At 57.3% G+C, this 54,896-nt stretch carries 65 protein-coding genes and 5 pseudogenes (1 of these 70 running past the window's edge); 51 read left to right on the top strand and 19 right to left on the bottom strand.

Annotated elements, in window-relative coordinates; genetic code table 11:
* The 10 genes from G9463_RS04830 to G9463_RS04785 form a co-directional block, all read left to right on the top strand.
* On the top strand, nt 1-220 hold the 3' end of the coding sequence (locus G9463_RS04830) for a sugar-specific transcriptional regulator TrmB (RefSeq protein WP_165896121.1). It extends 314 nt beyond the left edge of the window; 220 of the gene's 534 nt are visible here — the last part of the coding sequence; its start codon lies beyond the left edge, outside the window; its stop codon occupies nt 218-220.
* 8 nt (nt 221-228) lie between these two features.
* Nucleotides 229-663, top strand: a complete 435-nt coding sequence (locus G9463_RS04825) for a hypothetical protein (RefSeq protein ID WP_165896120.1) — start codon at nt 229-231, stop codon at nt 661-663.
* 126 nt (nt 664-789) lie between these two features.
* On the top strand, nt 790-1,278 hold the full coding sequence (locus G9463_RS04820; RefSeq protein ID WP_218124110.1) for a hypothetical protein: 489 nt from the start codon (nt 790-792) through the stop codon (nt 1,276-1,278).
* Nucleotides 1,279-1,473: 195 nt separating this feature from the next.
* Nucleotides 1,474-1,764, top strand: coding sequence for a hypothetical protein (locus G9463_RS04815; RefSeq protein ID WP_165896119.1), 291 nt, complete (start codon nt 1,474-1,476; stop codon nt 1,762-1,764).
* Nucleotides 1,764-2,090, top strand: a complete 327-nt coding sequence (locus G9463_RS04810) for a hypothetical protein (RefSeq protein WP_165896118.1) — start codon at nt 1,764-1,766, stop codon at nt 2,088-2,090. Before G9463_RS04815 ends, G9463_RS04810 begins: the two co-directional genes overlap by 1 nt.
* Nucleotides 2,091-2,161: 71 nt before the next feature.
* Nucleotides 2,162-2,464 (top strand): hypothetical protein, encoded by a 303-nt coding sequence (locus G9463_RS04805; RefSeq protein WP_092893815.1) that lies wholly within the window; start codon nt 2,162-2,164, stop codon nt 2,462-2,464.
* Nucleotides 2,465-2,977 carry a hypothetical protein gene (locus tag G9463_RS04800; RefSeq protein WP_165896117.1) on the top strand — a complete coding sequence of 171 codons (513 nt, stop codon included), beginning with the start codon at nt 2,465-2,467 and terminating at the stop codon, nt 2,975-2,977. It begins immediately after the preceding gene.
* A gap of 31 nt (nt 2,978-3,008) precedes the next feature.
* On the top strand, nt 3,009-3,338 hold the full coding sequence (locus G9463_RS04795; RefSeq protein ID WP_165896116.1) for a hypothetical protein: 330 nt from the start codon (nt 3,009-3,011) through the stop codon (nt 3,336-3,338).
* A 491-nt stretch (nt 3,339-3,829) separates the two neighbouring features.
* Nucleotides 3,830-4,015, top strand: coding sequence for a hypothetical protein (locus G9463_RS23795; RefSeq protein WP_193569533.1), 186 nt, complete (start codon nt 3,830-3,832; stop codon nt 4,013-4,015).
* Nucleotides 4,005-4,871 (top strand): DNA-binding protein, encoded by an 867-nt coding sequence (locus G9463_RS04785; protein ID WP_165896115.1) that lies wholly within the window; start codon nt 4,005-4,007, stop codon nt 4,869-4,871. Before G9463_RS23795 ends, G9463_RS04785 begins: the two co-directional genes overlap by 11 nt.
* A 539-nt stretch (nt 4,872-5,410) precedes the next feature.
* On the opposite strand, the gene G9463_RS04780 is transcribed toward G9463_RS04785, so the two are convergent.
* Together G9463_RS04780 and G9463_RS04775 are read right to left on the bottom strand one after the other, a co-directional pair.
* The gene (locus G9463_RS04780; protein WP_165896114.1) at nt 5,411-5,773 is read right to left on the bottom strand and encodes a hypothetical protein; all 363 of its coding nucleotides are present in this window, start codon (nt 5,771-5,773) and stop codon (nt 5,411-5,413) included.
* 95 nt (nt 5,774-5,868) lie between these two features.
* On the bottom strand, nt 5,869-6,498 hold the full coding sequence (locus G9463_RS04775) for a hypothetical protein (protein WP_205254223.1): 630 nt from the start codon (nt 6,496-6,498) through the stop codon (nt 5,869-5,871).
* A 365-nt stretch (nt 6,499-6,863) separates the two neighbouring features.
* Here G9463_RS04775 and G9463_RS04770 point away from each other — a divergent pair, with 365 nt between their 5' ends.
* From G9463_RS04770 to G9463_RS04645, 25 genes are all read left to right on the top strand, one after another.
* Nucleotides 6,864-7,772, top strand: a complete 909-nt coding sequence (locus G9463_RS04770; RefSeq protein ID WP_165896112.1) for a DUF6293 family protein — start codon at nt 6,864-6,866, stop codon at nt 7,770-7,772.
* 281 nt (nt 7,773-8,053) lie between these two features.
* Nucleotides 8,054-8,458 carry a hypothetical protein gene (locus G9463_RS04765; RefSeq protein ID WP_165896111.1) on the top strand — a complete coding sequence of 135 codons (405 nt, stop codon included), beginning with the start codon at nt 8,054-8,056 and terminating at the stop codon, nt 8,456-8,458.
* A gap of 234 nt (nt 8,459-8,692) precedes the next feature.
* Nucleotides 8,693-9,619, top strand: a complete 927-nt coding sequence (locus G9463_RS04760) for a transcription initiation factor IIB family protein (RefSeq protein WP_165896110.1) — start codon at nt 8,693-8,695, stop codon at nt 9,617-9,619.
* A 99-nt stretch (nt 9,620-9,718) separates the two neighbouring features.
* Nucleotides 9,719-10,606, top strand: a complete 888-nt coding sequence (locus G9463_RS04755; protein WP_165896109.1) for a hypothetical protein — start codon at nt 9,719-9,721, stop codon at nt 10,604-10,606.
* Nucleotides 10,607-10,748: 142 nt separating this feature from the next.
* On the top strand, nt 10,749-10,937 hold the full coding sequence (locus tag G9463_RS04750; RefSeq protein ID WP_165896108.1) for a hypothetical protein: 189 nt from the start codon (nt 10,749-10,751) through the stop codon (nt 10,935-10,937).
* Between the two features lie 106 nt (nt 10,938-11,043).
* On the top strand, nt 11,044-11,424 hold the full coding sequence (locus tag G9463_RS04745; RefSeq protein WP_165896107.1) for a hypothetical protein: 381 nt from the start codon (nt 11,044-11,046) through the stop codon (nt 11,422-11,424).
* Between the two features lie 68 nt (nt 11,425-11,492).
* Complete coding sequence (locus G9463_RS04740; protein ID WP_165896106.1) at nt 11,493-12,155, top strand: DUF6735 family protein; 663 nt, start codon at nt 11,493-11,495, stop codon at nt 12,153-12,155.
* 75 nt (nt 12,156-12,230) lie between these two features.
* The gene (locus G9463_RS04735) at nt 12,231-12,653 is read left to right on the top strand and encodes a hypothetical protein (RefSeq protein ID WP_165896105.1); all 423 of its coding nucleotides are present in this window, start codon (nt 12,231-12,233) and stop codon (nt 12,651-12,653) included.
* A gap of 60 nt (nt 12,654-12,713) precedes the next feature.
* A complete protein-coding gene (locus tag G9463_RS04730) occupies nt 12,714-13,520 on the top strand; it encodes a hypothetical protein (RefSeq protein ID WP_165896104.1) in 807 nt (268 codons plus the stop codon).
* Nucleotides 13,517-14,023 carry a hypothetical protein gene (locus tag G9463_RS04725; RefSeq protein ID WP_042661777.1) on the top strand — a complete coding sequence of 169 codons (507 nt, stop codon included), beginning with the start codon at nt 13,517-13,519 and terminating at the stop codon, nt 14,021-14,023. Before G9463_RS04730 ends, G9463_RS04725 begins: the two co-directional genes overlap by 4 nt.
* Nucleotides 14,023-14,958, top strand: coding sequence for a hypothetical protein (locus G9463_RS04720; protein ID WP_165896103.1), 936 nt, complete (start codon nt 14,023-14,025; stop codon nt 14,956-14,958). The genes G9463_RS04725 and G9463_RS04720 overlap by 1 nt, the downstream gene beginning before the upstream one ends.
* Nucleotides 14,951-16,987, top strand: coding sequence for an AAA family ATPase (locus tag G9463_RS04715; protein ID WP_165896102.1), 2,037 nt, complete (start codon nt 14,951-14,953; stop codon nt 16,985-16,987). Before G9463_RS04720 ends, G9463_RS04715 begins: the two co-directional genes overlap by 8 nt.
* 197 nt (nt 16,988-17,184) lie before the next feature.
* Nucleotides 17,185-17,676: a hypothetical protein gene (locus tag G9463_RS04710; protein ID WP_165896139.1), complete on the top strand. Its 492-nt coding sequence runs from the start codon at nt 17,185-17,187 to the stop codon at nt 17,674-17,676.
* 3 nt (nt 17,677-17,679) lie between these two features.
* Nucleotides 17,680-18,045: a hypothetical protein gene (locus tag G9463_RS04705; RefSeq protein ID WP_165896101.1), complete on the top strand. Its 366-nt coding sequence runs from the start codon at nt 17,680-17,682 to the stop codon at nt 18,043-18,045.
* Between the two features lie 77 nt (nt 18,046-18,122).
* The gene (locus tag G9463_RS04700) at nt 18,123-18,518 is read left to right on the top strand and encodes a hypothetical protein (protein ID WP_165896100.1); all 396 of its coding nucleotides are present in this window, start codon (nt 18,123-18,125) and stop codon (nt 18,516-18,518) included.
* Between the two features lie 79 nt (nt 18,519-18,597).
* On the top strand, nt 18,598-18,999 hold the full coding sequence (locus G9463_RS04695) for a DUF6166 domain-containing protein (RefSeq protein WP_165896099.1): 402 nt from the start codon (nt 18,598-18,600) through the stop codon (nt 18,997-18,999).
* A gap of 23 nt (nt 19,000-19,022) precedes the next feature.
* Complete coding sequence (locus tag G9463_RS04690; protein ID WP_165896098.1) at nt 19,023-19,298, top strand: hypothetical protein; 276 nt, start codon at nt 19,023-19,025, stop codon at nt 19,296-19,298.
* Nucleotides 19,299-19,347: 49 nt separating this feature from the next.
* The gene (locus tag G9463_RS04685; protein WP_165896097.1) at nt 19,348-19,569 is read left to right on the top strand and encodes a hypothetical protein; all 222 of its coding nucleotides are present in this window, start codon (nt 19,348-19,350) and stop codon (nt 19,567-19,569) included.
* Between the two features lie 53 nt (nt 19,570-19,622).
* Entirely contained in the window at nt 19,623-19,922 is a 300-nt protein-coding gene (locus tag G9463_RS04680) for a hypothetical protein (RefSeq protein WP_165896096.1), read from the top strand.
* A 157-nt stretch (nt 19,923-20,079) separates the two neighbouring features.
* Complete coding sequence (locus G9463_RS04675) at nt 20,080-20,766, top strand: DUF6166 domain-containing protein (protein WP_165896095.1); 687 nt, start codon at nt 20,080-20,082, stop codon at nt 20,764-20,766.
* Nucleotides 20,766-20,921 (top strand): hypothetical protein, encoded by a 156-nt coding sequence (locus tag G9463_RS04670; RefSeq protein ID WP_165896094.1) that lies wholly within the window; start codon nt 20,766-20,768, stop codon nt 20,919-20,921. Before G9463_RS04675 ends, G9463_RS04670 begins: the two co-directional genes overlap by 1 nt.
* Nucleotides 20,918-21,454 carry a hypothetical protein gene (locus tag G9463_RS04665; protein ID WP_165896093.1) on the top strand — a complete coding sequence of 179 codons (537 nt, stop codon included), beginning with the start codon at nt 20,918-20,920 and terminating at the stop codon, nt 21,452-21,454. The genes G9463_RS04670 and G9463_RS04665 overlap by 4 nt, the downstream gene beginning before the upstream one ends.
* Before the next feature lie 157 nt (nt 21,455-21,611).
* Nucleotides 21,612-22,613, top strand: coding sequence for a DUF6610 family protein (locus G9463_RS04660; protein WP_165896092.1), 1,002 nt, complete (start codon nt 21,612-21,614; stop codon nt 22,611-22,613).
* Between the two features lie 77 nt (nt 22,614-22,690).
* Entirely contained in the window at nt 22,691-23,038 is a 348-nt protein-coding gene (locus tag G9463_RS04655; RefSeq protein ID WP_165896091.1) for a hypothetical protein, read from the top strand.
* Nucleotides 23,039-23,445: 407 nt separating this feature from the next.
* Nucleotides 23,446-24,375 carry an ArdC-like ssDNA-binding domain-containing protein gene (locus tag G9463_RS04645; protein ID WP_165896090.1) on the top strand — a complete coding sequence of 310 codons (930 nt, stop codon included), beginning with the start codon at nt 23,446-23,448 and terminating at the stop codon, nt 24,373-24,375.
* 125 nt (nt 24,376-24,500) lie between these two features.
* Here G9463_RS04645 and G9463_RS04640 read toward each other — a convergent pair whose 3' ends face one another.
* Together G9463_RS04640 and G9463_RS04635 are read right to left on the bottom strand one after the other, a co-directional pair.
* Complete coding sequence (locus G9463_RS04640; protein ID WP_165896089.1) at nt 24,501-25,196, bottom strand: nucleotidyltransferase domain-containing protein; 696 nt, start codon at nt 25,194-25,196, stop codon at nt 24,501-24,503.
* Nucleotides 25,193-25,864 (bottom strand): helix-turn-helix domain-containing protein, encoded by a 672-nt coding sequence (locus G9463_RS04635; RefSeq protein WP_165896138.1) that lies wholly within the window; start codon nt 25,862-25,864, stop codon nt 25,193-25,195. Before G9463_RS04635 ends, G9463_RS04640 begins: the two co-directional genes overlap by 4 nt.
* 227 nt (nt 25,865-26,091) lie before the next feature.
* Here G9463_RS04635 and G9463_RS04630 point away from each other — a divergent pair, with 227 nt between their 5' ends.
* From G9463_RS04630 to G9463_RS04620, 3 genes are all read left to right on the top strand, one after another.
* Complete coding sequence (locus tag G9463_RS04630) at nt 26,092-26,913, top strand: hypothetical protein (protein WP_165896088.1); 822 nt, start codon at nt 26,092-26,094, stop codon at nt 26,911-26,913.
* A gap of 91 nt (nt 26,914-27,004) precedes the next feature.
* Complete coding sequence (locus G9463_RS04625) at nt 27,005-27,256, top strand: AbrB/MazE/SpoVT family DNA-binding domain-containing protein (protein WP_165896087.1); 252 nt, start codon at nt 27,005-27,007, stop codon at nt 27,254-27,256.
* A complete protein-coding gene (locus G9463_RS04620) occupies nt 27,257-27,691 on the top strand; it encodes a PIN domain-containing protein (protein ID WP_165896086.1) in 435 nt (144 codons plus the stop codon).
* Between the two features lie 37 nt (nt 27,692-27,728).
* Here the strand turns inward: G9463_RS04620 and G9463_RS04615 are convergent, their stop codons facing one another.
* A complete protein-coding gene (locus G9463_RS04615) occupies nt 27,729-28,652 on the bottom strand; it encodes a MarR family transcriptional regulator (protein ID WP_049987285.1) in 924 nt (307 codons plus the stop codon).
* A 138-nt stretch (nt 28,653-28,790) separates the two neighbouring features.
* Here G9463_RS04615 and G9463_RS04610 point away from each other — a divergent pair, with 138 nt between their 5' ends.
* Complete coding sequence (locus G9463_RS04610; protein WP_165896085.1) at nt 28,791-29,117, top strand: hypothetical protein; 327 nt, start codon at nt 28,791-28,793, stop codon at nt 29,115-29,117.
* A 264-nt stretch (nt 29,118-29,381) separates the two neighbouring features.
* Here the strand turns inward: G9463_RS04610 and G9463_RS04605 are convergent, their stop codons facing one another.
* From G9463_RS04605 to G9463_RS04600, 3 genes and pseudogenes are all read right to left on the bottom strand, one after another.
* Nucleotides 29,382-30,788 carry an AAA family ATPase gene (locus tag G9463_RS04605; protein ID WP_049987880.1) on the bottom strand — a complete coding sequence of 469 codons (1,407 nt, stop codon included), beginning with the start codon at nt 30,786-30,788 and terminating at the stop codon, nt 29,382-29,384.
* Between the two features lie 1,049 nt (nt 30,789-31,837).
* Nucleotides 31,838-32,013 (bottom strand): annotated as a pseudogene (locus G9463_RS24465) (DNA polymerase I); the annotation flags it as partial.
* A gap of 535 nt (nt 32,014-32,548) precedes the next feature.
* Nucleotides 32,549-33,733, bottom strand: a complete 1,185-nt coding sequence (locus tag G9463_RS04600; protein WP_165896084.1) for a tubulin/FtsZ family protein — start codon at nt 33,731-33,733, stop codon at nt 32,549-32,551.
* An 889-nt stretch (nt 33,734-34,622) separates the two neighbouring features.
* Between G9463_RS04600 and G9463_RS04595 the strand changes: the two genes are divergently transcribed.
* Nucleotides 34,623-35,048 carry a helix-turn-helix domain-containing protein gene (locus tag G9463_RS04595; RefSeq protein WP_049987698.1) on the top strand — a complete coding sequence of 142 codons (426 nt, stop codon included), beginning with the start codon at nt 34,623-34,625 and terminating at the stop codon, nt 35,046-35,048.
* A gap of 2 nt (nt 35,049-35,050) precedes the next feature.
* Entirely contained in the window at nt 35,051-35,353 is a 303-nt protein-coding gene (locus G9463_RS04590) for a hypothetical protein (protein ID WP_165896083.1), read from the top strand.
* Nucleotides 35,354-35,416: 63 nt separating this feature from the next.
* On the opposite strand, the pseudogene G9463_RS04585 reads toward G9463_RS04590, so the two are convergent.
* Nucleotides 35,417-35,626, bottom strand: a pseudogene (locus G9463_RS04585) (hypothetical protein); the annotation flags it as partial.
* A gap of 67 nt (nt 35,627-35,693) precedes the next feature.
* Here G9463_RS04585 and G9463_RS04580 point away from each other — a divergent pair.
* Entirely contained in the window at nt 35,694-36,524 is an 831-nt protein-coding gene (locus G9463_RS04580) for an IS5 family transposase (protein ID WP_165896082.1), read from the top strand.
* Here G9463_RS04580 and G9463_RS24460 read toward each other — a convergent pair.
* Entirely contained in the window at nt 36,494-36,991 is a 498-nt protein-coding gene (locus G9463_RS24460; RefSeq protein ID WP_205254221.1) for a DUF502 domain-containing protein, read from the bottom strand. The genes G9463_RS04580 and G9463_RS24460 overlap by 31 nt on opposite strands.
* 337 nt (nt 36,992-37,328) lie before the next feature.
* On the opposite strand from G9463_RS24460, the gene G9463_RS04570 reads away from it, so the two are divergent.
* The gene (locus tag G9463_RS04570; RefSeq protein ID WP_205254220.1) at nt 37,329-38,285 is read left to right on the top strand and encodes a hypothetical protein; all 957 of its coding nucleotides are present in this window, start codon (nt 37,329-37,331) and stop codon (nt 38,283-38,285) included.
* A gap of 805 nt (nt 38,286-39,090) precedes the next feature.
* Here G9463_RS04570 and G9463_RS04565 read toward each other — a convergent pair.
* Nucleotides 39,091-39,327, bottom strand: a complete 237-nt coding sequence (locus tag G9463_RS04565; RefSeq protein WP_049987701.1) for a hypothetical protein — start codon at nt 39,325-39,327, stop codon at nt 39,091-39,093.
* Complete coding sequence (locus G9463_RS04560) at nt 39,328-40,188, bottom strand: M48 family metallopeptidase (protein WP_165896137.1); 861 nt, start codon at nt 40,186-40,188, stop codon at nt 39,328-39,330.
* 99 nt (nt 40,189-40,287) lie between these two features.
* Between G9463_RS04560 and G9463_RS24275 the strand changes: the two are divergent.
* Together G9463_RS24275 and G9463_RS04555 are read left to right on the top strand one after the other, a co-directional pair.
* Nucleotides 40,288-40,422, top strand: a pseudogene (locus tag G9463_RS24275) (hypothetical protein); the annotation flags it as partial.
* 66 nt (nt 40,423-40,488) lie between these two features.
* Complete coding sequence (locus G9463_RS04555) at nt 40,489-40,776, top strand: amphi-Trp domain-containing protein (RefSeq protein ID WP_049987556.1); 288 nt, start codon at nt 40,489-40,491, stop codon at nt 40,774-40,776.
* Nucleotides 40,777-40,823: 47 nt separating this feature from the next.
* Here G9463_RS04555 and G9463_RS04550 read toward each other — a convergent pair whose 3' ends face one another.
* Nucleotides 40,824-41,888 carry a CNNM domain-containing protein gene (locus G9463_RS04550; RefSeq protein WP_049987555.1) on the bottom strand — a complete coding sequence of 355 codons (1,065 nt, stop codon included), beginning with the start codon at nt 41,886-41,888 and terminating at the stop codon, nt 40,824-40,826.
* A 221-nt stretch (nt 41,889-42,109) separates the two neighbouring features.
* Between G9463_RS04550 and G9463_RS04545 the strand changes: the two genes are divergently transcribed.
* Nucleotides 42,110-43,438 carry a hemolysin family protein gene (locus G9463_RS04545; protein WP_231554321.1) on the top strand — a complete coding sequence of 443 codons (1,329 nt, stop codon included), beginning with the start codon at nt 42,110-42,112 and terminating at the stop codon, nt 43,436-43,438.
* 67 nt (nt 43,439-43,505) lie between these two features.
* A complete protein-coding gene (locus G9463_RS04540; protein ID WP_240149935.1) occupies nt 43,506-44,039 on the top strand; it encodes a YqaA family protein in 534 nt (177 codons plus the stop codon).
* 238 nt (nt 44,040-44,277) lie between these two features.
* On the opposite strand, the gene G9463_RS04535 is transcribed toward G9463_RS04540, so the two are convergent.
* The gene (locus G9463_RS04535; protein WP_049987553.1) at nt 44,278-45,147 is read right to left on the bottom strand and encodes a universal stress protein; all 870 of its coding nucleotides are present in this window, start codon (nt 45,145-45,147) and stop codon (nt 44,278-44,280) included.
* 74 nt (nt 45,148-45,221) lie between these two features.
* Here G9463_RS04535 and G9463_RS24455 point away from each other — a divergent pair.
* Nucleotides 45,222-45,673, top strand: a pseudogene (locus G9463_RS24455) (transposase); the annotation flags it as partial.
* A gap of 330 nt (nt 45,674-46,003) precedes the next feature.
* Here the strand turns inward: G9463_RS24455 and G9463_RS04525 are convergent.
* The 3 genes from G9463_RS04525 to G9463_RS04515 all read right to left on the bottom strand — a co-directional run bounded on the left by G9463_RS04525 (nt 46,004) and on the right by G9463_RS04515 (nt 49,131).
* Entirely contained in the window at nt 46,004-46,444 is a 441-nt protein-coding gene (locus G9463_RS04525) for a hypothetical protein (protein ID WP_193569536.1), read from the bottom strand.
* Nucleotides 46,445-46,458: 14 nt separating this feature from the next.
* Nucleotides 46,459-47,370, bottom strand: coding sequence for a ParA family protein (locus tag G9463_RS04520; RefSeq protein WP_165896079.1), 912 nt, complete (start codon nt 47,368-47,370; stop codon nt 46,459-46,461).
* A 453-nt stretch (nt 47,371-47,823) separates the two neighbouring features.
* Nucleotides 47,824-49,131, bottom strand: a complete 1,308-nt coding sequence (locus tag G9463_RS04515; RefSeq protein ID WP_165896078.1) for a site-specific integrase — start codon at nt 49,129-49,131, stop codon at nt 47,824-47,826.
* Nucleotides 49,132-49,739: 608 nt separating this feature from the next.
* On the opposite strand from G9463_RS04515, the gene G9463_RS04510 reads away from it, so the two are divergent.
* Both G9463_RS04510 and G9463_RS04505 read left to right on the top strand, forming a co-directional pair.
* Nucleotides 49,740-50,588 carry a nucleotidyltransferase gene (locus G9463_RS04510; RefSeq protein ID WP_205254216.1) on the top strand — a complete coding sequence of 283 codons (849 nt, stop codon included), beginning with the start codon at nt 49,740-49,742 and terminating at the stop codon, nt 50,586-50,588.
* 49 nt (nt 50,589-50,637) lie between these two features.
* Nucleotides 50,638-51,186 carry a hypothetical protein gene (locus tag G9463_RS04505; protein ID WP_370457892.1) on the top strand — a complete coding sequence of 183 codons (549 nt, stop codon included), beginning with the start codon at nt 50,638-50,640 and terminating at the stop codon, nt 51,184-51,186.
* Between the two features lie 4 nt (nt 51,187-51,190).
* Here the strand turns inward: G9463_RS04505 and G9463_RS04500 are convergent, their stop codons facing one another.
* Together G9463_RS04500 and G9463_RS04495 are read right to left on the bottom strand one after the other, a co-directional pair.
* Nucleotides 51,191-51,838 carry a hypothetical protein gene (locus G9463_RS04500; RefSeq protein ID WP_165896075.1) on the bottom strand — a complete coding sequence of 216 codons (648 nt, stop codon included), beginning with the start codon at nt 51,836-51,838 and terminating at the stop codon, nt 51,191-51,193.
* A 5-nt stretch (nt 51,839-51,843) separates the two neighbouring features.
* Entirely contained in the window at nt 51,844-52,740 is an 897-nt protein-coding gene (locus G9463_RS04495; protein ID WP_240149934.1) for a hypothetical protein, read from the bottom strand.
* Nucleotides 52,741-52,832: 92 nt separating this feature from the next.
* On the opposite strand from G9463_RS04495, the pseudogene G9463_RS24450 reads away from it, so the two are divergent.
* Nucleotides 52,833-54,770 (top strand): annotated as a pseudogene (locus tag G9463_RS24450) (PD-(D/E)XK nuclease family protein); the annotation flags it as partial.
* Between the last annotated feature and the right edge of the window lie 126 nt (nt 54,771-54,896).

Genomic DNA, 54,896 nt, shown 5'->3' with positions numbered 1-54,896 from the left:
CGAACTCACGACGCGCATCACCGAGTATGAAGAGGCGTACGACGCCGCGTCACCGGCTGCTGTCGATGCCGTCGCCGCCGCGGAGGCCAGCGACGAGCGGACCATCGACGACGTGTACGGCGACCTCGGTGACTGGGCGACCGTCCGCGAGGAGCGAGACCGCTACGAGCGCGCCCGCCAGCAACGCACGGGTGGCGAGCGCGAACAGGCATCCGGGTAGCCCGCTCGATGGTGCCACCGACAGGCGATGGCGGGAGCCCTGCCCCCATCGATCGTCCCATCCTCGAGTTCCTTCAGACACGGCTCCAAGCCACGAGACAAGTCTCCCACGCGGCCATCACGGATGCAAGCGGCCACCTCGAGCTTCAGGTCGTCTTTGCATCGTCATACTACCCAGCGCCCGTTGACGACGCAACCCTGACTGTCCGCTGGTACACGAACGACGACTTCACAATCCACTATCGAGAGATACATTCGGAGCACACCTGGGACTGCCGATGGGATCGGCATCCGAATCCCCACAATACGCGCGACCACTTCCATCCCCCGCCCACCGCCCCGACGCCCGGTGACGATGACTCCTGGCCGCCCGACCATCGTGATGTCCTGCGACTCGTCCTCGACGAGGTCGAAGACCGGATTGCAGCACTGTGGGACGACTAGACGACTCCCCCGCAGTGGCGTTTATCGCGCCGACCAAGGGTGACGGCGCTCAGCCCGATGGGAACCACACGAGAGCCGCCGTGGTGTCCAGCCTGGTGTCAACTGAGCGCGGTCACAGGTGAATCCATGTCTACGTTTAGTAACTCCGAGACAGCGAGTGCATCGCCGTCAGAAAACCACACGAGCCCACCCCGAGAGACCGAGGACACAGAGCCACAGACATCCTGGCCAGACGATACGAGCAGCGAGGATGGAACACCAACGCTCAGGATGGACCAATGTCCGGAGTGTGGGAACCGTCGCTTCGTCTCAAAACTCCTCGTGTACGAGGTCACCGGCTACGACGAGGGCGGCGAGCAAGAATTCCGCCGCCAGCATGTCCGTGCAGAGTTCGAATACACCTGCAGTGAGTGCCAGACGACACTCCGGACGCTTCCCGCAGAGCGCCGCGATTACTACGACGAAGTCGCGGTCCTCGAAACAGAACGGCGGGCAGCCCTCCGTGATCAACTCCGCCAGCTGGGGAGGCGGGTTTGGCAGCGCCTTGCAGCGCGGACGACGTGGCTGGCACTCGGACTCGTGACACTCGTGACCGGGCTCGTGATCGCACTCTAACAGACTGACAGGGACCGACAGCAAGGGGTGGCTCACAGTAGGTGTTGGAGTAGCGTCATGCTCCCTTCCAACCAGGAACGAGGCTAGCTGAAGGCAGATCGCTGACGTAGGACATCGTGCCCGCACCGCAGGTGTGTCTATCGGCGCCAAGAGGCGTGAGGCGCGCTCGAAGCGCGTGCAGAAGCGTGAGTTCCTATGTCTGGTCAAGATACCATCGACGACACGACAGGCGACTACGACCGGCTCGAAACCGAACTCGTTGCACAGGACCGGGATGCGTCCCGGGTCGCGACGGCGGACATCGACGAGGCGACTGCCCGCCGTCTCGTTGGTGACCTCGTCGAGGACGATGTGGTGACGCCGATCCCTGACCAACGCATTCTCGTCCACGAGCCCAGTAGCAAGCCCTTCGAATCGATCACCCAGCTCGCCGTGTTCCATCGTGGCTGGCGGGCTGCCACCGACGCCGACGCGGAGGACAGCTGATGCAACAGACGCTTTCTGGGTGTGCGTTCTGCGATTCACCGCCCGGTGCAGAGATGGGCGAGGCGCATACGTGGGGGAAAGACGAACGGGTGACGCACCCAATCTGTGTCGACTGCGCCACCCAGACGCAGTCGGATCCCGACGAGCGCGACCACCACGCCTGCGACGGGTGCGGACTGGTCGTCGACGCCCTCGCGGCACTTACCCGGTTCCGCGTCGAACTCGGCCATCTCGAGGGGCCGGTCCAACTGTGTGCTCGCTGTAGCCCTGGTGGACTCGCGACGTACTGGACGCGTGACCTCACGGAGCACCTCGTGGCCGAGTGACGCTTGGCCGAGTGAGGCTCACATCGTACACACGGAAACGGCTAAGTGCGTTGGCTCACAATGTACACATCATGAGCACCGATAAGAAGCGCGTGCAGTTTCGGGCCCCCGATCGGCTCATCGACCGGGCCGACGCACTGGCCGCAGTCCTCGGGGAAGACCGAACAGACGTCCTCGTGACCGCGCTTCGGGAGTACCTCCAAGACGCCGCTCACGACGACGCACTCACCCAGGAGATCGCTGCCGCCTATTACGACGATGAGATCACCTTCGAGCAACTCAAAGCGCTCGTCGGCGCCGAGGAGGCGGCAAATCTCCGAGTGTTGAAACAGCAGTTGGACGAGGACTTCATCGACGAGGTCGCCGACGCTTAGATGGCGCGGCTTATCGCAGACGCCTCCGCCCTCGTGAGTCTCGGGATCGTTACTGACGACGATCCCGATCCACTCGCACTCTGTCTCTTCCGGTACGAGGTCGTCGTCCCAACGGCGGTCATCGATGAACTCCGAGAGATCGCCTCCTACGATGACGTCCATGGACACGCCGCGTCCGCCGTCCTCGACCGGGTGGATGCATTCACGACACAGTCGGTCGAACTCGATGCCGAGTTTCCGCTCGATGACGGTGAGAACGCAGCGGTCACGCTCGCGAACGATCTCGACGCTGCGCTCTTCCTCTGTGACGAGTTCAACCAACTTGGCTTGATCCACGCCTCCCTCGCTGATACCCGGCTCGTCACGACACCGACACTGCTCTCGGTTCTCGTTCGAACTGAACACCTATCAGCTGCCGATGCGCGGCTGCTCCTCGATGCGATCAGTGACGCCCGTAGCTGGGGCGCGAACAGTTACGTGCAGCGAGCTCGCTCGTTGCTCGAGGGGACCTAACACCGTGGAGGATCCTTCGAAGTGATTTGGAATGTCCGATAACGACGCTCTCTACGACGTTCGTGAACGAACGAAGAATCCCGAGCACGCATCAGTTGACGACGTGGTCGAACTCATCCTCGAGCGCGCACAGCATCCCCGGACGGAGCACCGGGACGCACATCTCGACGAGATGATGGCGACTGTCGTCGATAGGTACGGGACCGGCCCCGTCCGAACTGTTATCCATCGTGTTCTCGTCGACCACCACCCCTTTCGGACTGCCACGCATAACCTCGAGATGCGTAACGTCGACGGTGTTCGTATCGGGACAGCAGCCGGCCAGTTCCTGACAGAATTGAACGCGCAGCACGACGATTGAAATACAGTTTCTGAAAGCCCTCGGCCGCTCGGCATCCCGCGACCACCGCTGCGCGCCTCGTGCCTGTGGTGCTTGCGGGGTCGGGGGACGACCGAGGCGGCCTCGCCCTTTCTGAGTCCGCCAGGACGGTAGCTGGATCGCCGAGTGTCGCGGCCGGCTAGACAGGTGTGTCCGTTATGGCCCGCCCCGCTCGCCGCGTTCCGCCCTCCGCGTCGCTCGCGACCGACCATTCCGGGCATGCGGGCGCTCTCCGCACCGCCCGCGCCCGTTCCGGGCTAAAATGCATGTGCCCTCGGCGCCAGCGGGTATCCCCGTCGGTTGCGCCCCTTGCGGGCTTTCGCGTTCCAGCGCTTGGTGCCGCCTGCGCTGTCGCGCGCCACACCGCGGCGCGCGTTCTCGGCGACAGTCGCCCTGGACACGGACCCGCACATCGGGCCGGACACGAGCGGGCATATCCCGCTGGCCGCTCGCTCCGGGCGGGTCGGCGCGCGGTGCTGGATAATCGTCCGCCTCGGGCGCGCTCTCGCTCGCGCCCACAGGGCGCTCGCGAAGGCGCGAGCGAGAGCGCGCAGACGAGTCTGTCGGTCGTTGTCGTCGAGGAAATCCGCGATGTTGAGGCATCGCGGTGTCGGGCGCGTGAGCGCCTTCAGGAACCGGTGAGTTCCAATGTCAAGTAAGAACGTCTCAAGTGAAGTAGTTTCGGTCGATGAACAGGCTTTCGAGAAACACGATGACGTCGAGGTCGACGAGGATGGGTTCGAGGTCGTCGACGAGACGCCGGAGTTCCGGGCGACGGTCGACATGGAAGTGCAAGCGAAAGTCGATTCCAACCATCCAGACGCGCGGGTCGAGGAAGGCCCGGATCACCTGTTCGGGAAGACTCTCGAACAGGAGGAGCGCATCGAGGCCCGGGAAGCCGAGCTGGAGCACATCAGTGCCCAGGCGGAACTCAGTCAGCAGGAGGGACGCGCGAAGCGGACGCGAGAGGTCGTCGTCGAGCAGTGTGGCCGGGATGAGCCCGAATCGGTGGAGCGCACGGACCCCCGAGAGAAGCTGACGCAAGACGAACTCGCGGCGGTGAACAAGCAGGCGATGCGGATCAGCGATGAAGTGCAGGGCGGCTGGTCGAGAGCGGTCGTCGCGAAGCAACTGGCCGAAAAGGTGCAGCGCGGCCAGGACGTGACCAAGGCGGTGCTGGAGACGTTGGAGAAACTGAAGGCAGTTCCCGGTGCAATCGTGCCCATCGCGGATGTGCCGGACATCCCGGTCGGTGAGGTGACGGTCCAGGGTGAAATCACCGAGCTCTGGACTCCCTCAAGTTCAAATATACAACAAGTCGGGCTGATCGAGGACGAGAGCGGGCGCACGAAATTCACGGTCTGGGAGAAAAGCGGGAAAACGATAGTTCGAGAAGGGCAGACGGTCAGGTTCAGAGCGGTCAAAAAGAACTGGTACCAAGGTCGGTGCAGTCTCGCCATCACGGGCTGGAGCAGGATCGAGTTCCCGGAGCGCGGTCGGTGGTGGGAAGAATAGCCAGTTAGCGCAGCCTTCTTTTTTTGCTGTGTGCCGAACCGGCCCAGACCCCGCCACCCCACCCTCCGCTCCCGGCCTCCCGCTGGTCGGCCGGCAGCCACGACCGGACTCCTACCCTTGAGAGGAGCGCGGTGAGACGGCTGTCCGGGGTTGAGGTGTTTGTGTGTACCCAGAGGGGAAGCGGAGGCAGACAACGTGCCCTGAGCAACGATGTCCAAGGAACATATTCTCACAGCCCGCGAATGGCTTCGCATTCACCTCCGCGAAGCTCGCCGGACGACCGGACTCACCGATCGTCAAAGCACAGTTAGCCGCCGCACTGGACGCCTAGGAAGACCTACCGCCAACGAATCTGCAGGAAGGGGCCTCGGTCATAGACGATGCGGGACATCTAACACCACCAGACGCTGAATGGGTTCGGCGGGTCGGGACACAGGGGGTGTACCACGTCCCCGAACGCGCCCATAACGGTCCCGAACGTTCCGGTGAGGACCAAGAGAGCAAGCAAGATCAAGAACGGCCACAGTTCGTCGGCCATCTCAGTCTCGGAGGTGAGAGTCCTCGACCCGGACTAACTGGAGGGACGGAAACGGGGCGAATGGAATTTCCTCCTCAACGAGCTCTTCGAGCGGGATCGCGGCCTCTCGCTCGTCCCATCTCGGCATGTACTCTTCGAGCACGTCAAGTGGGGTAACTACAATGACCTCGTCGTCATCCGGGTACTTCGGAGTCTTGTCGGCCAGCGTGTCTCCGTCCTCGAACTCCCACTCGTCGAGTTCGAGTCCAGGAATGTTCACGACGACCAAGGCGATCGGTTCGTCGGCCTCGGTATCGTGGACGATATCGCCGTAGATGAAATCCGGGTCTTCCTCCTCGTCGTCCAGTTCGAGTTCCAGGGCCATATCGAGTGACCGTTGGAGTGGTTCCTCTCGTCCCGGAGGCTGCCATTGTTCTTCGTCGGTACGTCTGTCAGGTGGTCCGCCGCCTTTGCGTGGCATTAGTTGTTCACCATGAATCCGTCAAGTGCAGTTTGCGAGCTGTGCAGGGCCTCAATCCTCCAGTTGATGGTCTCGGTCAACCGCTCGGCGTCGTGTTCCCCGTTCGGTTGCCTGCTCTCGTCCAAGATCGACGTCTTCCCGGAGAAGGCAACAACCTCGTCTGGGGCGTGGAGGAGATGTTCGTGGGAGACCCGACCGTTGAGGTAAATCCGATCTGGGCCGAGTGCTTCGACCAGGGCCTCCAGGTCATCCCAGAGGTTGAACTTCGAATTGTACTCGGTCCCGTCGAAGGCACACGACTTCGTGCCGAAGACCTCGAACAGCTCCCGGCAGTGCTCGTAGTGCCACGGTTCCCACCCCACGATGATGGGATAGAGTTCGACGTCGAGTTCGGCATCCTCAACCATACGGTAGAGCGCCTTCTGCCCCTCGACCGATCGCTCAATCTCGCTCAGGAGCTCGCGACGGTCCATATCGTCGCTGTCCATGACCCAGCGGTCGCCTGGGAAGTAGACATCGACGATCCCGTCCAGTTCCTGTAGCCGCTCGAACTCGTCCTCAGGAGTCCGACCGACCAGGAACTCGTTCTGCTCCATCGAGTTGATGATGAGCATCTGGTCGGGATGCATGAACGCCTCTCGTGGTTGGTTTACGAACCAAGTCGACCGGCGGAACGGTGCTTGGAGGGCCGGGAACTCCTCGACGTTGTAGCCGAAAAGGCGTCTATCGGTGGAAGCCCCAGGTTTGGTCTTCGGTACGAACTCGTGCGGGAATCGGTCGCCGGGCATGTCGGATCTCTCAGGCGCGGTTGTGTCTCGGTGGCGCCTGTCGTGACACTACTCACCGCACAGGGATAAGTCTTGTTCGCTTTTATTCGCACGGTATCTATTTCTTAGGCTTTCCAAAACACATACTTCCCGAGATAACCATAATTCGTCCCACATACGAAGCGTATAACGAAGGTCTTTAGCCTAAACCGCAGACAGAGGGAACTATGACCGAACGAGTCCATATTATCCCAGTTGGATTCGACTTCGAGCGTCTCATCTACCCAATTTCGCAGGGACAGATGGAGGCCGACCGAGTCGTGCTCATCACGCACGAAGGCGATCCAGACGATGAGGCAACGAGTAAGGCCGCGCAACTTGCATCGAATATGACTCGCCGATTGGAAGATTCGTTCAAACTGATTGACGTCGAGGTCCAGCGCGAATCCATCGAAATCGAGGGCATGTTTGACTATGAGACCCTCTATCCGATGGCCTACGACTACATCCTCGACGAACTGAAGGCTGATAACGAGGTTTTCGTCAACATCTCTTCGATGCCTCGCACGGTCGCCTTCGCGTTCGCTACTGCGGCCGACTCGATAATCGCCGAGTTCCAGGAAGATATGGATGAGATTCGAGACCGGCTCCACACCTACTACGTCTCGCCGGAGGAATATCTCGTGCACCGGATGATGGAGGTTCTGGAGAACGCCGCGGACACGCTCGATGATCTGAAGGAATACGAGGACCTGACCGTGCACAGCCAGTACGAGGAGATCGTGCAGCTTCTCGACCGAATCAACGAGAGCGGTGTGACGGAGGGTGCCCGAGACCTCGACGGGCAGATGTACGTCGAGTTCCCGTCGTCGCCTGGCAGTGACGTTGAGGATTTCGAGAAAACCATTCTGAACTTCCTCTTTGGGAAGGATCCAATTGCGTCGACATCTGCGCTCGCCGAACAGCTGGCCGAAGAAGAGGGGGAGGAGTACGACGAGTCGTTCCGCAGCCGCGTCCAATACAACGTCTCGAAACTCGACGAAAAGGGGTATGTAGACCGCGAGAAGGTCGGAAATAGTCTCGAAACGCAGCTCTCGACGATGGGGCGGATGTGGGTGGAAACTCACCGGGGATGAACTGGATCCTCGCATAATGGACACTCCGCGTAGACCGCTCGGTGGTCGTCCTTCTCGTACTCGATGAGGAGCATACCTGCGGGTATCTCGGTGTCGCAAGCTGGACAGGTTCCGAGGATCGATTGTTCCGACGACATGGGGGGGTGGAGCGCTGGAGCGTGTGACACTGTATTCCAGGCTCCAAGTGTAGTAATGGAGTATACGTTCAAAAATTCGATCCAAGCGAAGTGAAAGTGGAACCCGGAACAAGACCTTTGCTGGAACAGTCTGATTATTCGGTAGTGTTCGACGACCTCCATCAGACCATCAACAAGATCCGAGGTGACTTCTCCGGGAACAAGGACACCTCTATCGCCGTGGGTCGAGAGGCCGTTCTGGAGAACCTCGAATGGATATACGGTGGCGTGTGCCTGCTACTCCTCTTTGGCGTCCTGAAATTCAAAGACGCCGCTCTGCTCGCCGTCTACGGTGGGATACCGTTCGTTCTCGATTCAGGCCTCTTCCTGCAATCCGTCCCGTTGCTCAGTCGCGTGCTGCCGCGTGTGACGATGTTGATAGAGCTCGGGATGGAGTTCGGGGCCGTAACCGTCGGGATCTCCCTTGGCGCCGTCTACGGCGTCTACAGACTCATTGGCGCGGTGAAGATGGGCGTGCCATACTACGCAGCACTGAAGCGGGACGATTAGTCCTGCCCTATCATGTCCTATGAGAAAGGACTCGATCTGACGTACAGGAGGTCTAGTGACATTTCGTCGTAGCCCCAGTCGAGGACCTTGTTCCACTTCTTGCCGTTCTTACGGCAGGCATCGAAGTTCCCCCGACTCCCTGTGTAGGCACTTCAGTCCAGCATAGAGTCTATTGTCCCCTCAATGGGTGAGGGGCTCGCCGTACTGGCAAGTTCCCTGAACACGGTGAGAACCATGGCAATCAGAGACATCTACGAAACTGACTTCGATGAGGACGTCCAGACGGAGTCGAGCGCTAACCTGTGTCCCGAGTGCGACGGGCGGGTCACTACCAACGCAGTCGAAACCATCTGCGAGGAGTGTGGGCTCGTCATCGACGAGCAGCGGATCGACCACGGGCCAGAGTGGCGAGGGTTCGACGAAGACGAACGGGAGCGCACGGGCGCTCCGTTGACGGCGGCACGACACGATCGAGGGTTGTCGACGGAGATCGGCCGCGGGACCGATGCGAACGGGAACGAACTCTCAGGACAGAAGCGACGGCGGCTCGCTCGGATGCGGCGTGAACAGACCCGTGGGCGGTTTCAGTCGAAAGCTGAACGCAACCTCGCACACGGGCTTAGTGAAGTCCGCCGGATCAGTAGTGCGCTCGAACTATCCGAGACGATCCGTGACCAGGCCTGCCAGCTATTCCGCAGCGCTCAGAACGAGGACCTCCTGCAGGGCCGGTCGATCGAGGCGATGGCCGCCGCGAGTGTCTACGGCGCGTGTCGGTGTAACGGGCGGCCGCGAACGCTCGACGACATCACCGAGTCGGCGCGCGTCGAGCAATCGCGGGTGACGAACGCATACACGACGCTGAATACGGAACTTGGCCTGCCGGCCCAGCCGGTGACGCCCAGTGCGTTCGTTCCGCGGTTGGCGTCTGAGCTCGACGTCTCCGATCAAATCCGGCAGCGGGCTCGGCAGCTGGCAGAAGCATCCGAATCGACCGGGGCAACCACGGGGGTTCGGCCGTCCGGGTTCGCCGCAGCCTGTCTGTACAAAGCCGGACGCGAAGACGGACGATGGCTCACCCAGTCGGACATCGCTGAAGTAGCGAACGTCTCAGTGGTCACCGTGCGGACCCACCGTGACACACTGGACGAACTGGCTGTCTAACGCCCACACTGCTGATTTTCGGTTGTATTTTGTTGTCTGATTGATGTGAGAGCCATTGTTTAAATCCGAAGACGAAGCATGATACGGCCAGATCACTCTATGACCGACCAGTACGCCGACTACGAAGCCCTCCGACCGCTCGGCGAAGCGACCCACGTTCCCGACGATCAACTCGCCAGTAGTAGTGGCGAGCCCCGGCGGCAGCGCTCTGGTGGCGTCGACGCGGGCTATCCAGACGACCCGACAGCAGATGAGACCGAGTGCGCTTCCTGTGGAGCGTCGATCCCCGCTGGCCAGTCGAAGTGCCGGTTCTGTCTCACGAACCATCTCGAAGGAGCCGACGACCAGGACACATCGAACGCCGAACGGACTCTCCTCCACGTCATCCAGCTGCTCGTTGAGGCGTCGACGTTCTACGGCGCCGTCGGGAAGGGATCTGCTGCGGCCACCCTCCTCGCGAAGGGAGATGATGACCCAGTAGTCGATGACTGCAAGCTAATCTACGATCTCGACGAGGAACCGGCCCCACAGCTTGTCGATCAGTGGCCCTCGCTCCCCTCGGCGACACGGGTCACGTCTGAATGTGGTAATCAGCTGCTCGCGGCTGCTCATGAGCGGACGGCGTGGAGAGAGACGACGCAGTCCCGTCACGACGGCGAGCACGCGACGTTTCTCTACGACGAAACCGGGAGCGAGGTTCGCACCGAAGCTCGTCTTGCAAGCCTACGTGAGGACGCAGACGACGACCTCTGGCTGGTGCCGGCGATTGCGCTCCAGGACTCCGTTGGCAAGACCGATACCGAACAGCCACGACACGAGCGCCCAAACAGAACTTACCTCGAGTGTCGGGAGTGTGTTCGGGAAACTAAGCATCGATTCCACGAATTCGAGGCTATCCCCGACGACGAGTGGACCGGGCAGCCCATGTGGGAGTGTCAGTGGTGCGGATCACTCCGCTATGGACCCGAACCCGAAGCCGGTCAGTAGAGACAGGGTCAGTTTAACCAACGAATCCTGATATCGATTCGTTCTGTTGGTTAACTGGAGGCCAGTTCGAGATCACTTCCGGACTGCCCTGCTGACGGCCCGCCGGTGTTTTTTCGCGCCGTAAATTGGCAGAGGCGCACACATGGACCCACGAGACACCCCCGGCTATCGACTCCACCGCGCGCTCAGCAGCCTCACCAGTATCGACATCGACCAATTGGAGCCCGCTGATCAGGAGCGAATTAGCACCGCGACGACGCTCCTCGAGCAGGTGGATGTTCTCACCCAACCGAATACGATGAGGGACGGTGACGTACACGGAGAATCCTGACAGCTCGACGCGTCGGCAGCGAAGCGTCCTGTGGCCGTCACAGCGTGAGCGGTTGTTCGCCCCCTGAAGGGGTGCGGGGGCGCGAGACCGCTCCCGAGAACAACCCATGGCAACACTCCAAGCCGCAACGACATCGACCGGCGCGCTCGTAACAGACCCACAGGCCGTCCGCCAGCTCTGTGAGAACCACTGCTTCGGGACGCTCAACTGGGAAGTGGACGACGACGGCGAACTCGTCATCTGGGGCTACGACAGCTTCGACGTGTACGAGGCCCGTGAGAACGGTCTTCCTGACTACGACGGTGGCATCGTCACCCACGAGTTCCTCCGGTCGCTCGCAGAATATCTCGAACCGGACGAAGAATTCGACATCCAGACAGCCGGATTTACCAAATGCCGATTTCCCGTGCTGGCGAAACGGTACGTCGTCCGCGACGATGAGGTGCTGTACGCGGACCTCAGTTCCCCCGACCCGATCGACGAGTAGCGTTGTTCGTCCCCCGGGAGGGGTGCGGGGCGATCCAGTCGTGGGTCGTCCTGCGAGGTGATTGTTCAATGGGCCACCGCGCACTCGTTGCGTACGAACGAACTGACGGACAGTACACGCTCCACTACTCTCATTGGGGTGCAGCGAATCTCAAGCTCAAACACCGAATCTCGGCTGAAACCCCGTTCGGTGGCGAGGACACCGACTCCAAGTGGGCGAAACAGCTGCTGGCGGAACTGGCCGATGGCCTCGAGGCAGATGCCGTCGACGGGTCCCTCGCCGGCAAAGACCGCCCGTCGACGGTCGTCGAACCGAAGCCCCGCGCCACCGGGCTCACGCTCGAGGAGATTATCGCTGACCATCTCGACTACCTCCATCACGAGGCGTTCTACGTGGTGTCACCCACCTTCGAGGTGACCGCCTATCGGACGCTGTGGTTCGGCCTGCAGTACGACTCGGAGACAATCGACCACGGCGAGACGGTCGGTAACGGCGCGCTCGCGACCGTTCGGTGGCACGACGGCGAGCCGGTCGGCGACGGCCATCTGAAGGGGCAGTTCCGGGCACTGAAAGACGTCGTTGGCGATATGGTCAACAAGGGTGTGTTCACCCAGTCGACGGCTCGCCAGTATCTCACACAGAAGCTCGGCGAGTGGGTCGGGAAACGCCAGGAACTGCGTATCCCGGGCGGTGAAGCACCGTCTCCGGACGCGACACTCAGCCGTTCGTAGGCCGATTTGCGTCGAAGCAGATGGTGGTTTTTCTGGGGCTGAAAGGACTGAGCCCCACCGTAGGCTCGTGATTGGATGCCCGAGAAACCAGACGACGACCCATTCCACGATTGCGAGTTAGATCCCGACGCAGTCCTCGGGACACGCACCTTCCACGATGTCCTGTTCACCGACGATACCGAGACGCCGGTAAACGTGCTGACCGGCGAGACGCCCGCACATTCGCAGGCGACCGTCGAGGAAGCGAAGGCGTTCGCTGCGAGTATCGACACGGACACACCACAAATCGCGCTCCCGGCCTCTGTCGAGACGCAGGTCGAGACCCAGAGCAAGCCCTACACCTCAGCTGCGTTCTTCCACTTCAAGGCGACGGGGTCACTCGAACGACACCGTGCCTACCACGCCGCGTACGACTCGGATGCGTTCACCGTCGACTTCGAGGCCGACTACGAATCGGGCGACCTGACCATCACTGTCGAACGAGTGGAGGAGGACTGAGAAAGGAAACTCTGGAGCAGGTCCACTTTTTTATATGTCAGGTGCATCCATGGAATCCATATGGAGGCTCAGCGGACAATCCAACGCCTCATCGATCACATAACATTCGGTCACGGGATCCATCTGTTCCTTCAAGTTCTTCTCCTTGAATTCGCCTCCGTCTTTCTTACCTTCCAGTTCTCCAGCTCCCTCCTCCTCCAAATATCAAACCCCAATTTCTTCATTGGCGTCTACGCCGCTACTTCTGTCATCTTCCTTGGCATCCTCATCCTGTTCACAGCCAAAATGAGGAAACGCACCTTTTCCCCACCACTCCAACAAGTGCGTCGCCTCGCCATTTCCATCCTTGGCTACATCGCCGCATCAGGCATTGTCATCACATTTGGCTACCTCCTCCTCATTCTCGCCACAGCTGGTAGAACTGGTATCGGCCGTCTGGATTACGTCTTCTCCGTAATGCTCACTACCCTATTCGCCGCCTTACTCGCCGTCGGGTACCACGCACGGGTCGTTGACAAACAACCCGACCGCGAGACTATCACTGGGACAGTCACAGCGTGGCAAGACTCCCTCGCATGGGTCAACGAGGACGATCGTAGCCACGCCAAGCAAGACGCATATGATGAATTCACTGATCGGATGAACGATTTATCAGAACTGTTATCGAACGCAAAGACAGTTCACGGGAGACAGCTACGACGTGATTTCGAGGCATGGAGAGACGATTTTGAGACGCACAGTGAATTGTCGAAGGAAACCATTATCAAAGGACAAGGAGAGAACAAGAATGAACGTTTGGAGCAGGAGCATCAAAAACTGGAATCGATCCAACGAAGGCTCCGGATTATCGCTGGAGAACAGAAATGATTACCCGGTATAACTCGCCACAAGATGCCGTCCCGCACGAAGAAAATCTACTGATTCTCACCAAGAGCGGCGGCTGCTACGGCCAAGACTTCACCGACATCGTGCAGGAGATCCGGGACGGAATCCACGGCGACAAGCTCCTGATCCAGGAATACTTCCACTCACTAGACAACCTCGTAGACCGAGACAAATTGATTCAGAACAGCGTCTGGATCATCCATTGGCAGGAATGCCTTGAAAACGAACCGTATCCTCATCTCAAGCACTATCTTGAGACGCGGAGTTACCCAAATGAAGGCGAGATTATTCTCTGCGTCAACGGCTCTGACAAGGCGGAAACAGTTGGATCTCGCTATCCGCGAGTTTCCGTCGCTCCGTCAAAGGAATACCTCGTGGCGTACGCACTGGGCCACCTGAACACGGCGAATCCGGCCTGTTCAGGTGGGACGAAAAAGGTGATCGAGTGGAACAACGAGGTTTGTGATGAATTGGGGGTGCCCTGATGCCGAACGAATGGAAAGTCCTCGAACGCGCAGTTGACCGGTTCGAATTGGATCCCGAGCAACGGCAGGAATACGTCCGGACCATCACCGAAGTTTACGGCGAGGCCATGGCGACTAGGAGCGAGTTTGAGGAATTCGGAGAGGAGTACTACTCGTTCCTGAATCGAGAGGTGTTCTCAGACGACCGCGTCATCTCAACCCTCAGCAGTTTCGGGCTCTCGGAGGAGCAACTGGCTGCATTCCGCGACGGGACGATCGCCAGCGACGAATTGGTGAAAACGTGGAACGAGCTCCGGTTCCGGATTGACGAGCTCATTGACTTCGCAATGCTACTGAAGCTGGTGAAGGATTACGGCGACCGGTCCGACACTGGAATGATTGAATCGCGGTACCGCCTACAGAAGCTGGTCTACCTCGTGAACCGTAGGATCGCGCAACAAGATGACTACGATGCCATCGGAGAATTAGAAGGCGATCTCGGAATGCTTGACCGTACTGGATACCGTTACCGCTTCACGAAACGTAGCTCCGGCCCCTTCTCGTCCGACGTCTACGAAGATAAGAACCGCTTGTTCGCCTGGCAACTAATTGATGAACCTGTTATCGGTCAGAAGGGGACGGGGGAGGTCGGAGAACACGAACGCCGCTATGGTGTCGAATTAGCGCCTGCGGGCGAAATCATGGTGAACGAGTTCTACGACCGAATCGAACACGCCGATAGTATGATGCTCTCATCTTGGAACTATGCCCAGCAAACGGTAATTGACGAGATCGCCCACATGACGCATGATGACTTTGTTCAATATATTAGTGAGGGGGACCGTCTCCAGAAGGCCTCGACTGGAGCAGAACTCCTCGTCGGCCCGCGGAGAAAATTCAAAGCGAACGAAATCGAGTTCTTAGACGAGTTAACGGGGGAGTTCGCACATGCCTGAGCGTGAGGAGATCATTGTGAGTATCATTGAGGCGTTGGAGGCAGAGGACATGGAGCCGGATCAGATTGACGAATGCCGCCAGCTGCTCGAAGCGAACTACCACGAACCGGAGTTTCCCGTTGATAGGGTAACGATACGGCGGATTCGGGCGCAACAGTTCCGAAATCTGGATGACCGAGTGGTCCGGCTAGATGACACTGATACAGCTCTCTACGGCCCAAATGATCAGGGAAAGACTGCGATCCTTGAGGCAATTCGGTTTAACCTGTTCGGCCGTCAGGAAAAACAACGAATTACACTGACCGATCCGATCCAGTCCGAGCAGGATTCACTAGAAACAACTGGGAATTGGTCGGTCGATACGAACCACTATTTGGTTCAACGGCTTTTAAATCGGGACGGCCGCGGGTATTCAGGTGACGATCGGCCAAAGCTGAATACAGATCCATCGTCGGAGGATGACATCCCCTTCCAAGCCCGGAACACACAGCAGGATGTTTCCGAGGCATTCGGTATCTGGCCGGTTGAATCCCGTGAGTTTGGTCGGTACAACATTTTCTCATTGTTCTGCTTGATGGCGCCAGAGTACAAGAAGTTCCTCCGCTGGCAGGACAAAGAGGATTTCATTGACCTTCTGTTCGGCATTAACCTAGCCGCTGCGATCAACCAGAGCAAGAAACGGCGATCTGAGAAGTATGAGCTGACCGAAGAAGAAGAAACAGCCGCAGAAGAGCTTAAAACCGCCCAGAGCCGAGAGAAGAAATTGGCGGAACGGCTGGCCGAATTGCAGGAGAACAAGAAGGAGATTGAAACAAAATTAGCGGATCGTCGAGCGGAACTTCGCTCTATCAATGAAACGCTAGAACAGGATAATGAGCTGGAACAGCTGGAGTCAGAGAAGTTGCGGCTGCAACGGCAAATAAACAACTTGGAGTCCGAAAAACGGGAGACACGCGGTGATTTGCGGGAAATTCGGCTGAGTATCGAGCGATATGAGGAGATGGAGATGGGGGAAGAGGTTCATTCAACAGCTCAGGACCTGCAGGAGATGATGAGCATCCCGGAACGGTGCCCAATCTGTACAAACGATGTCGATGATTCGCAACGCCGCCGGCTGTTGAATGATGGAGATTGTCCGCTGTGTCGTAAGGAGGTCCCAGACAAGAGGATTGAAACGGCCACCGAGCGGGACGTACGTGAATCGGCCATGGAACGCGAAGAGGTGGAAGAGCAACTGACCGAGCTGCGATCCCGGGAACGAAAACTCGAGGGGGAACTAGATCTTCTTGAGTCACGGATTCAAGATCATCAGGAACAGCTGGAAACGATAGAATCACAGATCGCGGAGAGCGATGTCACCCAGTTAATTGACCGGCGGGATGAATTGGAAACAGAAATATCTTCGCTGGAGCGGGATGCGACATCGGTCCAAGTGGAGATCAATGCCAAGGAGGACGAACTTGACGACACTACTGAACGTATTGAAGATTTAGAAGGGGCGTACGAACGCCGCCGTGAGAAGGTAGAGAAACGACAAGCGTTGCAAACTTTCGAGCGGATCGTTCGTCGGCATATTGAGGAAGAGCGAACTGATCTCAAGAGCAACTTACGGGAGGAGATGAATGACCTTCTCTCCTACTTCGAACACGGTCGGTTTGCCGATGCCCAGAATGTTGTGTTCAATCCACAGGGGGGCTACGATTTCACCGTCGTGATCGAGGACGGGAATGATGTCCCGTCCGATCGGCATAACGAGTACTCGAACGAGGGGAAGATTCTGGCCTTACTGTTCCATACGGCCGTCTTGAAGCAGCTGGCAGAGCAATCGAACACGCTGCCGATCCGGATGTTCATATTTGACTCTCCATATTTCGATATCCCGGACACAGGGAATGCACCCGATATTACAAACTTTGTATTGGCGTTGCCAGAAGAATTGCCGGAGTATCAGGTGATTGTGACGGTGACAGATTCAGCGTTATCGGATCGTTCAGCGCTGAATGAGAAATATCAGATTGAGGATTTCTGACTTAGACCACTGTTCATAGAGATTCAACAGCCAAAACAAAGGTAGCAACCTGGGAGCATTCCATCCGTTGAGCGTGCGGAAAATTCTGAAACGCACGTAGTTCGAGATGGGTTTTTCGAGCGCCGGCGATGGGTGCCGGCGCAGCAGGAGCGAGCGAGCAATCACTCCCGGTGCGTCGGCGCTTCAAGGTGTTCGAGATGCACATGGTAATTTACGCTCTGGTAGAAGAATCGACCCACGACGACGCACTGGCCACCGGAAAGACGGTGTTCGACCGCCTGGTCGGCGCGGACCCACACGCCGGCGCCGTCTTCGACTACTACGTCTGTTTTGATGAGGAGGACACGTCCGTTGCGGGGAAGGCGCGATGGGGTGAGCACCCGACGGCGGCTCCTGTCGACTCCGATGACGGCCAAGATCTCCTCGAGCGTGGCTGGGAGGCGACGAAAGAGGAGTTCGAGCGGAATCTCGACCGGGTGAAAGAGGCCATCGAGGAACTCTCCGACGAGGAGATCATGCACGACGAAGATCTCGCTCGGCACGCCTTCCACCAGGTCGGCGCCTATGACGGGCCGACGGTGTTCCTGTACAACGAGTACGCGAACGGTATCCGTCACCGTGAGCAGCTGGATCGAGTGCTGGAGGAGAGCGAGGAGCTCTGGATCGTGCCCGCCGACGTCCACTTCTAACAGATGTCCCGGATCACAAATTGGAAGCGCGAGAGCCGCACGCCCACACTCGCATACCGGAATACCGAGACCGGCGCTCGGGCGGTCTTACACCGAGCACCGGGCTCGTACCGCTACAAGTGGCGTGGCGCAATCCTCGTCGACGGCTACCCGGTGTGGTCGCGGGGGTACGAGACAAAAGACGCGAAATCGTTCCGTGACGAGCTCCGGAAACGGCCAGCGCCCGAACTGAGTTGTCCCGAGTGTCCGAACAGCGATGTGGCAATCGGCGGAAAAACGGCTGACTGCGCGAAGGTTCAGCGTTGGTTCGAGTGTCGGAGCTGTGGGTACGAAGCATCCTCGAGAATCGTGTACGGCGCCGAGCGCTGATTGATTGGTGCGGACCTACGGTGACGTTTATTTTGGGCCGGAATGGGTGGCCCGTCTCAATCGGGCCAGATCCATAGATGAGTCTGGAAGTCATCGACCGCCACAGAGAAGCACTGTTCGAGTTCCTCTGGTGTCCGGTCTGCGGGCACGAGATATTCAGTCACATTCCCTTCGAGGGAGTGTTCTGCAAGAACTGCAACACGCAGGTCATCCTCCGGGAATCCAGAGAAGACCGTGGCTACGAGGAGGCCGTGCTCGCGTGCTTCGACACCGACTCGACGTGGAACCTTCACGTCGACGAGAAGCTCCGTCGTGATCTGCCTGACGGCTCGGCACGGGTGAAGATCCTCGGCGCACCAGGTGCCTACAAGGTCGACTGGTGGAGTCCAGCACCCGGTGATGACTGGCAGCCGGTCGAACGAGGCGAGTTCGACGATGTCGACGAACCAGCCGATATCTCCCATCTCGCGTAGGGGTAAGCAGTTCCTGTGACTGTTTTTCGCCCCCTGAGGGGTGCGGGGGTGCTCGAACGAGTAGCTCCCGAACAGACCGATGAGTAGACCTAGCGACACACACTCGATTGAACAGACACGCCCAGCGAGCGACTGCGACATCGTCTACGTCGGGTATCGGCAGAGCGGGCAGGCTATCGTTGAGAAACGTCCCGGCCAAGAACGGGTCACACCAGAGCGGAGTCTCGCGCTGGTGAATCACAGTCCCTCGGGATTCGAATGGGGATATGGTGGTAGTGGTCCGGCGCAACTCGCGCTCGCACTCCTCCTCGACTACACGGATGACGAAGCGTTCGCTCTCGACCACTACCAGGCATTCAAAACCGAGGTCGTGAGCCAACTGGACTGTGCTGGGTCTGCTGGAAGCTGGCGACTCACCGGGGCCGAGATCGACGCAATCCTTCACGAAACACCCGGCGAGCCGGCCGCAGCGTCCATCTAAATACCAATCACCGAAAGAAATCCATGTCAGAACATACCCAACCAGCTCGTACGGATGGCGAATCGGCTGAATCGAGCGAACAGACGACACGAACGGAGTACGTCGAACGAAGTGACGTCGGCGTCTCCCTCACCGTAAAGCTCAAGCGTGGAACCGGTACTAGAGATCAGGACGAGGTAATCGCGAAAGCGAAAGGCAAGACCCTCGAAGACGCTCGCGAGGACATGGAAACCCTCAGAGAATACATCCACGATCTCGCAGAGGACGCTCGCCAAATCCAACCCGAAGAAGACGGGTAACGACGAGGGCCGTTTTTTGTCGCCTCAGCAGTGGCGGAGGCGATTATCAGTGAGCAATCCAGACGGTCAAACAACAGACGCAAGCGAGCTTTCGCCAGAACAACGGCTCGAGCCCCCGAATACGCGACTCATCAACGCTGGTATCGTGACGATCAACGATATGGAGACGCTGCGAGCCTGCGTCGCCTACGAGAACGCGAATCAGCAACGGGTCCAGATCCTCCGCCGGCTTGAACAGCGGGCCAGCAAAATCCGCGCACAAGACGATTGACCCAACGCCCGGAGGTGTCTGTCGGAGCCTCGGTGGGTGGAGGCTCGAATGAGATGAGCGATCGACCAGAGATCGAGATTCTACGACAGACCGCATTCGATGACGATGGCCAACTCGAAGTAACCGAAACGAGCGTCGAGACCTCGCTTGAGGACTTCGGCGCTGACGTGGATCATCGTGACCGGGATTCGCGTCTTGATCGGCCCGAGGCTAGTGAGTTCGGTGTCGACGATCGACCCGAAGTTGAGCAAACATCCGAGGGAGATCAGTCAACACTCTTCGCTGATACGGACGAGGATCAGCAGACCCTCACTGGCGACGATGCAGCCGCTCGCTGTCTCTTCGAAGAATAGACTTGTCTCTATCGATTGGTTGTCTGATGGATTGTTATAGTCTGAACTATAATAGTCTGAATTCTAACTTTGAAGCGACGCTGAGGGGCTAATAGCCGGTGGTGGTTTTTCGACCCCCAGCAGGGGCGCGGGGAATCCGAACGCCCGCATGCAACCGATGGAGATGAATTCGACTACCGACCCACGAGCAGTCGTACAGGATGCGAGTGAGCGATGGCAGGCGAGTGCAGACTGCGTTGAGTACGTCGGAATGCGTGTCGATGGAACGCCAGTGGTCCTGAACCTCACCGCACACGAACGCCTCTCCCCCGATCGAAGTCTCGGTCTCGTGCGGCATAGCCCGGCGGGATTCGACTGGGGCTATATGGGAAGCGGACCGGCACAGCTCGCCTGTGCGCTCCTCCTCGATTACACCGACAACGAAACCGTCGCCCAGCAACACTACATCCAGTTCCGCAACGACGTGGTCAGTCAGTTGGTGTGTGATGGCCCGGCCGACTGCTGGCACCTCACCGGGAAGGATATCGAGGCGGCACTCACCGAATTCGAAGAGTACCGAGCACTCACGCCAGATGGTGGGACGCCGTCATCGTCACTGCCGGCAAACTGGAGTGCGGTGAGCCGGACAGATCGGCCAGTCTTCCAACGTCGGGATATCGACCACTACGTCGTCCTCGCCGAAGGGAGCGAAGAGTGGTTGATCATACTTTGTGCGCAGGGGAACCGGGCGTATCCCGCCCCACTCGACCATCGAACACTTCCGGTCGAGAACGATCCTGCTTCAGCCGTTCAGGCACTCGCCGCTGAGAGTAACGACCTCATCGAACCAGAGGAAGATACCTGATGGAGAACATCCGACTCTCGCGGGCCACGTATCAGCTCATCGAACGCGCCGTCACGGCGCTGGAGTGCATCGGCCGAGAACTCGAGCGATACAACGACCGGCACGAGCGAACAGCTGGGAAAGACACAGACGAGACGAATCCCGACGAATCATGACCGCCAAAGCGACGCTTGACGACTTCGAGGGCGAGACATCATCCGGAGAGTCCGGCTCGATCACGCTGGAAGAGCGACTCCTCGCCCCGATCTCCCCGTCCATCGGTCTGCGGGTGATTCCGGGTCGCGGCGATCCGCTCTATCTCCAAAATCGGGGAAGAGAGCGGTATCTCTTCCGCGACGACCACGATCGGTGGTTCATCTTCCAACCGTCGGCGAAAGACTCTGAAGATGGGTTCGTCCGCTGGGTGTATCTCCCAGCAGACCGGCCCGAGCGGCTGGCGCAGTCGGCGCTTCGTCAACAGACGGTGATCGGCTATGACTACGTCCGGCAGTCGGTTGCACCAGACCCAATCAGATCAACGGTGACGGCGATGTTCGTCACAGAACGCTGGCCCGAGACGATCTACGAATGTGGGTCATGTGAGGCGCTGTTCGATACGGCACGAGAGCACGCCCTCCATTGCTGGGATGTTCATCCCTGGGTGCCGAATCCAGAGCAGGTACGCCGGCGGCGTCAGCCCAACGAGTGAGTTGGAAAATCCTTGGCAGGTATCGGAGCCGTCCAGATAATTAACCAACAAAGTGCGGGTCTGGGGTTTAATGTTGGTTAATAGTGGACTGCGACTCCGTTTATTGCCCCTCTGAGAGGGTGCAGGGCGGCCGGATTCGCCCTCGCAGGCCACATTCATGTCGCTCGATATCAGCCCCAGCAGCAGCACTGAACGCGAGATTGCCGCTGCCAGACAAGCCGACAGCGTGGCGTTCCTTCATCGAGCGCCGTTCGCTCTGGATGCCTACAGGCTCGGCTACCTACCTGGGTTCCGAGAGGACTGCGGATATCAGCAGGCCCAGTTCAAGCATCTGAACATCCCCGTCGGGATGTTGGATAACGACTTTCGGAATCCCGATCTGGATCGATACGTCGCCCGGTTTTTCGAACACGAACCCAAGGTCGGCGTGATTGGAGACGTGTACGACCCCGACGACGTCGATAGGTACGTGGCCGCTGCGCGCGAGATCCAGGCGAGCTATCCCGATGCAGACCTCGTCATCGTCCCCAAGTGCCGCAAGGTGATCGACATGATTCCCGACGACCTCGTGCTCGGCTACTCACGAGGGTATGCCGACCGATTGGCCCACGAGTTCTCCGAGCCGACCGACTGGCGGGGCCGTCGTGTTCATATCCTCGGTGGAAGCCCGCCGAAACAGCTCGACGTCATCGAGCAACTGACCCGACCGACGCTCACGGACGATCCACCGGCCGACATTGCCGGTCTCGACTGGAACGGCCTGCATCGCGGGGCGCAGTTCGGAGAGTTCTGGACGGCTGACGGGTGGGACGACAGCGGTCGCGACACCGACCACGTCACGGTTCGCAAGACGGTCCGCCACAGTCTCGCCCGTCTCAAGGAATTCTGGCAGGCCCAAGGTGTTTGGCCCGAATCGACACCACAGGACGACTCCTTCGAGATCGAGTATGAGGGGCCATCGCCGGGGGATCTCGATGGTGCTGCGTGTACCGAATGCGAAGCCAACGTCTGGATGACTCAGCGCGGTCCATTCGTTGCCGAATACGATACTGGGGCTCTCTGTGGCTACTGCAGCTACGACTGCTACTTCGCCCACCGCCATCGAAATAACCTTGAGGAAGGCGCCGGCGAGCAGAGCGTCTACCTCCCGCCGGCGTGACGCAGCGAGCTGTTTTTCGCGCCCTCCAGAGAGAGCGAGGGCTCGATCCAGAGAGTCCTCAGAGATGGTGATTTTCCGTGAGTCAACAACAGCGTCCGAACGATGTCTCGATTGACGACATTCCAGTCGACGTGTCGAACACCCAATCAGGCGAGGTCGATCCCGCTGAGGTACCCGAGGAGATCCGGTCGATCACTCGTGGACTCGCGAGCGAGCAGCCGCCGACGAATCCGCTCATCGTCCTGAAGGCCGCCCGCTGGTGGTATATACATGGCAAGGGCGGAACCGATCCTGCGTTCCAGTGGGCCATCGAGTGGGCACGACACCTCGCGACGGACACGCCGAGCGATGTCGACCAGTTCGATGCGTTCCTCGAGTATCTCGTCACGATCGGCTTCGCTGACGAGAAGGCGGCGCTTCGATAACCGATCCCCATTCACATTGCGGGGTGTTTGACCGGGCACTATCTCGAACAGAAACGAGTCTGACTGCAACCTGCCCAGATAGGAGGACGTGTACTTAGAACTGGTAGCACACAACGTCTTCTCCACCACAGGTCGGACACGTTTCGGCGTCCTCGGAAAGGGTCGTTCCGCAGTGGCGGCACTCATACAGGGTAGACGGGCTGGACGTGCGAGTACCAACGACCCCGCGGAGCGTTTCGACGAGACCCATTCTCCCGGTGATTGTGTCGCACTGGTTGTTAATCCCAGCCTCCGATAGCAACCCCGACATAAACCCCGCAGTCGCGCCGTCGTTTATCGTGCGCCCCCGAGGGGTGCGGCGCGTCCTGACCTGACGCAGCGCCGTCGTACTCGACGTGATGCAATCCATGTTGACTGCTAGTGAGACGTCGGTCTCGTTCGAGGAAACCGACACACGGAACAACGAGATGCACAGCACCATCGAAGACTGGATCGACGAGCTCGTCGTTGATGTCGACGAGGCGAAAGCCAGCCAGCAATTCCAGGAGTGGCTCGACGTTCAGTCCCGGTTCCATGACTACTCACATCGCAACACACTCCTGATCAAGCTCCAGTGTCCCGAGGCGACCCGCGTTGCGGGCTACAATACCTGGCGAAATGAGTTCGACCGGCACGTCCAAGAAGGTGAACAGGCGATCTGGATCTGGGCACCCATTATTACGAAGCAGTGCCCAGAGTGCGAGAACTCACCGAGCTACCACGAGCAAAGTGACTGTGACTACGACGAGACATCGCCCGAGGAGTGGTCGAAAGGACTGGTTGGATTCAAACCAACGGCAGTCTTCGATGTGTCTCAAACCGAGGGCGAACCGCTCCCCGAGCTGGAAACCGAGGCAGCTGGTGACGCCGACGACTTGGTGCCAGCGCTCCTCCATGCGGCAACTACTCTCGATATCGACGTCCGTGTCGTCGACGCTGCCGAGTGGGAGCATGGCGACGCGAAAGGCGTCTGCAAACACCGGACTCTCCACGAGGGCCAGCCCGTTGTCGAAGCGAAAGCCCGCTCAAATCAGGCCGATCTCGCGGTGACATTGGTTCACGAGTACGCCCACGCGCTGCTTCATTTCGATGGCGACAACGAGCCCGAGCGCGCAAAGCGCGAGGTCGAAGCCGAAGCCGTTGCGTACATCGTCGGGCGGTATTTCAACCTGGATACGAGCGGGTCAGCGTTCTATCTTGCCGCGTGGCAGGACGACGATGCGGAGAGCATTCAGGAGCGTCTCGGCCGGATCAGTTCGACCGCTCAGGAGATCATCGACACAGTTGTAGAGGGCTGAACACCCCCTTCCCGGCTGTTAACCAACGCCGGAGGGTACTCTGTCGACATTGTTGGTTAATTCGTTCGGCGTCCCGACCCCGTGTGTTTCGATCGGTCCCGGGACATACCCATCGACAGTCGATGTTATCGTTCAGAATCGATTCGGCGCTGCTGGTCACGAAGGAACTCAACGACGGCATCGATATCCTGTTCGGGAACCGTTTGCTGTTCGAAGACTCCTTTGAATGCATCTGCGAAATCCTCCGACGTGAGGCGGTTGAGGACAGTCTCGATGCGACCAGCGAGCTTCTCGGACTCTCCGCGATGCAGATGAGTCGCGATCCGGTCGAAATCCGCGCCAGCAGCCAGCACTACCAGATCCCGGGAGTCTGCCTTGCGCCCACTGTGAAGTTTCACCGCGAACAGCAGTTCCCGTTCCGGAATCCTGGCTGTTACCGGGCGGCCGGTTCGCAGTTCTTGGGTGACAGAGTGCTGGGCCAGATAGCGATACGACCATTCAGCTTCCGTCTGGCGACAGCCAAGTGCGTCGACCATCGCGTCGAACCGAACCGGATTCCCGATATCTTTCGTAAACCGGATAGTACGGCCCTCGTAGAGCTCGCTTCGCTCGACATCGGCCGTTTTCTCGTAGCCGCGGTCGGTGAGAAGGTCGGTGTAGTCGTCAACCGCTTGTGCCGGAATGACGACGTCGACGTCCGTGGTGAAGCGTTGATTGAACGCCGCGATCGCCCACCCACCGACGAGCACGTACGGCAGGTCAGCGTCAATGACAGCCTCCAGGGTGTCCAGCAGCTCGTCTTCGCGTTCACCGAGACTCATGCGTTCAAACGCGGATCCTCGTGGGACGCGTCGATATCGCGGTCGTACTCGTCGGCGATCATCTCCAACGCCGGTTCGTAGTTCACCCGGTACTCCAACATGTGCTCGATTGCCTCATCCAACGGAATAACCGGATTGCCGTCAACCCACTCGCGAGTGATCTCCCCACTCGTCGGGAACAACACGTACGAGACAGTCGCATCGTAGTCGGTCGCGTCCGGCCGCTCTTCGATCCGGCTCGGAATCCCGAACTCATCAAAGAACGCCGTCCACCGTTCGATATCCCGGTCGGCGACCTGGATGAAGATCGGATAATCGTCGTGGCCGCGAGCGATCTGATAGCCGCCGTGGGTCCAGACGTAGACGCCATCGATTTTCGTGTACGCAAAGGGCATCCCGGCGAAGTGTGGAATGACGTAGCCGTCGTCGATCGAGGGGGGGACAGCGCGAGAAATGGCCGCGACGAGGTCGTAGTAGCGATCCCTGACAACGTACTTCTCGATGTAGACGCCGTCTTCACGCCGGATGAAGCCTGCGTCCTCTAACCGCTCGATCCAGTCGTAGACCCACGAGTAGGAGCCGTCGATCTTCTGGGCGATTCGCCGGATCGAGTCACCCGGCCGGGCCGCGACCATGATCTTCGCCGCGGTCTCGTCGACGTACTCCATCATCGTTAGTTATCGGTATCGCATCTAGCGGTATTAGTCTTGTCCCTCGTATTTCCTATGGAGTTATCTCTATACAGATATACAATTCTTGGCTCCGGTAGTCCGATCCGGCTCAGCATTCGAGCAGAGAAGGGTTAACCAACAGAGGATACGACTGATCGCTATTTGTTGGTTAAGTCTATCAGCGCCCGCCGAGGGGCGGAGGCGCAGTCCCGTCTCCACGAACCATGACCGACCGATATCTAACGACCGTTCTCGACGATGCAGAGCGGGTCGCAGAGCACCACGAGCAGGTCGCCCAATCATCAGACAATCCGAATCACGAGTATCTTCGGTACGCCGTCCTTCGGCTACTCGAAGACGAGGCTGACGAAACATCGGTGGAGATACCGCAGATTGACGGCGTGACTGTCGGATACGGGGAGGACAAAGCGATGTACGAGAGCTGGGATGACGACGTCGAGTGGTGGGAGACGGTTCCGCCGCAGGCGGAGTGTACTCGCTTCCGGATGTTCTACCCCGACGAGTACGAGGCTGTTCCGCGAGTCATCGTCGACGTGATGGCAGCACTCGGGGCGTGGCGTGTCTGGACTGGGAGCGCTGCCGCCTGTGGCTCCTACGATCATCGCGAGCGCCGTGAGATCCACTACCTGTGGCCGGAAGGCCATCCGGTGGAGGAAGTGCTCCACGAGCGGCTCAGTGGCCCTGCGGAAGCCGTCGCTCCGGACGGGGGTCGAACGGGCGACGTTCGCGACCGACTGGTCGTCGACGAGAACACACAGTCGCAGGACGATCTCGAGCCCCGCACGGCGCGTGCCGTCGCTGAAGCGATGGACGTCTCGCTCCTCTCGAAAGGTGGCCGCTACGAAGTACAGTCCGCGTCCGGAAACCGGTACGAAGTTGACGTCGTCGACGAGTCGTGTTCCTGTCCCGACTGGCAGCAGCGCTCACCCGAAGGCGGCTGTAAGCATCTGCGTCGCGTCGATCACGAGATCAAACAGGGTCGTGTTCCACGTCCGGATGGTCGGCTCCCAACGACCTCAGGGTAAATCGCCATCTTTCTCGTCGGAATCGCTCTTATGCGACTGAGTAGTGTGGCGGCACACTAGACTTTTCACGGCCGGTCACCTACCGTGAGGTATGAGTAGCGACAGAATCGACGCCGAAAGCAAGGTGTCTGGAAACCAGGCAAACATCCCCGCCCGGATTCGGCGTGAACTTGATATCGACGATGGCGATCACCTCCGTTGGCGTCTCGAGGACGACGGGAGCATTCGGGTCCACGTCATCCAACAGCAAACCGGCACGTTCGCCGACTTCGACGGCTACGCTGGTGAGGAGGCGGCCGATGTGACGAGCGAGCACGACGCCTGGGGCGTCGACGTCGAGTAAATGCCGCGGGCACTCATCGATACGACAGTCCTCTTTGCCGCCGCATACCGGCGGGATGGATCCCACGACGTTGCGCTCCCAGTGCTCCGAGGCATCGACGATGGAGCGCTACCGGAGGCAGTCGTCCTCGACTACGTGCTCGCGGAAACGCTCAACGGCCTCACGACCCACGCCGGCCACGACGCAGCCGTCGATCTCCTCGATCGCATCGAAGAAAACGCCCGCTTCCACATCGACTCCCTCACCACCGATGCCCTCGCGACCGGGAAGGCCCTCTTTCGCCAACACGAACCCCTCTCCTTCGTCGATGCCTGCATTGTCGCGTATATGCAAACCGAAGGGCTCGGCTACCTGTATGCGTTTGACGACGATTTTGACGCCGTCGAGGATGTCTATCGGCTCGATACAGCAACGAATCCCTACGATCCGAACTGACGCTGGCAGACGACACGGCTGGTGGCGATGTTCACGCTCAGGCTAGTCGTACCTCGTAGTCAGCCGCCAGCTCCTGGAACTCGTCCCACTCCGGGAGCCGGTCGTCGTCGACCTCGCCGTGCGTCTCGAGGTAGCGGAGCAAGGCGTCGATTTCGTCTTCGAGACCATACTTCGCCGCCTGCTCTCGGAGGTCCGCCTCGTCGACGTCGACGTGGCTGAGCAGGAGGAGACAGTACGAGCGGTGGCGGCTGCCGTCGTCGATCAATAGCGTGTGACAGCAAAGTTCCGCCGGCGAGACTGCGTCGAGATCCTCGGAGTAGAAGTAGTAGCGATGGCCGGTGAGCAGGAACTGGAGGTCGAAGGCCGCGAACCGAGCGAGGCCGGTTTCGTGGAACGCCTCCGCGTCGATCTCCGTCTCGGCCTGCGCGAGGAATTCGTCGTAGTCCGCCCAGAGAATCGTGCCCTTCAGGGCGACGGCTTCGAGGTGCTGGCGATGCAGATGGTGTGCAAGTTCACGTGCGAACGCGTGGAGGCGGCCGAAGTCGGCGTTGAACTCGTAGTGGCCGTCGACGGTCCCGACGAGCCCGCGGTCACGAAACCGCTTGAGGACGCGGTTGACCGTGTTGCGGTAGTTGTCGCTCCGGTCGGCGATCTCGGAGACGGTCAGCGGCTGGTCAAGGTAGTACAGCACTTCGAGTGCCTTCCCGGTTAGCAGCTCGGGGAAGTCGATGTGGGAGTGCTGGCGAACGAGGTCCTGGTAGAGTTCGACGGCACGAGCATTCGATGGGACGACTCGTTTTCGGCGGCCGTCACGTTCCGTATAGACGAGCCCCTTCTCGACGAGGTCGCCGACGGCACGGGAGAGGTAGCTCTCGCTGTGGTCAAGCTTCGTCGCGAGCTCGGAGATCGTGTCGCCGCGGTCGACCGTGGCGAGGACCTCAAGCTCGATGCGCCGGAGCACGGCGTAACATAGTACGAAACTTATTTATAAAGAAGTTTCGAGTAGTGTTACAGACAGCCATTATGAGAACCGTCTCCATCGTATTAACCAACAAAACTATGGAGTCGCGGGTAGTGTTGGTTAACACGAGAGCAGCCGATGTCCTACGAACCCCCGACCCCACCGGCGAACCTCCCAACGGAGATCGTCAACACGCTCAACGAAGCCACATCGGCGCATCTTCGGGACGTTGCCAGCTACGCCGAGGCGTTGGCCAAATACAAGGAGCGTGAAGCTCGTCTCAAGGAGGAAGAGGCGGCCGCCGCCGACGTCGAGGAGCGCCCCGATGACCTCCCGGACGACGTGCCAGCGAAGGCGACGATCACGATCAAGGAAATCAACGACAACCGCTACTACTACTGGCAGTGGCGGGAAGGAGATTCAGTGACATCGAAGTACAAAGGACCGGTGAATCCCGACGAGTGAACTCAACTCGGGGCTCCCACCCTACGTTGCCGTCGTTTCCCCACGGTCTCCGTATCATCGATGGTATCGGCGACAAGAAAATCGTAGAACACACCCCCGTTTTCGAGTTGTAAATGGGAGAGGGCAAGGAGATACCACAGTACATCGACCGGCACGTCAAATCTCTTGACTCACCCACCCCCCGTTTTCGAGTAGTAACGAGACATCCCGACGAAGGACACCCCCCATTTTCGAGTAGTAAGTGTGGGGTGAATACAGGCGGGATTAGTTCTTACTCCGGAACTGCTTCAGCCGTTCGCGGACAACCGCGCTGATAGTCGCCTCTTCGTGAGCTAGATCTTCGAACCGGGAATCCTCACGGATCGTCTCCATGATCGTTTCCGGATCCTCGGAGAGGGAGAAATACATATGCACTCCTCTGCCTCGCCCCTTGCCCCGACGCTCGAAGTCCAACACACCGTACGTACTCTGTTCTGTGACGTGATTTACGAACGTCTCGCGACTGTACTGGTCTGCGTCCATCGTATCAGCAATGAATTGGTACGTCTTGAACGCAGGTCCAGCTGGGATCCACTCAGGATGTTCTCTTGCGTAGTTGGCCGTCGCCGCCACGGCGTAGATAGAGAGTTTCTTTTGAGTTGAAATGCCGCTGATATGGCGGAGCTTGCGGTTTTCGGTGTATTTCTCCTGGGCTTCACGGACATCAGTCTCGGTAACTGTGTCAGCTCCACGCCGCTCAGCTAATTCGCCAGCCCATCTGAGGAGATCAATCGCTTTCCGCGCATCCCCGTGCGTTTGGGAGCCGAACGCAGCAACAAGCGGAACAACGTCATCTGCAAGTGAGTCTGGCTTGAAGGCGTCCCGCCGGTTGCGGAGAATACTACGGAGTTGGTTCGCATCGTAATCGTCGAAGAAGATATCGTCAGGGTTGTAAGAACTCTGTGCGCGGCTGTTGAGGTCCTTCATAAAGTCGGCGTAGTTCGTGATCGTCGTGAGCGAGATGGGACCATCAAAGTCAGCGAGTTTGCGAGCCCGTGAAAGCTGGTAGATGAGAGAATTGTACTCTGCCTCCTGATACGGTCCCTCGAGCATATCGATTTCATCGAGAATGAAGATGACACCGTCGTAATACTCTCGCATCAGTTCGTACAGTCGCTCCAGCTTCTGATCCGTTGAGACACCGGTTTGGGGAACACCAGGATCAACGCCAAGGTCGTCGGCAGCAGCTTTGACTAACCGATAGACAGCCCGATCTGCGGTCTTCGGCCCCTCGCAGTTGATTGAAATGACCCCGAAGGTCTTGCCTTGGGATTCACACAGTTCGACGATCTGTTTACAGACTGCATGAATGATGAGCGATTTCCCCGTTCCAGAGGGACCACTCAGAAGCATATCGGGGATCCCCTCATTCTGGAGGATCGGTTTTAGATTGTCGACGACACGGCCCAGCTGGTCGTCACGACCGACGATACGATCCTCGTCGATGATGGTATCTGACCGGACGAGGTCTTTGTTCGCGAATACCCCACCGGACGACTCGGTTTGGAGCCGATCACGAATTGAGATACCGCCACCGTCGCCGTTAGTTGCTTCTTGAGACGAATCGGCGGGATCTGATCCGTTTCCGAAGGTCGCTTGTGACGTGCCAGGAGACTCCACCTCCTCATCCATCGATTCGGGGTTTTCAGGATCAGCAGCAGAAGATTCACCACCCTCCTCACCTTCCGGATTATTCGATCCTGCTCTACGTCCCTCTCGTCCCATTATGAACCCCCTCGAACTCTGGGTATAAAAATATGGACCCTTGTGGAGTTGTAACCGGGCGAAAACAGGCTATCTAACGACTACAGACCCGTATCCTCTGGATGAGTCAGATACCGTCTTCGGAATCTATCACCCTCCGTTGTCGAGTTGTAACGGTTCGACGAAGCTCGCTATCGTCGAACTTCCTCGATGACCCGGACCCCCCATTTTCGAGTTGTAAGATGTTGGGGGCGGTAACACACCTGGTTCGATGCTCCCACCCTCATGTTGTAAGGAGAAGTGAGTCGAGGTGGGTCTCGGAGCAAAATCCACATAATCCGGATTTTGTGAATGATGCTCAGGGTGATACGGTCTTTCTCACACTCCCCGTTTTCGAGTAGTAAGCGCCAGAATGATTGCGAACGAACGACGCTCGTAGAATCCGTTCACGAGTGAGAGGAATACCAGGTTTCGGATATGATTGCTGGTGAAGCCGCTTTGGTGATCTCGAATGTTTCACCCCCTCCCCCCTTTTTCGAGTTGTAAACTCGTAGCCTCGGGGAGGGGGTGAACAGCAAGAGGGACTGCAAAGCAGCCGATAGTGGCGAATATGCACGATAGATAGGTTGAGTGTCTAATCTTCCAACTCACAACTAGATATGCGAAAGTTTATGTCACACCCTATCTTACCATAACCGTACTAGAGACGAATAGAATATATCGTCTAGCTGAGCTAGACGATTGATGTCTCGGGATGTAGATAACGACTCCATCTCGCTTGTGGTTCTCATCCCGCGTATTATCGCGTCTTACCACCTCTACACCAACTTTAGTTACCTCAACTCTCGCTACACTACGTCTTGGATAGCCTGTTCCCCGCGACTTACAACTCGAAAAAGGGGGGAGGGGGTTCGTCAGGTTCAGTCCGTGATACCGACTACATGTGTTCCACTGAGCTCACGCCGGATGTCGTTCTAGTTCCAGTCAAAGCGAGACAGTATACTCTCGACAGCTCGGACCAGCTGCGTATCGTAAGGAGATGCATCGAGGTGTCGATCTCTTTGTGAGCGAGGACAACGCGGTCCCGCGAGGATTTCTCGTCGTCGACGATCACGTACTCGATATCTTGTCCGGGATGGACGGCAAGGTCCTGAGTATTCTGTGTTTAGCTTTCTCGGTGTCAGCGGATATCCTGCTCTGCCCCGAACTTCTGGGACGTTCCGGAGGCTCTGCCCAGTTCTTGCTTTCTGTTCAGTAGGTCGTTGTCGTCTCAAGAAAACGATCCTCCCGAGACACTCGTTGAGGAGGACAAGGCTCGGGACGTGACTGTTGAGGAAACGATTAGGATGACGGCATCGCGAAGGCTGACCGCGGCTACGTTTTGATGGTTCCGGGGAGTAGCCCGGCGACGAGATTCGAACACGACGGGGACCATTACTCGAGTGAGGTACAGAAAACAGCTGAAACACGGGTGTTCGATTTTCGGGCAATCGTCTCTTGGAATCGCTTGTGGAGTATATCCCAACGCTCCTCTAACTGGTCAACCTTCAGGTGAAGCACGTTACTTCCATATTGATGGACTCTTCGAGTCGAGTAAAGCAATAGCTGATTATTTTTTCGGAGATGCGTACTCATGAACGCCCTCAAGGAGGAGGACGCGCATTCCGAAATTGGGGGAGAATGTCGTATTAAAAAAGCGAGTCGAGTTCGTCCGCATCATCTCCAAGAATCGATTCGAGATGGCGATCCGAGGACCCAGCCCTCTCCGAATTCGTGGTCTGTGCTTCACTTCCGACTGATCGCAATTCTCGAAGTCGATCAGCACCTGATATACCAGAAAACAGAACAACGACTGCGACCGTGTTCGACTCTGGAAGTGGGTAATCACCGCCACGTATCGAAAGACACCCGGTTTGCTCTTCTACCCATGTTCGCCCACGTTCGATTCCTTTACGGGTGAGACTGTCACTGGGACCGGCGACGATAACGAGGCCGCGGTCGATCGAGACGTTGGCGGGTTCGACTGGGAGGGTGAGACGGCCAAGGGTTGCACGGCGAACGAGACTTGTTATCCGATTCGTTCCCCCAGCTGAATCCGGGGAAGACCCACTCGTAAATCGGGAGAGGAGGCCTGCCGACTCAGCACCGTTCTCCTCGTCGAGTGGCTGGGAGGCATATCCGAGTGTGGAGACACCACCGCCCTTGAGAGTGTTTATGATTTCGCTTGCATCGACGACACTTTCTGGATTCGCGGTTCCCATGTCAATGTCACCCGCTCCGAAGAGGACGCCAAGGCGAGTCGCGAGCTCTCGATTGATCGCTGTGTATCCGCCCGTCAGTGACTCGTTTGCCTGTCGATGGGCGTCGTTATCGAAGACAAGGAGGTTGTCCAGTTCCCGGACAGCAGTCTGTGAGGAGCGAGCGGCATTGAGTGAATAGAGCCCGCCTTCATTGGTGCTCGGGAGAATGCCGAGCCCATAAACCGGCTCAGTATACAGCTGCTTGAGGTGCCGGCCGACGACGGGAAGGGCACCACTTCCCGTCCCTCCACCGAGGGCAGCGACGAGGAGAAACGCATCGATTTCATGGACAGGAATCGTGTCGATGACGTGCTGGATCTCGGTGATATCTTCGGTGGTGATTGTGGCACCAAGCTCATTATCGCCACCGACACCCTGCCCGCCGACCTGTGACTGCCCGATGAGTACCCGTGCGTCCGCTGGAACGTGCTCGAGTGCGTTGAGATCAGCCGTTGCTGTGTTGACCGCGAGTGCATCATGGACGATGTGGCTGTTCGTTCGCTGATCGTACTCAAGGAGGGCATCAACGATTTTCCCACCCGCTTGGCCGAGACCGACGACGCCGAGTTTCATATGGGACCACCCTACCTACCCGGTAACAGTTTGTAAAGCCAGTTTCCCGGTTTCGGGTAGTGAAGCGGTGTACATCTGGTCGGAGCGAATGCCCCGGGACGTGACCCCCGCGGCGATTCACTGGTCAGACATTCGATCATCGTCCCAGGATCTCCGAACCGTCGAAGGTAACCGGTTGATACAATTGTGGCAGTATCGATATCCGACGGGATTCCGTGCGCCACAGTTTTGGCAGACAACAACCCAGTCATCTGCTTTTGAGGTATCCTGTTGCACCTTCCGTGCTTTGACCGCGATAGCAGGATGGGAATGGCGGCGACGTCGTAGACGGGGGAGTACGAAGAAATACCCGAAGACGAGCAGTACACCGATCGCAACAAGGGCGATTTTGGTTTCATCCGAGACCGTGATTGCGGACATCCATTGGCGAACAGAACGAACGAGTTCAGTCAGCATTTCGTCTAGAAGTGAAAGCTTCAATATGACATCCTGCACGGGCACTATTCGTGCAATCGTTCGCCAATGGTATCTCCGTTAAGCACGGTTTCGGATAGCGAATCCCAGAGTCCCATTAACAAGGAACGAACTCAAATCTCTGATTGGGTATCTATGATATCCGGAAACCCACGGTGAACGGAGATCACGATACCTCAAAAGCCGGTTGAAAACAGATTAGAGGTACCCTTCGATTCGTCGTGCCCACCCCTCGTCTGTAGCTCCCTTCCCCACCCCTGCCCCTTTCCACTACGGAACCCGACACTATTAGGAAAGATTGATACGACAACCGTAGCAAAAACTGAATACGAACGGTTGCGGGACGTCTTCGGACCGTGAAGCCAATCCCTCAATCGTACATACGCGGGGAAGCAACGCAGAGGTGGCATGGACTGTGAGCAAAGAATGGGAGCCAGAGAACGTGTTCGACGTCCTCGGGAGCGAGGTTGCTCGGCAAATTCTTGCGTTAGCCAGCCTCAAACCCCTGTCAGCCACCGAACTCGCCGAACACTGTGGGGTCTCGGAGCCAACGATTTATCGACGGATTCACGCGCTCCAGGAATACGATATGCTGGACGAACAGATGGAACTCGACGATGAGGGCCATCACTACAAACGATTCAGAACGAGTCTCAAGGAGGCACGGTTCCAGGTTGACGAAGGACAGTTCGATATCGATATCCAGCTCAAGAAAGACTACTCTGACAAGTTCACGGATTTCTGGAACGACCTCGAAAAGGGAGCGACAGAGGTCTCAAACGATACGAACGCAGACTCTCGTCACCGTGATAGTTCGTCGTCTGATCTCAGTGGTGGATAATCATGGCTGAGCCGCCGGAGTTCTGGAGTTTCCTCGTAGCCAATTCACTCCTGTTCATCGCCGGAGGAAGCTTGACCGTGCTCAGCTATCGAGCCTATCTTCGCATTCAACAACACAGCCTCCGCCTCGCAGCAGGAGGTTTCGCACTCATCACTCTCGGTGGCCTCCTCGACATCATCTATCAACTCGGTGTTCGGCAAGACTACAATCTTGGTGCCCGTGAATCGCTTGCGCTTCAAACGCTTGATAGCCTGGTTATTACTGCAGGACTTGTCGTTATTTTCTATGCCCTATCTCGGTACTGACTGTTTACGACGAAAGCCTGTTGGACGCTATATTCCGGACTTGGTTGATCATAATCCGTTGGATTAATCAGTTGTCGTAGGTGACGGTGAGTTCGGTGGTCGGTCTTCTTCATTTAGAGCATCCGGTTGTGGGGCTTCTCCAAACCCGCAACTAATAATGCGGATGAGGGCATCCTCAACGGATTCATCGAGTTCTGTTACGTCCTCCGTCTCAAGTTCAACGACAAACCCTGTTGTGATGTTCGGTGCCGTCGGAATGAACAGGCTCTGTTGAATCACTAGACAGCGGCGGGATCGGTCGCTAAATCAAAGGAATTGAAGCGGGAGGCTTCCGTTGTCCATGACGCAAATCTCCCGCTTCACCGAGCGCTGTGTCTCGATCGCTCAAAGAGTTACGGGTGAACGAGGCGAATCCGCCGCCCCGGAAGGTGGCGGCGGATTCGCCGACTATGCCTTCGTTTCCATCCATTGTCTCCGGATTTACCTCGATACGTCCTACCGCATGACTATCGATCTGCTCAAAGAGATGCCGCAAATAACCGGGGAGATCGGCCTCGACGTGGCCGATCTCCCTCATCCATCGACGGTGTGTAAAGCATTCGACCGGATCGAGATGAGCGTCTGTCGAGTGCTGCTGCGCCAGTCGGCGCAGCTGCACGACCCCTCGAAACACGGTGCGATCGACGCTACATTCTACGAACGCTCAGCCGCAAGCCGCCACTACTGCCAGCGGACGAGTTACCGCGTGCAGAAGCTCAAGGTCACGAAACTCGTCGATACAGACTCTCAAGCCGTCCTTGACGTACACTGCTCGACAAACCGAGAAGGAAGCGACGCAGACCTCGCCGAGCAGATCGCCCGCCGGAATGCGGGCGATCTGCAGTCTCTTGCCGCTGACAAGGGATACGACAAGCAATCGCTCCGCGAATCCCTTCGTGACCTCGGGATTCGCCCGCTCATCAAACATCGCATCTTCGCACCCTACGACCACGCGCACAACGCCAGAATCGACGAACAGCGCTACAATCAGCGCTCGATGACCGAGACCGTCAACTCGGCTGTCAAGCGCTCGCTCGGCTTCGCCGTGCGAGCGCGTTCGTGGTTCCGTGAGTTCCGAGAAATCGCGTTGATGTGTGTCGTCTATAACATCAAGCGAGCTGTGAAACCGTGAATTCCACCGCAGTATGGCGATTCAACACAGCCAATGAACACTACATCACGTCCATCCGACGCACGATTTCCAGTCTTGAATCCAGTCATATACATCCCGGGCCACGTTTCAACTCGCACTGGCGTGCGTAGGTGGTCAGTGCCGTCAACAACCGTCTCGATTCCCATTTTCGAGGCGTTATAGACGATTCGCAATCCAGGGATACGATTCACGAGCGTATCCAGTGTGGCTTCAACGATTGTTCCAGTCGTCGTCCGCATTAATGAGCCGGTGACCAAGACGAGCCCAGCGAACCCGGCGAGAACGATTGCGACGCGAACGATTGGTGGCTGCACAGCATTCAATACCGGGAAACTAGCAAGCAAACTGTATATCCATATGACAACATACGCTATGACGAGAAGCGGAGCAAGAACAACGAGACCACTCGCTGCATCTCCTCGCCACGTTGTGAATCGGCCAGGCATATAATTAATCCAGCCACCCCCAGCAGTCATCGCGTTTGGTAGAGATAAGAGTCATAACGTGAGACGGCAAAATACCCACATCGATTTCTTGGAGTGAATTGGCCCTGCTACCGGATCGAAAGCAGAGATGAGTCATAATTCCTCGTTCATAGTTTCATTCCCCGAAAGCTAGGTACCACATAGCGACCAGCTTCTCGGAGACTTCCTACAGTTTCGTCATTTGTAACGCTCCATCTCCTTCCTTATCAGCACAACGTAAGGTCACACGTGGACGATGAACGGAAGAAAACTTGTTACTAGCCTCGTGGTCATAATGTTCTTGGTGGGCGCAACGCCAATGGGCGCCCTTGCGCAGGGAGCGTCAGATCCCCAGCCGGTACTGCTGGACCAAGACACGACCCATATTGCGGACATCACCGTTGACGGACAACAGTACAGCGTCTACGAACACAAGAACGTCTTCTCCTGGGCCAGTGGCATTGACATCTATACGAATGGTGAGCGTGTCACCTCGGAATCAACTGCTGAAGCGGTTCTTACAGCACTCGCACAACGACGGGCCGTTCAAGACCTCGGAGCGGAAGACATCAATCAACTCCGCACGACGTCACAGAACACCAGCACGGCAGCAACCAACGTCTCATCGACGGCCACTGCAATCAACGAGACGCTCGTGTACATGGAGCGGATGAAAGCGGTCCGTGAAAACGGGACGACGGTCTATAACGCGTCAGTCGAGGCAGCACCCCAGATCCCCGAATTCAACGAAACCGCACGCGAACTGCACCCGGAACTTCGCTCTTTCGAGAACGCTTCGACCGCGTACCGGTCGAATGCGACAGCTCTCATCGAACTGCTCGAACAGCGGGAGAACGGAACTGACGTCGACCCCCAACGGCTCTATGATCAGTACGCAGCGACGCTCGACGCGAAAGACGATCTCTCGGATCATCTCGGATACAGCAGTATTGCCGAGCCGCTCGGCGAGGTGGCCAGCACGAGCGAGACCATCGCGATGAACGTGTCGTCAGTTCCCGAACGCGGAAATGAGACGGCACAACACTTCTGGAGGGTCCATAACGAGTCGGCTGTCGCTGCAAACCAAACCGCAGCACTCGGCCTCGACGACTTCGAGTTCGACGACGTCCAAGACCGGGCCGAATCACTCGAAGAGGACTGGATGGAGGAGTGGAACTCGCGGCGGAGTCCCGCGTCCACAGTCTATCAGTCGATAGCTGCGATTGTGGTCGGTATTGCTGCGGTGGGTGGATACATCGCCTGGCGTCGGCGCTAATTTCGTCGCCCTCCCACTCGATCGATAGCTGTGTGAATCAGGGCGGAAGGACACAACTCACTTTGATTGAGTGAGTTCGGACTCATTGCGTCCACCATCGAAATCCCTGCCCAGAAACTCCTCGATATATACTTCCCAGGGGTCTGCACAGAGCCGTTCGAGACACGGCGGCTGGGGCGTATCGACGAGATCTCGCCGAACAATCTCTGTGTGTCGTGTTGTGATCGGAAAGGCTGTTCCACAGCGCGAACACGTGTGTTCATCTTTGGTTCCATGTTTCCACGTCCGAGTCCGTTGCAGTTAGTTGGGCGAGTTCTCTCCTTAGCGATCTGAAGCCACGAATGTTGGAATGATAAATTCCCACATTGTCCAAGAGAACGCACCAATAGTGATTAGCCAGAAGAGCAATCCGAGCAGTAAGAAAGGGAGACTCTCCTGGAGGCTCTCCGCGTACCATGACTGCGTATAGATGAGTAGAGCCGTACCACCACCAACACCACCACAGTGGACAAGCACTTTGGTCAACTGCTCGTCTACTGGGAGGGAATTCGTCTGTTCTTCAGTAGTCGCCATTTTGATTGACTGTGAGCTCTGTTGGCTTTAGATATGGAGGTCGCCTTCAGAAGGCGAAAAACAAGAGATTAGCCGTGTTCTTTATAGAGGAGAGATGGCTCCTCCTCGGACATCAGCGCGGGCTCTGTCCACGGACACTCTGGATGTTCCACTCCCAACAGAGCTTTAGAAACGAAGATGCACTGTATGCCGCCAAGAACAACCGACCCAACATCGCCCAGCAGTTCGACGGTTAGGCGTACGTCTGGTAGGTGATGAACGCAGCTATTGCGAGAGAGACGACACCAAGCCCACGGGCGACCCACGTCCACCGGGCAGAAATCGCTTCGTCAGTGCCGTAGTCCCCGCGGCGTCGACGGGTCGGGCCGACGAACACGGACATCCGGAGCATGGTTCGCGGCGCGGCGAGGAACGCGACGCCGAGCGCGGCGCCGAGGACGACCGCAAGGAGTTCGCGTATCCCGGGCATCTACGAGCGAAGCCGTTCGATGCGCTTCTCCATTGGCGGGTGCGTCGAGACGATCCGCTGGAGGAAGCCACGGTCGGGACTGGAGATACAGAGTGCGCTCACCTGCTGGTCGATGTTCGCGTCGCGGCGCCGGTCACCGCGGGCGCGGCCACGACTTCGCTGGGCATTCCGGGCTGACTCGCGGGCTTGCTGGTTACCCTGATCGATTTTCTCAAGGGCACGGGCGAGCGGGTCGCCGGAGCCGATGGCACGTCTCGCGTCGGCGTCGGCGACGTACTCGCGGTACCGAGAGATGGCGAGCACGAAGATCATCACAACGAACTGGACGATGTTGCCGACGACGATGGCGAGGAAGAAGTCTGCGAGGTCGTTGTCGCCCGTGAACAGGACAGCGAACTGCGCGACGATCGCCACGATCGAGGCGATGCCCTGTCCGAGTTGCATCGTGATGACGTCGCGGTTGTCGATGTGGGCGATTTCGTGGGCGATGACGCCCTCTAGTTCGTCGCGGTCGAGCAGCTGGATGAGTTCCCGAGAGATGACGACGGTACCGTTGCCGCGACGGCCAACCGCAAACGCGTTCGGTACGCCCATGCTGGCGATCTTCAGCGACGGTTTCTTCATATTCTTGTCGCGGCAGACCTGCTCGACGAACTGGTGAATCTGCGAGTACTGGGTCTCGGAGAGGTCCTCGGCACCGACGCTTCGTAAGGCAGCCCACTTCCCGATTTTGTACTGGATGCCGATGAGGAGGAGACTGCCGACGATGGCGATCGGGAGGATTCCCTGGCCGAACACCACCATCGCGACAGCAACAGCGACGAGATAGAACGCTGCGAGGATAGCACCGACGAATGCCATCCGGATCTTGAGCCCGAAATGTCTCATACGGGTTGGTTACGAAGTCAGTCTTATAAACCCGGTTACTACATAACGATTAGATCATCTATTGCTACGTCAGTGAAGTTCCTCGGCGCACCGGGTGCCTACGAGGTCGACTGGTGGAGTCCAGCACCCAGAGAGGACTGGGAGCCGGTCGAGTGTGGCGAGTTTGACGACTTCGAGGAGCTAGAAGACGTGTCACATCTGGCTTAGGGCGGCGGATTCCCTTTGCTAGATGAGAGGGCCACTTATCCGAGCAGGAAATGTAGAGCGTGGTGTATGCCCGAAGAAGTGCTGTTCAAATCCGAAAGCGCCCAGAGCCGGGACGAAATCGCGTCGTACCTCCGGAGCGTCGCCGAAAAGCTCGAACAGGGAGGTCCGATCACCCTGAAATCGGGGGCAGAGTCCGTCACGATGGATCCTCCAGCACGGCCGACATTCGAAGTGAAAGCCGAACGCGAAGGACCGACTGATGGCCCTGGAGAATTGAGCATCGAGTTCGAACTTGAATGGGACGAGAACAGTAAGGGCGGCGAGGGCAACTCTGGGAGTCTCGAGATCGAGTAGGTACGGCAAGGAGGTTCTAACGACCTTCACATCTCCGTTATATCAGTTCAGGTCGACACCTGCTGGTCGAGCGGGTCTTCGAGTTCGCCCATTACCGTTTCCAGAGCGTCGGTTGCGGTGAGGAGTCCCACGACGTCACCATCTTCGAGGACGAGCGCGAGTTCCTGGTCCTCGGCCTGGAACTGATCGAATGCATCGCTGACGTTCGTTTCCGCCGCGAGTGTCATTGGAGGGGCCGCGATCTCTTTGAAGGAGATGTCGCTGTCTACGAGATCCTCATAGTGGTCGATGATCGACGGTGCGTACACGATTCCGTGGAAGTCGGTCAGCTCCTCACCAACTAGTGGAAATCGGGTGTGTGGCGTGTTTCGGATGCAATCAAAGTTCTCGTCGACTGAGCGGGTGGTTGAGAGGGAGATAATGTCGTCTGCTGGAACCATAATCTCGCTGATCGAGAGTTCGTCGATGTCGAGTGCGCCAAGGACTTCGTCGCGGCGCTCCTCCGGAAGTTCGCCCTCTTCGAGAAGCGAGTGCAGGCGATTGCGGAGCTGGGCTCGTGATTCGAGGACCTCTTCTTCGGTTTCGAGCCACGCACCGGTCATCTCGACGCCGAACAGCTTGAGCGTGGCCTTGGCGATCCAGTCGCCGAATGTAATGAGCGGAGAGATAAGCCAATTGAACCAGTACAGAGGTGTGGCCCCGTACCGACACACCATCCGGGAGCGTTCAACGCCGAGATACGTCGGTGTCTGCTCGCCGTGGGTGAGATGCAGGAGATTGATGATCGCAAAGGCGATGATCGCACCTGCACCGATGGACGCCAGTGCGGTATTGGCAAAGTACGGTTCGAAGAGCGCGGCGAGAGCCGGCTCGGCTACGATCCCGACTGCGATACTGGAGGCCGTAATACCAACCTGGCACGTGGTCAGATAGATCTCCAGATTATTCGTCATCTCCCAGGCCCGTTCGAGAGTCGGATTTCCGTCGACGAATTCCGCTTCACTAAATTGACGCGCTCGTGTCAACGCGAACTCGATCGCTACGAAAAAGCCGTTGGTCAGTATGAGGAGAACGCCAGCAACTAGGCGGAGCGTCAGCTCAAGCGGGGTCATTACCCCACGCTACTGGATCAGGTGGTATATAAGCACAGGAATCTCGGCGAAATTCGGTGATTGAAACTAATGGCACCCTCTCACGTTTGATCCATCAGAAGGGCTATACCAGCTTGTTAAACAATGAGCAACGTAGGTATATGGTAGCGTCACTCGACACAGCCCACTTCGATATTGGATTCTATGCTCTCCAGGCCACTTCCAGAAATCTCTACTCCGAGATGTCGATCACGCTCATTGGAAGTGTGGTTCTCTTCGTGCTCCTCGTCCTCTCTGCGTTCTTTTCGTCCTCGGAAATTGCGTTGTTCTCGCTTGCCAAGCACCGCATTGATGCACTGGTCGAAAAAGGCAGCCCTGGTGCCATCACGGTTGCCGATCTGAAGTCGAACCCCCACCGACTACTTGTGACAATTCTCGTGGGCAACAATCTGGTCAACATCGCGATGTCCTCGATATCGACCGCCATCGTCGGCTTCTACTTCGACCCGGGGCCTGCGGTGCTCATCTCAACGTTCGGGATTACGGCAATCGTCCTGCTTTTTGGCGAAAGCGCCCCGAAATCCTACGCTGTCGAGAACACCGAATCGTGGGCGCTCCGGATCGCACGCCCGCTCAAACTCGCCGAGTACATCTTGTTCCCACTCGTCATCGTGTTCGATTACCTCACACGGCTCGTCAATCGCGTGACGGGCGGACGAGCGGCAATCGAGGACTCGTACGTGACTCGCGATGAGATCCAGGAGATGATTCGGACGGGCGAGCGCGAGGGCGTCATCGACGAAGATGAACGAGAGATGTTTCAGCGTATCTTCCGCTTCCGAAACACGATTGCCAAGGAGGTCATGACTCCACGGTTGGACATCACTGGAATCGAGAAGACGGAGACGCTCCACGATGCGATCACCAAGTGTCTCGAAAGCGGGCACAGGCGACTCCCTGTCTACGCAGAAACGCTCGACAACATCGTCGGAACTGCAGACATACACGAACTGACCCGGGCACAGCAGCGTGGCACTCCCGGAGAGACGCTCGTTGGCGACCTCGAACTACTGGACCCGCCCCAGCATATGCCTGAGAGTAAGTCCGTCGACGAACTGCTCGAAGAGATGCAGACGTCGCGAACGCAGATGGCGGTGGTCATCGACGAGTTCGGGACGACGGAGGGACTCGTGACGGTCGAAGACCTCACGGAGGAGATTGTCGGTGAAATCCTCGAAGGCCGGGAACAAGCCCCGATTACGGAACTCGACGACACGACGGCGCTCGTGCGTGGAGACGTCGACATTGGCGAGGTCAACGAGACGCTCGAACTAGAACTGCCGGATGGGGAAGAGTTCGAGACGATCGCGGGACTCCTGTTTAATCGGGCGGGCAGGTTAGTCGAGCAGGGAGAAACGTTCGACTGTGATGAGGTTCGACTACGGGTCGAATCAGTTGACCAGACCCGCATAACGCAAGTTCGGATTCAAACGGGAGAGGTGGACACCCAATCGCGTGGCGGAACCGAATCCCGAGAAAAACTGTCCGTCGAGCGTTCGACCGGTGAGTAACCAGATGTATCCATCACTCACCGTTGTGAACCGATTTTCCGCGAATCCGCGCCCACTCTACATCTCATTGAGTGAGGTTACAACCGTACTGCTGGAGTACGGCCACGCCGCCATTGATAGCGCGACGGGCTGGCCGGGATTGGGGATTATTTTCGTCTATTCGTTTTTGATTGCATTCGCGCTTCCCGGCCCAAGCGAGGTTGTGCTTGCGGCACCACTCGATCTCGGGCTACCCCTCTGGACTCGGTTGGGTGTCATCATGGGCGTAAGCGCGACGGGAAAGGCCGTTGGTAGTCTCGTTGCGTTTCACCTCGGTCAGGAGGTGAAACACGCGGGGCCCGTCGTTCGGTGGTTACGTCGCTCTCGGTTCGACATTCTCGAGTGGTCGGAACGGCGGACGATGACGCTCGCTCGGCAGTACGGATACGGTGGCTTAGCGCTCGCGCTGTGTGTACCCTTCTTCCCGGATACGCTGTCGATCTACGCGTTTTCGATCCTCGAAGAAGATTATGTGAAGTTCGCAATCGCGACGTTCGTCGGTAGTCTTGGCCGACTTGTCGTCACGATCGGCTTCTTTGGCGGAGTTATCACCATCATCTAAGACGGATCTTTACGCGAATCGTCACGACTGGGAGACGTGAGCGACTGACGGCTACACCAGGTGGGAGAATATGGTTCATCGGTAGCCGACGGGGTGAGAACGAGCTGGAGCCTTCCATCGAGTGACCCCCAACGAACAGGGCATACTATACAATTGCTCAGCTGTGGCTTTGGCGACGCAAAAAATCACGATCGCTGAGACGATGCCCGGTGACGACTATACAACTGAAGGCCGTGGGTTACGATTCCCTAGCGACCGTAATGACAGGTACCGGTGCAGACCGCGCTGTCTTCTCCGCGACGCTGCCGAGGAGGATTCGATCCGTCCCACGTCGCCCAGTGGTCCCCATCACGACGGCGTCAATGTCATTCGAGTCGATGCATTCGAGGATTTCCTCCGCAGGATCCCCGTGTTCGATGTGCGTGACGGTGTTCCGGACACCATACGAGTCTGCTTCCGATACCAGGTCATCGACAGCGTCGGTCGCGGCCTGTTCACCGTCCGATTCAGAGGCTGCTGAGCGGACGTCTAACCCGAGTGAGGCATCGTCCACGACCGACAGTGCGTGAACGGTCGCATCAACCGCCGCCGCGAGCGAGAGCCCGTGTTCAGCGGCATGTACCGCCCCAGTGCTTCCGTCCGTTGGAATGAGGATATTCTCATACGGAAACGCCAGTCGTTCGTCGGGTTGCATCCGTGCCGTCAGGACCGGGATCGAAGACAGACGGATGACTTTCTCGGTGACACTGCCGATGATGTAGCGAGAGAGTCCCTCGCGACCGTGCGTTGGCATTACGATCAGGTCATAGTCGTATCGCTCTGCGTACTCGGCAATCGTCGGTGCTGGGTTCCCCTGGACGACGTCCGTGTCGTAGTCAACACCTCGGGCTGTTAGTGCATCCGCCGCTTCCTCGACCGTGGTTTCGCCTTGTTGTGCGAGTGCGTCGACGGTTCGTCCCTCAACGACAGTCACGGAGTCGCGCGTCGTGTCTGCGACGAAGAGGACGTGAACCGTGGCGTCTACCCAGTCTGCGATGTCAGCGGCGTGCTCAAGGATGGCTGATGCACCGTCGCTCCCATCGTACGGGAAGAGAATGTCCTCGTACATAGTCCAGTACCGAGGGCTATGATGGGACATCGCTAATGGTTTTGCATCAACTGACCCCCCGAGACGTCATAGGGATCACCAGCTCCGAACGCGAGGTGATCGAGCGGATGGACGAGGACGACCAGGAGGTGGCTGTTGAGCCGGCCTCCGTCTATGTTGACGTGGGATCACATTCGATGCGGTTCCTGTACGTCCCATTGACGAGTGGCGAGGGGACGACCGTGTTCGCGACGAATCTCCGAGTTGGCCCCGACGAGGCCGAGACGTTCTGTCGGCGGTATAGTCGCCGCTGGCAGATCGAGAACGAGTACAAGTCCATCAAGGGTGATTTTTGACGAAGACGTCCTCGAAGGACTACCGCGTCCGCTTGTTCTACTTCGTGTTCGCGGTGGTGCTCTACAACATCTGGAGGCTTACCGACTTCCTGCTGAAAGCGGGCGTCGACGGCGAGGTGGACTACGCACCCGTCTTGACCGCGGGTGAGTGTGTGGAACTGATCGCGTCAGCGTTGATTCCGCCTGACTGAGGGCCTTTGATCCCGTCGGGAGTGCTTGCGCAAGAGTGGCGACGCTCTCCGAAACCACCAGATTCCCACGAAATTTTGTAAGAGTGGCAGATTCCGGAGGCGTCCGATGCTGGAATGACCCAGCTACCGCGACAGTCACGGAGGACAAGCCAAAATCTGGAAGAAAATAACGTATCCTCCGAAACTGTGGACCTTCCCACCAACGACCCGATCGTATAGTGAATGACGATTCATTTTGGCATTCAAAAGAACAGGAGAAGGTCGATTCTGAGATCCTCGTTCGAAGCCGGGGCCATCCTCATAACATTCCAGTTTCTGTGAATCAGTGATTCACTGATCGGCGTCTTCCTTGGCGAGTTCGCGAATCTTCTCCTTCGTTTCCTCCTGGTGCTCGCCAAACGCTACCTCGAAAACACCGCGGTAGAAGTGCTTGTTTTTCTCCAGCGTGATGTCCTCGCGTTTGAGCTGCTTTTTCAGGCGAGTGAACGTGATCTCGATGTCCTCGCTTTGCTCCGGTTCAACGTATATCGTGGCTGAATCCCAATCTTCGCGGATGTTCAGTGGTTCGTCATCTGTCTCTCCTGCCTCACTGGTCGACGAATCAGTATCGGTCGTGGATGCGGTTCTCTGCTGATCTGATCGATCCTCGGTTGCTGCCGCAGTTTCACGACCCTGTTCTTCCGATTCCTCCGACGTCTCTGTGGTCTCCTCGTCTGCGACCGCGTCCTCCTCATCCACCTCGTCTGAGGGATCCTCGAACCGCTCGTCCATTCCCCGGGGCATTCTTACGCCTCCACCTGCGTTTTGTCAAACGCTCGTTCCATCGTCTCCGCAACCTCCAGGAAGAGGTCTCGCTCTACTTGTTGGTCGTTCGGGTCTTCCCATTCGAAAATGTCTCGTCCGTTGTCCCACGCGCGCTGAACCGCCACTCGCATCGGGAGTTTGAAAATCGGTGCCATCGACGCGAAGGACTCGTCGAAGGAGCTGAGGAACTTTTGTGACTGCCCGTCGTCCCGGTACATGTTCGCCAGGAGTCCGACGATTGCGATCTCGATCTGCTGGTTGTCCTCGATGGACTCCAGCTGGTCCCACAAGTCGTCAAGTGCATCCCGTGATGTTGCTTGGGTCTGTGCAGCCAGGAAGACGTTCTGAGCCGCGATGAACGCCGCGTCCGTCAGGACTGAGAGGTCAGGGGGGCAGTCGATTAAGATGAAATCGTAGTTGTATCCGTCGTCAACCATCTCTTCGAGGGCGAGCTTCAGCGAGAGACGGGCATTCGCATCGTCCATCCAATCTCGAGCAAGGCCCATGTCCTTGTGACTGGGAATCAAGTCGAAGTTCAGATGGTCGTACTCGTCGGCTTCGATCACGATCTCTGAAAGACTAGTATCGTGCGTGCGCGGATTGTCGACGAGTACGTCGAGCAGGTTCTCGTCATCGGTGACTAGCGTGTTGGGGAGTTCGTTCTTCGGGCTTGATGGATCGTTGTCGTCGCCCGGACCCAGACCAAGCCCTTTCGTCATGTCGGCTTGTGGGTCCATATCGATTGCAAGAACATCGTGGTCGCGAGTGGCCAGCGCCGCGGCACTGTTGATCGTTGCCGTTGTCTTTCCAGTCCCGCCTTTCTGGTTACCGAAGGCGATCGTGGAGATGCCAGTCGATGGTGTGACGCCCCATCCACGAGGTGACTCGGTCATAGTTCGATCATTGAATCAATGACTCATAAATCCATGTCAGACACTCAGTTGTATCTCTTTCAATGCGATTCTGTCGGATATCGGTGTTTGAGGGGCTGAGAGTTATGATCATCTCTTTTTCGAGCACTGTCTTTGAATCATTGACTCACAGATTCAATGATTCACAATGTCGGGATTTCACTGATTCATTGATTCAATAATCTTGTGATGCGGGTCTGGTGTTCCTGAGTCCTCAATTCAATGCTTCAGGCACTCACTGATTCAGTGACTCAATGATTCTATGAGTCGGTGAATTGACTCTCTCCATGATGGCAAATGACGCTATAGATCATGGACTCTTTGATTCTTAACTTCCAGAAATCAATACTTCATTGAATCTGTGACTCTGTGACTCATTGATTCAGTCACCAACCGAGGACAGACATTTGGAATGGCTCGACAGATGGGTTGATGTTACGTTCTCTCTCCGAAGGCTGCGTTAAGTTGGTCTCGCATAAACTCTCGTCGGACTCGACGAGAACGCGAGTCAGACAGGTAATTTTGCATCACTACCTGAGGATCGCTACTACCTTGCTCTGCAGCGATTTCGTCGACACCTTCGAGAACGCCTTCGAGGACTGCTGTATAGGTATCGTACCAGAATCGACGACAGAGCTGTGGACTCGGTCGTTCACCCTCGATCCGCTCGGGGAGATCTGCTTCCAATGCAAGATTTTGGAACCAATTCCGGATTGTATCTCGGGTCACGTACGGCGTTTCTCCCTGAGAGGAGGGGAACAGGTATCCAGTCCACGTATCGTCTTCCGCTAGCTCGTCGATTCGGGAGTCGAGAACGTCCATTCCGTACAGGAGAGACACCTCACCGGGCCCGTTCTTGCGGCTCTTGAACGTGATGAAGGGGATGTCGTCTTTGGGAACGTCACGGTGGAACTGCGATACATGGAGTGCAGCGACCTCACTTGCTCGAAGTCCCCAGCCAGCTAACGCCACCACGAGCAGCTGTTCTCGCGTTGTCTCCGACGCCTGCATCAGTTTCCGAATCTGATTCGCTGAAAGCGAAGGTGTGGGTGAATCTTCGACTTCCCACTTGAATTCGTCGTAGAGGCCGCTCGCAGGGTTCATCGAGGCGACCCGTCGACCGACTAGATGCTGATACCAGGCGTCGACGACGCGCCGCACACGCTGGAGAGTCTGGGCGCTGTATTCGCGTTTAGTTCCCTCATTCAACCAGTCGAATGCTGCATAGCACGCGTCAACGGCTTCGTAGTCTGGATTCTCTTGATCTCGTTGAATTGGTGTAAGGAGGTCATCTGTCCCGTTTGCCTCTCGATAAGCACGGACGTAGAGATTCAGTCGCGTTCGCAGCGCGTCGACGGACGACGTCGCAAGGCTGTATCGTGATTCCCGCCGGTTGAGGAACTGTTCGAGGGCGTCGATTGTTGCATCATCCGTTGTTGCCCATGTGTAGCCCTCTTCATCATCACCGAGCTCGAGGTCCTCGTTCCAGAACTCCCCGAATGAGCGATCGTGATGGCGACGAAGAGCCGCGAGGAATGACCGCGCATCGTGGTCCCGAAACCACTGGTGGGTCGGCTTCTCGCCTCTCGGATCGATACCCTCTGCTTCGAGGCAGGGGGCAATCTCGTCCCAGTACAGGCTCGTGAAGTCCTCGAGCGAGCACGAGGTCCATCGGACACCATCGAAGGATGGCACCCGCTCAGCGTTGGTCTTGCCCTCCTGCTCGGCATCCGATCGACTCATTGTAGCGATCTCTGGGGGACTTGACCGTCCGAAATTGGATTGGTGCAGAATTCGGCTAGAAGCCTTGTCGCGGCCCAGTATGGCGATTCTAAGAGTGGCATATTCGAGTTGTTCAGCATTTCAATCGGATTCCTTATCAGTTTGTGGGTTGGGCAGACCAATTCAGTCTGCTAAACCCACGATAGATTTGGCGATAAAATGCGCCATACGAATAAACCGTATATTGCGATATGGTTCTCCCAAAAATTCCGTCTGGAATCGCGAAGGTGGTATGCATTCTACCTATTCTGAGGAAAACCGTGCCGAGAGGGTTCAATGGGCGTGTTATCACTTTCACTCTGTTTCGCGAGTATTTAACTATCAAGCATCCGTACCAATCTTTGTCTCCCACTAGAACCCACCTGGAGATAGAATACAGATGATTCCAGACGACATTATACACCGCGTGGATGCCGTCATCCGCAGTCGAGTCGTGACTACACCGTACCTATCGAGTTTAATGGGCAGCTGCTAAAATGCCGATTCCTGAAAGCAAATTTAACGACTGGCATAGTACTGGAGCTGACAAGGGATCGGCTGATGCACGGGATAAGACTCGCCGTGCCCTGATGAGCGAACGCTCCCCCCTGGAACAAGCGGACGAAGATTACGAAGTCTATTTGCAGGGCTCATATGCGAACACAACTCACACACGGGGATCGAGCGACGTAGACGTCGTCGCGAAAATCACGTCTGCATGGCGCTCTGATCTGGAGGAGCTCAGTGAGGAAGAGGAGGACCGATACAACGAAGACCACGATGACGCCGATTATGACCACCGTGATTTCTACGATGATGTGCTGACGGCACTCAGGATCAAGTTCGGCCGTTCAGCTGTTACTCCCGGTAATAAGGCAATCAAAATCGACAAGGAGCGGACATCACTACTTGATGTCGACGTTGATGTGGTCGCGTGCGGTGAATACCGTGTCTACCGGACGTATCCCGAAGGCGGCGATGAGGACGCGGAAATCGACAAGGGTATGCACTTCATGCCGCAGAACGGCAACGATCGTGTAATCAACTTCCCTAAGATTCACCGCGAGAACGGACGGGAAATGCACTCGAACTACAAGGAGACCGTCCGTATATTCAAGAACGCACGCTATTACTACAACAACCATTTCGATACTCTTTGGACGATTGATGCTCACTCGTACGGGATCGAGTGTCTCATCTACAACGTTCCAGAGAGTATCCTAAAGCGGGCCAGCCGGTCAGATCGATTCGATGAAACGCTATCGTACTTAGACGATGCGGACTTTTCGACCTTTGATCAGGTTTCCGAAATGGAATCTCTATTTGGCGATAGCAACACGCAGTGGAGTACTGACGAAGCAGACGAACTCATAACCCGTCTCCGAGAAATGTGGGACGACTGGTACAGCAAACGGAAGAATGCACAACTTTTCCACTGACCAACCGAATCGCCATCAGCGATACATCGTAATCGGTATCGCTACGGCAGTGATTTACCTTGGAGGAATCAGCGTTTTTGGTCCTGTACTCGGATTTTCGATGGGCGTTGTCTCATCCGCACTCTACTTCGGTTTCACGAGATATCTCTGGAAGTGGGAGTGGTTACACGATAAGGGTGTGGTCGCTGTTCCGAACTTGAATGGTACATGGGAAGGACATCTGTACACCTCCGTCGACGCGGACCTCATCCCCGACGAGCAGATTGTTGACAATGGACGCCAGATTGAGGGACTGACAAAGCAGGAAACCAGTATCGAGATTAACCAGACCTGGGATAAGATACGTGTTTCATTGGATGGGCCGGAGTCTCCTTCACATAGCCGAGCAGCGACGATCTTGGTCAAAGAAAAAGCCTGGCCGACACTCTCGTATAACTACTGGAATGATGGGAGTACCACCAACGAAGAGCTTGACCCACATTATGGGACTGCTATCTTAGAATACGATGAGCGCGAAGACAAACTCGAAGGAAAGTACTACAACCGCCCTGATCAGCGGGGAACCCATGGGATACTGGAACTGTATAGAGTGAACTGAGCATTCACTCCGATTTCACGAAGTACATTTCTCCGTAGTTCTCACGGCCAGGACCTGTGTAATAGAATCCCTCTAGTACTGTTTCGTCAGAGTCTGTCTTTAAAGCTAAGTCCGCGGTTCCGTAGTGTCTTGTCATCGAAGACGCTGAATCTGGGTCTGGATCGTTCTCATACTGGTAGTTGAGGCTCGGCCAACGCCCATCTTCAGTCAATACGGTTGCGCCAGTACTGTCTGACTCGGAATTGTCGGTCTCCAGGTGGATGCTAATTTTCCGCCATGTCTGAGTGATTCGTAGCGTCGCTGCGACCCGCTGCATTTCCGCGTTCGGGTCGTTCGACGCGTGAAGCGCATCATCCGGAATGACGCCTTCATACGAGGTTTTCACATATCCTGTCCACTCACCGTTGAAATCAGGAACTTTTGACGCTCCTATTGTGCGGGCGATTCTTGTCTTCCAGATGAACCGGCTGAACGTCGCTGTAAGAAGGGTAAATCCCACTCCCCAGGAGATCGTAATGCCCGCGACTGCTGGTATGACTGCACTGAGCGTTGTTGAAAGCCATCCCACGACAAGGGCGGCTGCATAGGCTGCGAATCCAAGAATACCGTATACAGTCGGCCTATTGTCGTTGTCTGTTGAGTAGGTATGCATCGCTACTAATCCTCTTCATAGAAGCGTCTGGCCTCGGTGACGAACGCTCTGGCGTGTTCGACATCCCACTGGGTCGTCTCGTCACCAAACAACGGTTGCATCCCATGCTGTACAGTATAGTCAGGGAATCCTTCTGCGGAGTCGGCTTCGAGTTCGTCGAGTATTCCTTCCACTCGATCGCGAATATCATCCTTTGCGATTGTGGCAGTCTCGACGTTTGAGAGGAGACACTCGATGAAGTATGAGGCGGCGTTTTCTTTCTCAATAGCGCCGTTCTCGGCGAGTGTATTCCTGAAGTTCTTGAAAATACGAATCGTTGGTTTGTAGTTCCCGTTTGTGTATTCGTTGTACCTGGTGCCCATGATTCGATGACGGCGTGGGAAATTGATGATCTTCGTCCCGTCTGGAGTCCAGAATACAATTCCTTTCATGTGGTTTCCTGGCTGGCGTGACCAAAATCGTCGATACTGGAGACAGGGAACGACATCGGCTCCAAGGGGCAACTCATCACTGTCCACTTCGATTGCCTTCTCACCACGTTCGACGTTGCGTGTCCCGTATTGGGCTTGGAGGGTTCGATACACGCCTTCGGCATGCTCCTCGAACATCTGCTGTGGATTTCGATCAGGGGCATGGCTGGCGGCGTGATCAGGGACGTGAGAAAAATCCGCATGGAAGGTGTCTGTCCGAATGACAAGAATGTCTACGTCACCGGAATTGTACACCATGGTCGTGTTCCGGTACGAACCTTGGAGGAGGGTGGCGAATTCTAACCCTTCACTGACACCCTGGAGGCCACCTTCTTCTAGATCATCCCGGAGTTCGCGGTTGGTATCTCGAGCTTCTTCTTGATTTGCAGTTTCTGAATGTGTCCAACGGTTCAGTTTTGCACGAGATATCATCTGTTGTGTAGTCCGATGTGCCTGGTTGTTATCATACTCCCGAATGTCTGCTCAGCGATACATATTTACAATCCACTTGAGTTCGCTAGTCCGTGTCAATTACACGAGCGAAGTCTATCGATTCTCTCTACGAGGAATGCAAGGATTTCGACCTTGTGCTCGTGCCGGATGCGCCGATGGCGAGTGCCCTGAACCGGCGTCTTGACCAACCTCACTTCGGGCCATTCGCGATCACACCACGGCGCCTGGCTGCCCGACGCCGAGAACAGGCCGAGGATCGACTCGCGTTCCTCGAAATCATCGAGACGACTGATCTCAACTGGAAGGAGGCGTCCTATGCGGTCGGGAACATCCTCCAGTGCTGGGAGTATCAGGGGGCAGCTGACGCTGTTCTGGACTGCGAGCAGTTCGCGACGACGGCAACGCACACTGCTGTCGACTGTATCGCAGAGATGGACACGACATCCAAACGTCTCACCGAGTACAGCATCGAAGCCGACACGTCGGTCGCTGTCGTCGGCTTCAAGCAGCTTACCGAACTCGAACGCTCGATCCTTCCCCCAGACTACGAGACGGTCGACCCGTTCACCGAGGAGTCATTCGATCATCCATCCTTCCGCATTCTCGACTCACCGGCCGCAATCGTCGACGCGGTCCTCGATACGGTCACGCCGGAGAACGCCGACGACGTGGCTGTCGTCCTCGATGCAGCTAGCCAATATTCCTCGCTCATTGAATCGGCGTTGGAAGCTGCAGAGATTCCATACTACGGCGGTCCGGGGTTCAATGACGATGCCCATCACCGCGCATTTCTACAGCTCCTTCGAAGTGCCCACGCTGGCCAAGATACGCGAGTAGGCGATGTTCGACCACTCCTCACCCAGCTCGGGATGCCCGTCGACATCGAGCACGACGAGAAGCGTCTCTACGACCTTGACCGCCCGGAAGTAGACTGGCTCCTCGAGTTCCGTGATGAGATTCGTGCCCGCACATTCGAGGAGGCCATCGACGAATACGAAGCAGTCACGGATGCCTCTATCGACCCCTTCAGAGAGGAACTCGCGACGCTCGGCCTCCTTGACGACGCCGTCACCGAACCGGCGGTTGACCGTCTTGAGTTCTACTTGCAGTCGTACGAAGTGCCTGTGGATCGGGAGAACGAAGGTGTCCTATTGGCGGATGCAAAATCGGCTGCTCATGTCGACCGTGCCGTCGTGTTCTATCTCGGCCTCGACGAAGGCTGGACACATTCGTCCCCCCGTCGCCCGTGGGTCGACAGAGACCAGGAGTTCGAGCGCAACATCCGTCAGTTCCAACTCCTCCTGCAGAACGGTGTCGACCAGTACTACCTCGTGCAGGACACTGCCGGTGGGACGCCCGTCACTCCATGCCTGTACTTCGAGGAACTGTTTGACGAGGAGTTCGACCGATTCGGTGACTTGGACTCACTGCAGCATTCACGGGCGTCTCGAACGACACAGGACGGATTCGAAAAAGAACCACTCGATGTCTCTCCCGAGGAAGTCACCGCACTCAGCCAGTCGAGCCTGAACTCCTACGTCAACTCACCCCGCGATTACTTCTTCAGTCGCCTCGTCGACAACCCGGACAAGGACCACTTTAGGGAAGGGAACCTGTTCCACGACTTTGCGGAGTTCTATGTCTCGCATCCGGACGTCATCACGTCTGATACACTCGACGATGTAGCCGCAGTCATTCTCGACGAAGTCGACCCGTTCCTCCGAGGCGTCGACCGGGAAGTCCGACTCACCAAGTACCGCGTCGGCCTCCAGACCATCGTTGAATTCCTCGATGCAAACTCGCCTCACGGTGACGGCCTGGTGACGCCTGACGGTGGTTGGGGAGAGAACTTTTTCGCCGAGTATTACGACCGCCCCATCGATGCGTCGCACACCGAACGCTGGTTCGAGAACACTGATCTCGGGTTGAAGGGTAAGATCGACCTCGTTCACAGCCCGACCCGACTCCTCGACTACAAGAGTGGCACAAAGAAGTCAGCATACTCAATTGGTACGTGTTTACCCCGAGGACTCAACGGCCGGCACAGCCTGATCTCGTGAAATCATCTCGTTGTTCCGGGAGACTCGCTTGAGCTCGTCATATGGATTGCGTCCCTGCTGGCGCCATGTCGCCAG

It is taken from the genome of Haloarcula sp. JP-Z28, from assembly GCF_011440255.1.
GTDB classification, from domain to species: Archaea; Halobacteriota; Halobacteria; order Halobacteriales; family Haloarculaceae; genus Haloarcula; species Haloarcula marismortui.
Note: the sequence above shows the minus strand (reverse complement) of the source record. Positions and strands in the feature narration are given on the sequence as shown.

Bases quoted from the DNA above. Each gene is read 5' to 3' on its own strand.
- G9463_RS04825 (WP_165896120.1), top strand. From the start codon at position 229: ATGGTGCCACCGACAGGCGATGGCGGGAGCCCTGCCCCCATCGATCGT.
- G9463_RS04820 (WP_218124110.1), top strand. From the start codon at position 790: ATGTCTACGTTTAGTAACTCCGAGACAGCGAGTGCATCGCCGTCAGAA.
- G9463_RS04815 (WP_165896119.1), top strand. From the start codon at position 1,474: ATGTCTGGTCAAGATACCATCGACGACACGACAGGCGACTACGACCGG.
- G9463_RS04810 (WP_165896118.1), top strand. From the start codon at position 1,764: ATGCAACAGACGCTTTCTGGGTGTGCGTTCTGCGATTCACCGCCCGGT.
- G9463_RS04805 (WP_092893815.1), top strand. From the start codon at position 2,162: ATGAGCACCGATAAGAAGCGCGTGCAGTTTCGGGCCCCCGATCGGCTC.
- G9463_RS04800 (WP_165896117.1), top strand. From the start codon at position 2,465: ATGGCGCGGCTTATCGCAGACGCCTCCGCCCTCGTGAGTCTCGGGATC.
- G9463_RS04795 (WP_165896116.1), top strand. From the start codon at position 3,009: ATGTCCGATAACGACGCTCTCTACGACGTTCGTGAACGAACGAAGAAT.
- G9463_RS04785 (WP_165896115.1), top strand. From the start codon at position 4,005: ATGTCAAGTAAGAACGTCTCAAGTGAAGTAGTTTCGGTCGATGAACAG.
- G9463_RS04780 (WP_165896114.1), bottom strand. From the start codon at position 5,773: ATGGCCCTGGAACTCGAACTGGACGACGAGGAGGAAGACCCGGATTTC.
- G9463_RS04775 (WP_205254223.1), bottom strand. From the start codon at position 6,498: ATGCATCCCGACCAGATGCTCATCATCAACTCGATGGAGCAGAACGAG.
- G9463_RS04770 (WP_165896112.1), top strand. From the start codon at position 6,864: ATGACCGAACGAGTCCATATTATCCCAGTTGGATTCGACTTCGAGCGT.
- G9463_RS04760 (WP_165896110.1), top strand. From the start codon at position 8,693: ATGGCAATCAGAGACATCTACGAAACTGACTTCGATGAGGACGTCCAG.
- G9463_RS04755 (WP_165896109.1), top strand. From the start codon at position 9,719: ATGACCGACCAGTACGCCGACTACGAAGCCCTCCGACCGCTCGGCGAA.
- G9463_RS04750 (WP_165896108.1), top strand. From the start codon at position 10,749: ATGGACCCACGAGACACCCCCGGCTATCGACTCCACCGCGCGCTCAGC.
- G9463_RS04745 (WP_165896107.1), top strand. From the start codon at position 11,044: ATGGCAACACTCCAAGCCGCAACGACATCGACCGGCGCGCTCGTAACA.
- G9463_RS04740 (WP_165896106.1), top strand. From the start codon at position 11,493: ATGGGCCACCGCGCACTCGTTGCGTACGAACGAACTGACGGACAGTAC.
- G9463_RS04735 (WP_165896105.1), top strand. From the start codon at position 12,231: ATGCCCGAGAAACCAGACGACGACCCATTCCACGATTGCGAGTTAGAT.
- G9463_RS04730 (WP_165896104.1), top strand. From the start codon at position 12,714: ATGGAGGCTCAGCGGACAATCCAACGCCTCATCGATCACATAACATTC.
- G9463_RS04725 (WP_042661777.1), top strand. From the start codon at position 13,517: ATGATTACCCGGTATAACTCGCCACAAGATGCCGTCCCGCACGAAGAA.
- G9463_RS04720 (WP_165896103.1), top strand. From the start codon at position 14,023: ATGCCGAACGAATGGAAAGTCCTCGAACGCGCAGTTGACCGGTTCGAA.
- G9463_RS04715 (WP_165896102.1), top strand. From the start codon at position 14,951: ATGCCTGAGCGTGAGGAGATCATTGTGAGTATCATTGAGGCGTTGGAG.
- G9463_RS04710 (WP_165896139.1), top strand. From the start codon at position 17,185: ATGCACATGGTAATTTACGCTCTGGTAGAAGAATCGACCCACGACGAC.
- G9463_RS04705 (WP_165896101.1), top strand. From the start codon at position 17,680: ATGTCCCGGATCACAAATTGGAAGCGCGAGAGCCGCACGCCCACACTC.
- G9463_RS04700 (WP_165896100.1), top strand. From the start codon at position 18,123: ATGAGTCTGGAAGTCATCGACCGCCACAGAGAAGCACTGTTCGAGTTC.
- G9463_RS04695 (WP_165896099.1), top strand. From the start codon at position 18,598: ATGAGTAGACCTAGCGACACACACTCGATTGAACAGACACGCCCAGCG.
- G9463_RS04690 (WP_165896098.1), top strand. From the start codon at position 19,023: ATGTCAGAACATACCCAACCAGCTCGTACGGATGGCGAATCGGCTGAA.
- G9463_RS04680 (WP_165896096.1), top strand. From the start codon at position 19,623: ATGAGCGATCGACCAGAGATCGAGATTCTACGACAGACCGCATTCGAT.
- G9463_RS04675 (WP_165896095.1), top strand. From the start codon at position 20,080: ATGGAGATGAATTCGACTACCGACCCACGAGCAGTCGTACAGGATGCG.
- G9463_RS04670 (WP_165896094.1), top strand. From the start codon at position 20,766: ATGGAGAACATCCGACTCTCGCGGGCCACGTATCAGCTCATCGAACGC.
- G9463_RS04665 (WP_165896093.1), top strand. From the start codon at position 20,918: ATGACCGCCAAAGCGACGCTTGACGACTTCGAGGGCGAGACATCATCC.
- G9463_RS04660 (WP_165896092.1), top strand. From the start codon at position 21,612: ATGTCGCTCGATATCAGCCCCAGCAGCAGCACTGAACGCGAGATTGCC.
- G9463_RS04645 (WP_165896090.1), top strand. From the start codon at position 23,446: ATGTTGACTGCTAGTGAGACGTCGGTCTCGTTCGAGGAAACCGACACA.
- G9463_RS04640 (WP_165896089.1), bottom strand. From the start codon at position 25,196: ATGAGTCTCGGTGAACGCGAAGACGAGCTGCTGGACACCCTGGAGGCT.
- G9463_RS04635 (WP_165896138.1), bottom strand. From the start codon at position 25,864: ATGGAGTACGTCGACGAGACCGCGGCGAAGATCATGGTCGCGGCCCGG.
- G9463_RS04630 (WP_165896088.1), top strand. From the start codon at position 26,092: ATGACCGACCGATATCTAACGACCGTTCTCGACGATGCAGAGCGGGTC.
- G9463_RS04625 (WP_165896087.1), top strand. From the start codon at position 27,005: ATGAGTAGCGACAGAATCGACGCCGAAAGCAAGGTGTCTGGAAACCAG.
- G9463_RS04620 (WP_165896086.1), top strand. From the start codon at position 27,257: ATGCCGCGGGCACTCATCGATACGACAGTCCTCTTTGCCGCCGCATAC.
- G9463_RS04610 (WP_165896085.1), top strand. From the start codon at position 28,791: ATGTCCTACGAACCCCCGACCCCACCGGCGAACCTCCCAACGGAGATC.
- G9463_RS04605 (WP_049987880.1), bottom strand. From the start codon at position 30,788: ATGGATGAGGAGGTGGAGTCTCCTGGCACGTCACAAGCGACCTTCGGA.
- G9463_RS04600 (WP_165896084.1), bottom strand. From the start codon at position 33,733: ATGAAACTCGGCGTCGTCGGTCTCGGCCAAGCGGGTGGGAAAATCGTT.
- G9463_RS04590 (WP_165896083.1), top strand. From the start codon at position 35,051: ATGGCTGAGCCGCCGGAGTTCTGGAGTTTCCTCGTAGCCAATTCACTC.
- G9463_RS04580 (WP_165896082.1), top strand. From the start codon at position 35,694: ATGACGCAAATCTCCCGCTTCACCGAGCGCTGTGTCTCGATCGCTCAA.
- G9463_RS24460 (WP_205254221.1), bottom strand. From the start codon at position 36,991: ATGCCTGGCCGATTCACAACGTGGCGAGGAGATGCAGCGAGTGGTCTC.
- G9463_RS04570 (WP_205254220.1), top strand. From the start codon at position 37,329: ATGGGCGCCCTTGCGCAGGGAGCGTCAGATCCCCAGCCGGTACTGCTG.
- G9463_RS04565 (WP_049987701.1), bottom strand. From the start codon at position 39,327: ATGCCCGGGATACGCGAACTCCTTGCGGTCGTCCTCGGCGCCGCGCTC.
- G9463_RS04560 (WP_165896137.1), bottom strand. From the start codon at position 40,188: ATGGCATTCGTCGGTGCTATCCTCGCAGCGTTCTATCTCGTCGCTGTT.
- G9463_RS04555 (WP_049987556.1), top strand. From the start codon at position 40,489: ATGCCCGAAGAAGTGCTGTTCAAATCCGAAAGCGCCCAGAGCCGGGAC.
- G9463_RS04550 (WP_049987555.1), bottom strand. From the start codon at position 41,888: ATGACCCCGCTTGAGCTGACGCTCCGCCTAGTTGCTGGCGTTCTCCTC.
- G9463_RS04545 (WP_231554321.1), top strand. From the start codon at position 42,110: ATGTCGATCACGCTCATTGGAAGTGTGGTTCTCTTCGTGCTCCTCGTC.
- G9463_RS04535 (WP_049987553.1), bottom strand. From the start codon at position 45,147: ATGTACGAGGACATTCTCTTCCCGTACGATGGGAGCGACGGTGCATCA.
- G9463_RS04525 (WP_193569536.1), bottom strand. From the start codon at position 46,444: ATGGACGAGCGGTTCGAGGATCCCTCAGACGAGGTGGATGAGGAGGAC.
- G9463_RS04520 (WP_165896079.1), bottom strand. From the start codon at position 47,370: ATGACCGAGTCACCTCGTGGATGGGGCGTCACACCATCGACTGGCATC.
- G9463_RS04515 (WP_165896078.1), bottom strand. From the start codon at position 49,131: ATGAGTCGATCGGATGCCGAGCAGGAGGGCAAGACCAACGCTGAGCGG.
- G9463_RS04510 (WP_205254216.1), top strand. From the start codon at position 49,740: ATGAGCGAACGCTCCCCCCTGGAACAAGCGGACGAAGATTACGAAGTC.
- G9463_RS04500 (WP_165896075.1), bottom strand. From the start codon at position 51,838: ATGCATACCTACTCAACAGACAACGACAATAGGCCGACTGTATACGGT.
- G9463_RS04495 (WP_240149934.1), bottom strand. From the start codon at position 52,740: ATGATATCTCGTGCAAAACTGAACCGTTGGACACATTCAGAAACTGCA.